We start from the raw sequence: 57,671 nt of genomic DNA on the forward strand, positions 1-57,671 counted from the left end.
GTCGTGACCAAAATAAGTGTCCACGACAGAATCTTTACGTGTTTTTGGGTAATGCATAACGTCCGTGTTACTCCGTTGTTTTTATTAAGTTGTTTATCTTCAATCGTTTTATTGCGGTGATTACCTTAGAGCACCCAATTTTGATTTCAACGACATTGTTTTAAATCTATGAAGAACCTAGAAATAATGAGATATCGTTAAGTATCGGTCACGAATGTGCTCAATAAGCAACTTCACTTTGTTCGGTGGTTGACGAGTAAACGGATACACCGCGTAGATACCCAACTTTTTACCTACTAATTCAGGAAAAATATCCACCAGTTGACCGTTACGAATATCGTGATACACCAAGCAGCGCGGGACGTAAGCAATACCATGGCCGCCCAGAGCGGCTTTACGTAATGCGGTCGCGTTATCAGTAGAAAAGCAGCCCGATACTTTGACGATGTAATTGCCATCTTCTCCTTTAAACTCCCAATCCGTTGCACCTGTGGTTTGGTAAGCGTATTGCAGACAATTGTGCGTGGTGAGATCAATCGGCTCGATCGGTTTCCCATTTTTCGCAATATAAGAAGGTGACGCGCATACCACCCATTGGGAATCGAGAATATGTCGTGCGATCAAACTAGAGTCGGCTAGGTAGCCAGTTCGAATGACTAAATCGTAACCATCAGCCACTAAATCGACAAAGCGATTATCCAATGACATATCCACGGTCAGACCCGGATGAAGGTTACAAAACTCGGCAACAGCATCAGCAAGTATCAAATCTCCAGAGATACACGGCACGGACATTTTTATATGACCGCTCACATTCTCTCCAAAGCCTGCAACAGCATCCATAGCCTCCTGAGTGGCCTGCTTCACATTTTTAGCACTGTGGAGTAACACCTTACCTGCCTCGGTCAAGGTTAATTTGCGCGTTGTTCGATATAATAGCTGAGCCCCTATTTCTTCCTCCAACCTCGCCATTCTTTTGCTAACTACCGAATTTGTAAGGTTATTTGCCTCTGCAACCTTACTAAAGCTGCCAAGTTCGATTACTTGAGAAAATAGGATTAAGTCGTCTGCTCTCATACCATTATGTCACTTTTGGAATTAATTATTTTCATTATTTCCCTATATCAACAAAAAATAAAGGAGTAAATTCACGCCAAATTAACAAAACCATTACAACAAAAAGTCACCTCTACAGCGGATTGACACCGTTCGAGAAGTCAGCGTACGAAGGATGTACAAATGAGTGAAACCCTACTTGCCCTAGTGGCATTTTCGCCAATTGTTGTTGCCGCCATCTTATTGGTTGGTCTCAACTGGCCTGCTAAAAAAGCCATGCCTGTTGCGTTCGGTCTAACCGTCGCTATCGCACTTATGTTTTGGGATATGTCAGCCAATCGCGTACTGGCTTCCGTATTCCAAGGACTGGGCATTACTGTCTCTGTTCTATGGATCGTGTTTGGTGCCATCTTCTTGCTCAACACTTTAAAACACACTGGAGCGATCACCACAATCCGTAATGGATTTACCGATATTTCGGCTGACCGCCGTGTACAAGCCATCATCATTGCTTGGTGCTTTGGCTCGTTCATTGAAGGCGCATCTGGGTTCGGTACCCCGGCAGCAATCGCTGCACCACTGCTGGTTGCAATCGGCTTCCCTGCGCTAGCCGCTGTCCTAATGGGCATGATGATTCAGTCTACGCCTGTTTCATTCGGCGCGGTAGGCACGCCTATCATCGTAGGTGTAAACAAAGGTTTAGACACGCATAACATCAGTGAGTCGTTGGCCGCACAAGGTGCAACGTGGGAAATGTACCTGCAAGATATCACAGCGCACGTTGCTGTCATTCACGCAGTCGTAGGTACGATGATCCCAGTATTAATGGCGATGATGTTAACACGTTTTTTCGGCAAGAACAGAAGCTGGAGTGAAGGCCTGGATATTCTACCATTTGCGCTATTCGCTGGTGTCTCTTTCACCGTTCCATACGCGTTAACCGGCGTATTCTTGGGCGCAGAGTTTCCTTCACTTATCGGTGGTTTGGTTGGTCTGTCTATCGTTGTTACCGCAGCGAAAAAAGGCTTTTTAGTACCAAAGACTAAGTGGGATTTCGAAAGCGAAGACAAATGGCCTGCAGAGTGGTTAGGTTCGCTAAAAGTCGATCTAAACGACAATCCGGGCAAGCCAATGAGCATCGTAAAAGCTTGGGTTCCATATGTAATGCTGGCAGTTATTCTCGTCGCAAGCCGCGTAAGCCCTGAGCTGAAAGGCTTTGTACAAAGCGTAAGTTTGTCGTTCAGCAACATTCTTGGTGAGACTGGCGTTAGCGCTGCGATTCAGCCGTTATACCTTCCTGGTGGCATTCTGGTGTTTGTCGCACTACTTGCTGCAATGTTACAAAGCGGTAGTGTAAAGCCATTGCGTGAAGCGTTTGGCGAGTCAAGCAAAACACTGATTGGGGCGGGTTTTGTCTTGGTGTTTACCATTCCGATGGTTCGTATCTTTATAAACTCAGGCATCAACGGTGCTGACCTAGCAAGTATGCCCGTCACAACCGCAAACTTCGCCTCTGACCTTGTTGGTTCTGCGTTCCCAGCGCTGAGTGCCACCGTTGGTGCACTGGGTGCGTTCATCGCTGGCTCAAACACGGTATCAAATATGATGTTCAGCCAGTTCCAATTCGAAGTGGCACAAACGTTGTCTATTTCGAGTGTGATTGTTGTATCACTCCAAGCCGTCGGTGCTGCCGCAGGTAACATGATTGCGATTCACAACGTTGTTGCCGCATCAGCCACGGTAGGTTTGCTTGGTCGAGAAGGCGCAACATTGCGTAAGACGATTATCCCTACGTTCTACTACATTGTAATGACAGGCATTATTGGATTGGTGCTGATTTATGGCTTCCAAATGACAGATGTCTTAATGAAGTAACGCGAAATGCAGGGTTTACAGCCCTGCCTAATTTGACACAGCTGTCTGCACTACTACCCCGACATGTTGATTTAGCTTGCTACATCAATTCCCCCGACAGCTGTGTCACCCTTTCCAGTTTGCATAACTGATTGAGTGATTTAATAAAATTTTTCAACCAATTATGTAAATGGGTTACCAACATCACCGATTCAAACGTAAGTGAACCATAGGTAACTATACTCATTTTGATGTCTTCACTGCTTTGCGATGAAGACTCAACGAAAGAGCAAATTGCTCCACAACTTTGCTTAGAATAACCGCTAGGACACCATTATGATTATCTCAGCTTCTACTGACTACCGCGCTGCCGCGAAAGCCAAGCTTCCCCCGTTTCTATTCCATTATATTGATGGCGGCTCTTACGACGAACGCACGCTGAAGCGTAATACTGACGATTTAGGTGATGTCGCTCTTCGCCAACGCGTCCTACGCGATATGACAGATTTGAGCCTCGAAACCGAGATCTTCGGTGAGAAACTGGCAATGCCAATCGCGCTAGCTCCTGTTGGTCTAACTGGTATGTACGCGCGCCGAGGCGAGGTGCAAGCAGCAAAAGCAGCCGAGAAAAAAGGCATCCCATTTACTATGTCGACTGTTTCGGTTTGTCCGATTGAAGAAGTCGCACCTGCAATTGAACGTCCAATGTGGTTCCAGCTTTACGTGCTTAAAGACCGTGGCTTTATGAAAAACGTACTTGAGCGTGCAAAAGCAGCAGGCGTAACAACGCTGGTGTTTACCGTTGATATGCCAGTTCCTGGCGCACGTTACCGTGACATGCACTCAGGTATGAGTGGCCCTAACGCGGCCATGCGTCGTGTATTCCAGGCGATGCGCCACCCAAGCTGGGCGCTGGATGTGGGTCTACTTGGTAAACCGCACGACTTAGGTAACATCTCAACTTATCGTGGCGAACCAACAAAGCTAGAAGATTACATCGGCTGGTTAGGCGCAAACTTCGACCCTTCTATCTCCTGGAAAGATCTTGAGTGGATTCGTGATTTTTGGGATGGCCCAATGGTTATCAAAGGCATTCTAGATGAAGAAGACGCGAAAGATGCGGTACGTTTCGGCGCAGATGGCATTGTGGTATCTAACCATGGTGGCCGTCAGTTAGATGGCGTACTTTCAAGTGCTAAAGCACTGCCAAGCATTGCGGATGCGGTAAAAGGTGATCTTAAGATCTTCGTAGACTCTGGTATTCGTACTGGTCTTGATGTCGTTCGTATGCTCGCACTTGGTGCAGACTGTACGCTTCTTGGCCGTTCATTTGTGTACGCATTGGCAGCACAAGGCGGAGCAGGCGTTGAAAATCTACTGGATCTGTACGATAAAGAAATGCGTGTAGCAATGACGCTGACTGGCGCTAAGTCTATCGCGGATCTTTCACGCGATTCGCTAGTGAAAATCCCATAATCTTTGCAATCGAGCAAAACAGAAACGAAAAAACGAGCCAACAGTGGCTCGTTTTTTATTGCTCTTCAACCCGATAATTTGACGAGCAAGCTAGCTAACTTGGTGAACGTACTCGATCACGACTTGGTTTCCGTCGATAAACACGTTACTGATATCGCCATCCACCGTCACACGATTTTGTAAATAAACGGTACCAGATGCAGATAGGTCACGCTCCGTCAAAGACGGAATCACCTGACCAGGACGTACATGTAGCTGCTCGCATAGCTGTTTTACAAAACCTAGCGTCAGTGGAGAATTACCACGTAACAAGCCAGAAAACTCGTGTAGACTCAAACCAAGGCGCTTCGCCATTTCCATTTGAGTGATGTGCATTTTGGCTTTTTGTGACATCCAGATGTCGTAGAGCGCGTTTCGATCCAGCTCTGTAAATTCCATATCTGCCTCCGCTAATTCAAGAGCCAATACACTCTCACACTTACTTAAGATAAATGTTAGCGATAAGTCAGAGAAGTTATAATTGATCGTCCAAATATCAACCCTCAATCATTGTTAGCATACCTCTGAACATGCATGAAGCGGTCGCTCAACAGAACATTGAGGTGACTATCTTGTCATCGGAAGGAAAAGTCCATCTCGGACGGTTTAGACATAAGTAAATGATTTAAAGGAAATCACTGGGGTGAAGGAGTAATATCTGCTACCTTTCCTTCCATGGTTCACTAGAAATAAGTTACATATGCCACAGTGGTTTACCGAATTACAAAGCTACATTGAAACGTCTCATCAAAATTGGAGTGGGAGCGTCCTTTTCATTACGCTCGCTAGCTTTATAGCTTGGATAGCTTGGCGGCTGATCCGCTCTCGCCTCGCTGCGCTCGTAGAGAAAACGCCCTTCCACTGGGATGACATGTTGCTTGATGCGCTAAAAGCACCAGTCAGTACACTCATTTGGTGTTGGCCAGCAAGCGTCTCTATCGGCATCATATTAGAGAGCGAGCTCAACGATAAAATAAACTGGTTGAGTACGCTGAAACTGATTTTAATCATCAGCATCTTCGTATGGACCGTTATGCGGCTCATTACCAATGTTGAAGAGCATGTTCTCGAACAAAAGAACCGAGATGAAACAACAGTACAAGCGATAGCTAAGGTCGCGCGCCTGTTCTTTATTACCGTCGGAATTCTAACCGTAATGCAGGCATTTGGTCTGTCACTATCGGGCCTACTTACCTTCGGTGGTGTTGGTGGTTTGATCGTCGGTTTAGCGGCGAAGGATTTGCTGTCTAACTTTTTTGGAGGTCTTATGATCTACTTCGATCGTCCATTTAAAGTTGGCGATTGGATCCGTTCTCCAGACCGACAAATAGAGGGGACGGTAGAACGCATTGGCTGGCGTATGACCATTATCCGAACTTTCGATAAGCGTCCACTGTATGTGCCAAACTCAGTGTTTAGCAGCATTGTCGTAGAAAACCCATCTCGCATGCTGAACCGACGTATCTACGAAAAAATTGGACTTCGTTACGACGATGCTGAAAAAATGCCGCAAATTATCACCGCGGTAAAAGAAATGCTGAAAAATCACAAAGACATTGATGCACGCCAAACACTTATCGTCAACTTCGATACATTCGGTCCATCATCATTGCACTTCTTTATCTATACCTTTACTAAAACCGTGAATTGGGTGAGATACCATGAGGTTAAGCAGGACATACTGCTTAAGGTAATCAACATCATTAAAGAACACGATGCAGATATCGCGTTCCCTACTCAGACGCTTAAGCTTGATCCTATACAAATGGTAAAAGCGGAAGAGCAAGAAGATCACGGCTTCTAGTTCTCACCAATACCCAAATAATCAAGCCCGCTGTGTTTAAGCGGGCTTTTTATTTTTCTTCGCATGAAGTGGTTATTGTTGCGTTAACACCATACGTGCATTCAGCGGTTGGATTGGGCGATTGTTTTTCCCCATTACTTCCGAAAAAGATTTTATCTGCTCAGGAGAAATAGTTTGTGCTTCTTTCATCACGAACCAACGTACACCTTCAGAGCATGGCGGTGTCGTTAGTGAGCCGTTAAAGCGGTAGTAGTCTTTATCACTTGGGATAAGGGCATCAGCATCAAATGGAACCTTGATGGTAACATCTTGATCTTTAGTTGGAATGTTAGCTAGCATCTTAGCTAGATCTGGGTTCGCGTCACCCAGTTTAAAGAACACCGCGACAACAGCTAGATGACCTACTTTGTCGGCATGCACAAAGTGTGCTTCTAGAGGGTATTCTTTACCGTCCACATGGTTTTCAGATGGCGTATGGAAGTGGAACTGTTTCAACGTAAACTCTTTACCATCAATGGTGAGTGTGTTTTTACCTTCTAAACCAGTCTGTAAAGTGTGACCGTTGTTCAGCAGTGAAATTGCCTTACCTTCGTAGTCGAAATTCAATTTTTCTAGCTTCGCTTCGGTCGCCGATTCAATGTTGATTGGGCTCTGGTTTTGACCTTTTGCGCACTCAGATGCAAACTCACCCCAATGAGCTGGCCCATGGTTTCCCTCGTAGCCCCAGCTTGCTGCATAAGCTGTTCCTGTAAATACCAGTGCCAAACCTAATGTTGTTAGTGACTTCTTCATCATTTTCCTTATTTCTGAAAGTTAAATTCCGTGAGAATAAAGCCATACTAATCTCACAAAATTAAGCAGTGACAGAGTGAAAACTATGATTACAAAAGATTTTTGGAATAGAAGCCTCTAATGATGTAATTGACATGATGCTCAAAATTGAACGTCAACGATTATTGAGTCGGTGTAAGTACCTGCAGGAGGGGTCGTTTGGCTGGTTAGTATCTGCGCGCGATAATTATAATTCTGTGGAGTGATACCATCAGGAATGGAGCCGCCAGTATCGACGTCACCGTGTTCACGACGTTCAGAACTGGTTCCTCCCCAGCGCTCCATCGTTGATGACTTATAGATTTCATACTCCAAATAGTGACCACTAGAAATCATTCGCCGCTGACCGCCGGACGCATTTAGGCCGTCATTCAAGCCAATGGAGAAGGAACTATTCTTGGTACAAGTTAACGATATAACCTGACTGACCGGTTCAAAACCAGCCACTAATGGGGACGAACCAAAATCAATATCTGGCGCTGTGATCATACAATCAGGGGTCACTTCTAACTCAACCGTAATCACGCTTTGAGCGCTGCCATTGGTGCGGCCAATGCATACCCCTAGAACCCCGATACCCTTACAGTAATCCCAAATCCAGGATACGGTGATTTGGTCTTTATAAGTCCCAGCGGAAAGATTACTACCCACTCCCGTCCGAGCATAGAGCGGAAACTCGGCTTGAGTGCCAAACAACCCGAGTAAATCGAGTAACCCGATTTCAAAAAAATTGTAAGTTTGGCCGAATACATACTCTTGTGAAAGACCTGGATCGCCAAAAATCTGATAGCTGAGCTCCGAACTCGGATCATCCTCATTTAATAGCAAACCATTATTTATACTGTTAAACCTTGCTGATACGTAGTCGCCACTTAACAAAGACACAAGTGTAGAAAAGTCACACGTAATCCCCGCATGAGGCTGAGCTGAGCTTTGCTGCTGAGAGCTTGAAACAGTAAACGAAGAAACATTGCCAAACAAGATTAAAGGTGTTGCCGCCGTGAGCTGACAAGCCATTGTCGAGCACGAGAAAAAGAGAAGTAGGCTAGCAAACCAGCTGCGCAAAATCATAGTGCGGTCTCTTCTTCGGCTTTGATACAAACCTGCTCAGGCAATGTTTGTATTTTTTGACTGTCACGCTGATACAACCCCTCAATAAACACTTTACATGGCGGCTGTCCTTGAGGATAAAACTGAATATAGCGGCCTGGGTCAACGCCTTCAAAGTACGTAAAACCATCCCAACCAATTTGGCTTGTTAAGCCCGTTTCTGAGCGGCCATATGTACCAATCGGAAGGAACAAATGATTTTCGTCTACCACCGTCATGCTCAGTGCAATTTGTAGCTCTATTGGGAACTCTAACAGGTAGCCGTAGCCCGAATGTATCGAAGCAAACTGCTCTGTTGCAGAAAACGCAGCATTGGCAGGTAAATTAAGTGGATCGATTTCATATTTGGCGGTGTAATACGCCGTAGCCCAAGGAACAAGTAGGTAACCTTCATCGTCTGTCACTCCGACAATTTGATTTTCATATTTAACCGGAATACCTTCAAAACCACTGGTGCTCACCACAGCGAAGCTGTCATACACTTCATTCGCCGGGAATATTTCTCCATCCAACGTAGAGACCGAACCTGCCATTTCCGCAAAATAATCATAGTCGCCACTGGTGCCATTTAACCCCGCTCTGAACTGCGCCCATGACGCACGGTAGGTCAAATCAGCCTGTTTACGGTTTTCTGGGTGTTCGTTAATATCATGCGCTAAATTGACGCCCCACCCACCTCGTATTGGCGCAAGGCGGCTGTAACCCACTCGCCCTCGCACATCGCCATCGTCCTCTCTTTTCAGCGTTAGCCCCGAACTTCCCCCCAAAGAACTGAAAGGTAGAGAGAATTGCGCCAACGTAACACTCTGACCACCAATACTATGATTGTAAGAAAGGGACATATTGATATTAAAAGGCAGAGCGTAGCTATAAGTGAGATTTAGGGTACGTGAATCTGAGTCGGATTGTTGAATATCAAAGTACCCACCAGAAAGTGAGCCCCAATCTCCCAAACGGACTCCCATATTGATTTGTGATAGATTGCGCGACGCGAGTGAAGCGTCTTTGCCTTCATCGAGCATTTCGTAATTTGGTAAATGAGATAAGGTATAAAAGTCGGCTTGTTCTACTTGAGTTCGAGCAGCGAAGCTAAACAGCCGAGACTGATAACTATAACCTAGCGCATATGAGGTAGATTGATCCTGAAAATTACTCACACGAAACGAGGCATCCACCGTACCTAAATTGAAAGCATTGGTGACAAAGCCCAGCCCCGCAACGATCAGGTCATCTTTTGCTTCAGCTTGAGCTTCTAATGTTAACCAATCAGTCATGCCATGACGCAGAGCGGTAACCACGCCACCGTCTCCATAGTCGTTAGATGCATTACCGAAATTTTCTCTGATCGCACCAATACTCGCACTGTAAGAGGTAAATCCGGTCTTCAGTAGATCGGAAGAGAGAAAAAATGGGCTGGTCATGACCGTTTGCTTACCTTGAGCATCCGTTGCAATTACCGTTGCTTCCCCAGCACCAGAGAGCATTGGAATATCGTTAATAATGAAAGGACCGGGCCCAACATTCATTGAGTCAGTTTTAAAGCCATTGATAAACAAATCTAACGTAGTGGGCGCTGTGACCTCACCGTAAAATGCAGGTAACGGCGTCGTCACGACATCCGGACGCATAGAGAAATCATGTGACAACTGAATACCCGCCAGTCTTACTGGTTGGCTCCAAGATAAAGGGCGAACAATATAGTCCCCTACCTCCATACGAATTCGCTTCTCTTGATTGACGTACTCGTAACTCGTATCAAAACGAGTGTACTGGCTGCTTTGCTGGGACTGAACATCGCGATGAAAGTTAGATTTAAATATCCCAGTAGTAGAAAAAACGCCAAACTCAGAAAAGGCTCTGACTTCATGATTTATAGAAACCTCCTTTTGTCGGCTTTCGTTCTCGTACACACCAAATACGTTGTAGTTAAGCAGGCCACCACGCCCAAACTGAGCCGGGGAAAATCGCCCCATATCCTGCGCTGATAAGCTCTGCATCGGTAACCAATTAGGCGGTACGTCAATTGCAAGTTGCAATGACGATTGCAAGTAACGCACGTTAACACCTGGGATAGACGTAACCTCAAGTCTCTCTTCGGTTCCAGGCAACGACTTGGCGGTAACCCCAACTGAAATGAGGTCCTCCCGGAGCAAAAAGAACTGATCGCCAACTCGCTCAACTTTCGCAACAAGCCCTGTTGCTCTTTGATTGATCACCAACTCCAGATTGAGGCTGATATTCTCAAACTTTTCTAAAGAGAAATTTTCAGGACTCGGTAGCTCAGAGAAGTGGTTTGCTGAATTTGCACAAAGACCAATACTGCTCCACGTTACGCTAAGTAATACCAACCAAAAGAAAGCATTCATTGTATTAAATCTATTCATTATTGCTTCAATGGTATTTGGTAACGTTTACCTCCAATATTCGCGCTCAAACTCATAGGTCTGACATTACTATGGGGAATAGACCAAACCTTATACTGTTCAGGAAGAATATAGCCAGCTAGTCCATCGGAAATAACGACAGGATCTTTATTTGGTAGGTTCAATTGTAAATTCACTAAGCGAACATGGTGTTTTCCTGAATATTTAATGTGAACAAAACGCTGATTATTTTTCTTAATAAACTGTGCCTGTAAATCATCCCATAATTCACTGTCACGGTTTGATTTTTGAGTATCAGTCAGCCCTTTCCCGTAAATAAACAAAGGTATCGAGTAACGCATTCGGACTTTTACAGCGAGTTCATTTTCCGTCAATTCTGTTTGAGGGTTTTGAGTTGGCGGTAATTCATCTATGATCACTCGGTATGCATACTCCTTACCCGCAGAGGCCTCATCTTGGTTGATGATGCGGATTAACTGCTTTTCACCTGGTTCAATTTTGACAAACGGAGGGGTTGCAATTAACTGGCTTTGACTTGAATAACTATCTTCTCCTTCGTTTTGTTCCCACTTAAAAATTCTCACCTGTAAATAAGAATCAACACTGCCTTTATTTACCATCCAAAGTGATGTTGCATTACTCTCCTCTGATATTTTGGGGTAAATCGGCCAAATTAATAATGAGTTAGCGTTGGCATTTGAGAAAAAAACAAAAAGGAAGGTTATTAATAATAGTTTTTTGAGTATGAATTCCATTTCACCCCTCCAAAGTTCACTTACCACTCTAATGTCAGCGTAAGCGTATCCATATAAATTCCAGCCATTTCATTCCCATTTATTGTCGCCTTTGCCCAGATAGGAAACTGAATATTATCTGGGTCTTGGTCAGTATCGACGGAATATTGCGTGTCAATATCAAGCACCTGCGTATAATTTAGATCCTGAAACAAAAAGTAATCTACCGTTGTCGCTTCTTCACTGTGCTTTAGCTTACGTACACCATCCGATGCATTCATCCCGCCATTTACGGAAACATTCATCGTAATACCCGGAGTACAACTTAATGTGAGTGATGAACTGTAAGTGATGCTGCCTTGTACTTCCGTCGCGTAAACTGAAGAATGCTCACCAAAATCTAACGTGCCTATTTGCCCGGCTTGGGTTGCGCTTTCTTCTTGTACTGCGCCGTTAATCAAACAACCTGTATCTACGGTGGCAGACACCTGAAAAGTTTGTGTCGCATCAGCCAGCACAGTTAAAGAGCACAAACTCATCGCAACAAGTGAAAAGCCCCTAACAACCAGCGTCACGTTTTACCAGCTTAGCGTCACACTGATGGTATCGGAGTATGTACCGGCAATGCTGCTCGTACCGTAAGCTTTCGCAAAAAGCTCAATAGTTTGCGATGTTGCACTAGTAAATTCAGACAGAGCTACCGTCCCGCCTTGTATAATTTGTGTGCTTCGGTCTGAGTCGGTAAACAACGTATAATCAATAAATTGCGCGCCATTTGACATCGCGTAGGTACCAACGGTCGCACTTGCATCATACAATCCGGTGCCCAATGTAAACGTCGGTGTCACACCGTTACTACAAAGCACTTCAATACCCGTCGCACTACCACCATTTACCACACCATCTTGTTCACTGAAGATTGCAGGCACGTCTCCAAAGGCGAGTGAGCCAAAGCCAACGCCAGAAGCTGCATCTACCGCATTATTTCCATTAATCACACAACCTTGTACAAGGTTAATTGAAACATCAATCGTACCGCTCACTGACGCTCCACTCGCTTGCCAACTAAATGAGGTTAAGAGCAGAGGCATCATCAGATAAAATCTTTTCATATAAAGCTCCATTTTTACATTCCACTGTATATCGGTAACCTTTTTATTAGTTATAGCTCAATTATGAAAAACCAAATGCATATAAAATGTAAAACAATAAAAAGAAGCAGGATAAGGATAAAGACGAACAGCAAATAAAAACATTAAACTTAAAAATTACGCTTTTTAAGCATATGATGCTGAAAAATAACCACTAAAAACAAATGGTTATTATCTTGTTCCAAATACAGAATCGACAATGAGTTAGAAGGTAGGGTGAAGTTGAGTGGAAAAAATCTAAAAAAGTAGCAGAACGACACGAGAAGTTTAGAAAAGATTGGCGACCATTTCTTCCCGAAACAAGAATCTTCATGAAACAAAAATGCGCCCCAAAAAGGAGCGCATTTCTTACTTGAATAAGTTATTCCCAATCAAGAATAACTTTGCCTGACATACCGCTGCGCATTACATCGAAGCCTTCTTGGAAGTCATCAATCTTGTAGTGGTGCGTGATGATTGGCGATAGATCCAGACCAGATTGGATCAGTGAAGCCATCTTGTACCACGTTTCGAACATTTCGCGACCGTAGATACCTTTGATCACCAAGCCTTTGAAGATAACTTGGTTCCAGTCGATACCCATGTCTGACGGTGGAATACCTAGTAGTGCAATGCGACCACCGTGGTTCATTGTGGTTAGCATTGAGTTGAATGCTGCTGGGTTACCAGACATTTCTAGACCAACGTCGAAGCCTTCTGTCATGCCTAGCTCAGCCATTACGTCTTCTAGCTTCTCTTCAGCCACGTTTACTGCGCGTGTTACACCCATCTTACGAGCAAGTTCTAGACGGTATTCGTTCACGTCTGTGATCACTACGTGGCGAGCACCAACGTGTTTAGCAACCGCTGCTGCCATGATACCGATTGGGCCAGCACCTGTGATAAGCACGTCTTCGCCTACTAGGTCGAAAGAAAGTGCTGTGTGTACTGCGTTACCAAACGGGTCAAAGATAGACGCTAGATCGTCAGAGATGCCTTCAGGGATCTTGAACGCGTTGAACGCTGGGATCACTAGGTATTCTGCGAATGCACCTTCGCGGTTAACGCCCACACCAATCGTGTTACGACATAGGTGAGTACGGCCGCCACGACAGTTACGACAATGACCACACGTGATGTGACCTTCGCCAGATACGCGGTCACCGATTTCAAAGCCACGAACTTCCTGACCAATCGCAACCACTTCACCCACGTATTCGTGACCGACAACCATAGGCACTGGAATTGTCTTTTGTGACCATTCGTCCCAATTGTAGATGTGTACGTCTGTACCACAGATAGCGGTTTTCTTAATTTTGATCAGAATGTCGTTATGGCCAACTTCAGGTTTATCAACCTCAGTCATCCAGATGCCTTCTTCAGGCTTTAGCTTTGATAATGCTTTAATTTTCATAATGTAACCTTAATTAAAGGCCCTATTGTCTAAGGCCTAGAATCTTAAATAAGACCCATGTCCTTACCAACTTGGATGAACGCGTCGATTGCACGGTCTAGTTGCTCGCGAGAGTGCGCCGCAGACATTTGAGTACGGATACGTGCTTGACCTTTTGGTACTACAGGGAATGAGAAGCCGATTACGTAGATGCCTTTCTCCAGCGCACGCTCTGCAAATTCTGCTGCTACTTTTGCGTCGCCAAGCATGATTGGGATGATTGCGTGGTCAGCACCACCCATTGTGAAACCCGCGTCTTCCATACGAGTACGGAAGTGTGCTGCGTTTTCCCATAGACGATCACGTAGGTCACCGCTCTCTTCTAGTAGATCTAGAACGCGGATAGAAGCGCTTACGATTGCTGGTGCAACAGAGTTAGAGAATAGGTATGGACGAGAACGCTGACGTAGCCAGTCAATCACTTCCGCTTTACCAGATGTGTAACCGCCTGAAGCGCCGCCCATTGCTTTGCCTAGCGTACCAGTGATGATGTCGATACGGTCAACCACGTTGTGGTGCTCGTGCGTACCTGCACCTGTTTTGCCCATGAAGCCAACAGCGTGAGAGTCATCAACCATCGTCAATGCGCCGTACTTCTCTGCAAGGTCACAGATAGCAGGAAGGTTTGCTACTACGCCGTCCATTGAGAACACGCCGTCCGTTACGATAAGAATGTGGCGAGCACCTGCTTCTTTCGCAGCGATCAGTTGTTGCTCTAGCTCTTCCATGTTGTTGTTTGAGTAACGGAAACGCATCGCTTTACATAGACGAACACCGTCGATGATTGACGCGTGGTTTAGTGCGTCAGAGATGATTGCGTCTTCTTTACCTAGAATCGTTTCAAATAGGCCCGCGTTTGCGTCGAAACATGATGTGTAAAGAATCGTGTCTTCTTTACCTAGGAACTTAGAAAGCTTCTGCTCAAGCTCTTTGTGGATGTCTTGCGTACCACAGATAAAACGTACTGAAGCCATACCAAAGCCGTGCTCGTCCATGCCTGCTTTACCCGCTTCGATAAGTGCCGGGTGATTGGCAAGGCCAAGGTAGTTGTTCGCACAGAAGTTTAGTACTTCTTCACCAGTAGAGATTTTAACAGCCGCTTGCTGTTGAGACGTGATGACACGCTCTGATTTGTAAAGGCCTTCCGCCTTTACTTCTTCGATTTGCTGCTGAATCTGTTGGTAGAATGCAGAAGACATTTGAAATTCCTTCCTAGTTATTTTGGCGAGTATTTACTCGTTTAGAATTAGGCTTAGCCTTTATGTGACGGGCGTCACAGGCTATCACTCATCAATTAATTGTAGTGTAATTCAAGGAAGGAGGAAGGATTATACCTTAAGGTGGAAAAGCATTAATGAATCCTAGGCACAAATTAAATTAATGCTTTTCTATGAGGTTGTTATAAAAGGAATTATAGCCAGGTAGGCTTAGCCAAAAGTGCTTCAAAGTCCTTAGCAGGTAATGGTCGGCTATAGTGGAAACCTTGTCCGAACTCACAGTTTAGGTTTTTCAGGTAATCCACATGACGCTGTTCTTCGATGCCTTCTGCGACGATCTTAAGATCCAGCGCTTTCGCCATTGCTATGATTACGTTGACAAGCTCGCGGTCTGAGTCGTTCTCGAACATATTTTGCATAAAGCTACGATCAATCTTTAAGCGGTCGAACGGAAACTTCTGCAAGTAACTCAGCGCAGAATAACCAGTACCAAAATCATCAATAGTAAGTTTGGTGCCTAACGCTCGTAAGTTATTAAGCATGTCTAATAGCTCAGAATCGTGATTGAAGAGGAGACTTTCTGTCACTTCAATATCGAACTTATCTGACGGAAGACCAGACTCCTCAAGGCTGTGTTTAATAAACGTAAGTAAGCGCTCGCAGTACCTAAATTGAACACTAGAAAAGTTTACAGAAACAAACAACGGAGTCAGACTCTGCCATTGTGCCGCTTGTCGACACGCTTGTTGAATAGCAAACTCACCAATTTGATGAATTAAACCATTTTTCTCTGCAATAGAGATAAACTCTTCAGGGTTTACGAATCCGTACTTGTTATCATTCCAACGCATTAGCGCTTCTGCCCCTACGATTTTACCACTACTCAGCTCAATAATTGGCTGATAATACAGCTCTAATAACTGATTGGAGATCGCACTTCTCAGACGATTTTCCAGATCCAAATAGCGTTGCAAATCTTGGTTCATATTATGGTTATAAAAACAAAAGCCATCACGCCCATCTTGTTTCGCCCGATACATTGCCATATCAGCACATGCAAGGAGCTGCTCAGCGTTGTCTCCGTCATCCGGGAACACAGACATTCCGACGCTACTACTCAAGAAGAATTCATGGTTGTTCCAAACAAACGGATCGTTAAACGCCGAAAGTACACTTGAAGCAACTCGCTTTGCAGTATCATTATCAGGCAAATCAGGGATGACGAGTAAAAACTCATCCCCACCAATTCTCGCCAATAAGTCTGTTTTTCTCGCGACTTGATACAGTCGCTGAGCACTGAGTTTAAGGATTTCATCCCCAACAAAGTGTCCCATTGAATCGTTAATCTGCTTGAAGTGGTCTAAGTCGATGAACATCACCAAAACTTTAGACCCACTACGCGATGCCCTAATTAACTCCAAAGCCAATCGCTCGGAACCATAACTACGATTAGGCAAATTAGTTAATGTGTCATATTTAGCTTGGAAGGCGAGTTCTTTTTCAGACGCTTTTCGACGTTCAATTTCGTTCGTTAATTTTTTATTCTGTTGAGAAAGAATATCTTTACGCTTTTTTTCTTCCTCAAGCTTAATTTTCAATTCAATCCTATTATTGTTCGTGATGAATGCATAACATAAAGCAATGACGATCATAACGGCCAGAATACTCAAACCAATAATAAAGAGCCGTGATGTAAATATATCTCGTTCACTCAAAGGCTCGAACCACGCCATCAATTTAAAGTGATGTTTATCCACAGGCACTTCAAAGTAAATTTTTCCGTCTACAGCCTCAGAAACGAAATAGTTCTCATCCTTATTGTGAGAAGGTATTTTATTTATGGTATCCCATACAACCATTTCCACGTCTTTTATTTTTAGCACCATTCGGCTATAACTATCTTCGTGTTCTTGGTTAGTAAGTTGGTCAATAACAATATTCTTATTAAGATCGGCAATTAAAAAAGCAACAGGCTTTCCGGAGAACTTAACTTGCTTAATGACTTGAATGCGAACGTCATCATTGTATCGCGTCGCACAAACCTCTTCGGGATGCCCGTGTTGAGTCATTAAGGTTTGTATGTCCATTTTGTGCTCGGCAAGGTTTTCAGATCCAGTGGTGACAATGGTGACTCCATCACTGCCTACCAGCGTGAGCTTTTTATAGATTTGGCTACTATTAATTAGCTTACTGTCTATCTTCTCATCGAAGCGACGCTTTAAATTAATTAAACTGGCACCTAACCCATACTCCATTGACATTCCAGAAGCTAAATTACCAAAGAATGTTTGTATTGTTTTATCTGTAGCTAGATTATCAAGATCTTCACTCGCTATGGTAAATAAATTATCGAGTGTGCTTGCATAACTTTTAACTTTTAAATCTAGTTCTCTGTATTGAGATTCTTTTAATTTATTTTGACCTACGCTAGTCACAGTAATAAGCATAGCTAGGTAAATTGAAACTAATATTGCGCTTATTGTAATAAATCTTTTACTGGAAAATTTTTTAACGGCCTTATTCATCGGACTTTCTTTTTATCTTCTATAAAGTAATCGTTATAAAAGTAGTAAATAGATGGATAGTATTTTTTTACTAATTTTTCGTATGAACCGTCTTTTTTTATCGAGTTTAAATAACGATCAAATGCTTTGCGTAATTCAGGGGAATTTTTACGGAATGCAACAGCCATTTTTTGATTTTCAGATATAGGGCCAATGACTTTTATTTCGCCCGGCCATTTTTCGAGGGCAATTAGCGTATCCGCAACATCTAATAATGTGCTTTCCGCATCATTTTTCATTATCGCTGGAACCATCTCATTAAGGAGACGCGCCCCATCAGGTAATATAACTTTTGCACCTGTGTCATATAAGTCATAAAGGTTAGGATCCAAGCAAGAATGTTCTAAAGCTAACACTTCGCGACCATCGATCAGCTGCTTGACGTTTTTAACATCTTCATTGACCGACCCACTTGGTTTAATCGGGCTCAGACTAGAGTCGGATCTGGAAACCAACCATACACCTGAAGGAAAATAATCTTGTGAAAAATCGACAACCTCAGAGCGCCAATCAAGAATAGTAACGCCATTTGCGATCAAGTCGCCTTCAATTGGAACACTTTCTCCGACAACAGCCTGCTTGTTGTGATATTGCACATTTTGCCCTGTCAACTTACCAACCACGTCGCTCCACTGTGCTGGAACATACTGGTACTGAACACCTAACGACTTGGCAAAACCTTTTATTATCTCTACATCCAAGCCAGTCAAAGTTTCCACTTCACCTTGTTCAATATAGGAGACAAAGTTAGCGTACGGGACACCAATGTGACGCAGTACACCGCGTTCACGGATTTGTTGTAAATCGTCTGACCAAGCGGCAGACGACGCAACAGAGGTAACCATGAGCGCCACCGTCGCTAAAGTTCTTTTGAATGTTATGACTGACATAATAATATCCTTACCTTTCACAAAGCGCCCAATAATGGGCGCTTGAGTGATAAACAACGATGTTAGAACGACGAGTAATACAAATTCGTCATCGCCACTACGAGCCCTTCCACATCTTGTTCGTCATGGAACAAATGCGTAGAGATACGCAGCGCGTAAGTATCAAAGTCATCATCCTTATGCAGCTTAAAGCTAGTCGTACGGATGATGTAACCATACTCTTCACGTAAACGATCTCGGAATTCCGTCAGTATCTCTTCATTAGTTACATCGGAGAACGGGTTAACCGTCGTTAAGCCACTGGTTAAGCCTTCCACGTTTGGTGAATACATTTTGGCTTGTGGCAAGTACTCTTGAAGCAAGGTTTTACATAAACTACCAAGGCTTACAACTCGCTCTTCGATACGGTCTCGACCAATCTCATCCCACATTTTGCAACTATCAACTAGTGCTTGTTTCGCAGGATAGTTATCGTTACCAATGTATTGCATTTGCAGCTGTTTACCTAGGTAATCAGCATGAGAAAGTGAGGAGTTGATCAACCATAACGGGTTCTCTCGGTCACTCCAATACTCATTCAAACGGTTACCGTTATCACGAACATACAGAATACCTGTCGCGCCCGGACCACACTGCCACTTATGACCAGATCCTGCATAGAAATCACAATCCATATCGTGGAAATCAAGGTCAAACATACCGACCGTATGCGCGCCATCAACAAGAGTAGGTACACCATACTCTTTTGCTAAAGCACAAATGTCTTTTGCTGGTAGCGCGGTTCCTGTTTTGTATGTGATATGAGAGAAAACAATTAGGCGAACGTTTTGATTCGCATCAAGCGCGTCTCGGAACGCTTGAATGTAATCTTGCTCAGAAACGTTTTCGGTACCAGTAAATACTGGTAGTTGAATTTCTACCACATCCACACCAAAACGATGTTTCGCTACGTTCATAGGTGATGTTGCAGCAATATGTTCATGGTGTGTCGTTAGAATCACATCACCTGGTTCAAAGTGTAAGCCATTAATGATCGAGCATAAGCCATCAGTAGTGTTGCGGCTGAGAATGATCTCTTCTGGGTTAGCACCAAAGCCTGGTGCGACGTCTTTAACCATCTCAGAAACATACGGCCAAGAGCCAAATTTGCCTTTCATATCCCAAGGATATTTAGCCACTAGCTTGTTGTTATGCTCGTAATCTTCAAGAACATGTTTTGGCATTGAACCTGTTGTACCAATGTTCATGTAAGTGGTTCGTTTGTCCAAAACGAACTGTCTTCGCACTTTACGCCAGAAGCGCTTATCATGTTTTCTACCTAGCCCGCGGCTGCTCCAATCAATTTTCTGTTCTCGTGCTTGAGCTACGCCTGAGAAAGCGGAAGCACTCACACCAGCAACAACAGCTCCTGTTGCGCCTTTCAGAAAATTACGGCGGCTGCTATTAGTCTGAATAGATTCCTTGTCTTTCATCTTTTTCAATCCTTGTCGGAAATTAGCCATATTATTAATTTTAAGTGCGTAACTATCTGTTACTAAAACATTATTACCCATTACAATCAGAGTTTAATTTTTTCCTCTGCCATTAAGTGACTTTAGTTCCAATTTTTTATCTTATTTGATGATATAAGCAACAGTTTGACCACAAATCTATAAACAACAATGTTCACATTAATATATTCGTTAATTTGACTATTCTTTATTGCGGACAATTCCACCAAATTCTTTATAAAACAATTATGAGCTTTGTTATAAAGTCATTAAAAATTTAACTTTGCGTTAATTTAAAAATATTCAGGCTATTTTAAGATTGGCGTCTATTCTTTTTATATCTTAACGATCTCAACATGTTAAGACTAAATAAAAGAAAGCTGATTTCGGATCGAGATATCAGTTTAAGACCATAAAGTGATACACATCACTCTATGACATAAACTCACCGCTCAACAGACATAAGTAAAACAGGTTTTCACTAATATGTGCTTGAGCGTACACCCTAAAAGAAGGAGGTCCCATGTTAAAAGGATTGCTATGCATTTCAGTTGCATCCGCTCTTGTCGCCGCCCCTAACGTGCTAGCAAAAACGGTAGAAATGACTGCTCTCAACACCAATGAGAGTGCGGGTACCATTGAGATTTCACAAAGTGATTATGGCGTTGTTTTTACGCCTCAATTATCAGGTTTGTCAGCAGGTGTGCACGGTTTCCATGTTCACACTAATCCATCTTGCGATAGCATAGAAAAGGATGACAAAACCGTATTAGGCGGCGCAGCAGGTGGCCATTATGATCCTAACAACACAGGGAAGCATGGCTATCCTTGGACCGATGACAATCATTTAGGCGACTTGCCTCCACTCTATGTGGACATGGACGGCAATGCCAATCAGCCCGTTGTCGCGCCTCGCCTAAAATTATCGGATTTAAAAGGTCGAGCGTTAATGATCCATGCAGGTGGTGACAATCACTCCGATCACCCAAGTAAGCTAGGTGGTGGCGGCGCTCGCGTCGTATGTGGTGTTATTGAATAAACATTAACTTATGTCTCACACTTCTCTTTAGATTGCGAGAAGTGTGAACTTCTGTTGATATTGAGAGGATGTTGCATTGGTCTCAAGGTAGCTGTGGTGAAGCATTAAGATCGATTGAACAATCTTCGTCCCGATCCCCAAAGAACCGCCCTCCGCTTCTTCCTCGATGTGATTGACGAAGGTAAAGTGGATACGCGACTTATCCTCACTCAAATGCGCTTGGCAATGCACTTCCGAGCCGATTGGGCTGTGGCGCAATGCATTTTCAAGCAGGTTCAATACCAACCGCTCCAATAGCCCCTTGTCACCCACGGTTTGGATTTCACTATCGATATCCACTTTCAACACCACTTCTTTACGAGAAAACTGGCTCTGCATCGTTTCAGCACATTCTGCCATCAACGCTCCCAAATCCACGGGGCGGTACTCGTAGTTTGGCATTGGAGCTTCTTTGCGTGCGGCGTCTAATAGAGAATGCAATTGAGTTGAGAGCTTCTCACAATTTCGGAAAGCGACGTCAATCAAAGGATCGGATTTCGGATGTTGCAAACGCCACGTTTCCAAATAGCCCAGCACGCTCGATAACGGCGTTTTTAAATCATGACTAAGCTGCAACAAGCTTTGACGACGATGAGACGATTGATACTCCAACTGTAAAAACTGCTGCTGAATGTGCTTCGCCATCATCTGATAAGAGTGCGCAATCGGCACAAGCTCTGGCACTTGGTGAGTAAAATCAGGTTGCAGGCGGAAATCATGTTCAGCTTGCTGTTGAAGTTGCTTGGTCACGCGCTCAATCGGATTCAATAGGCTACGTTTGACCAGCACATAAGCTCCAAGAGCAAAGCCTAAAATGGACACTAAGACCAATCCTGCCAGCGCGATATAAGGGGTATCAACTTGAGCATTGGCAATGGCGTCATGTCGGGTACTGCCAATCACCACATAGAGATAACCGACCGTAGAGCCTAATTCCTCTATCGCCGCGACAGAAAAGACTTTGTGTTCACCACGATTACGTGGATCTTCACCCAAAATAGGAAAAGGCTGGTCATTTAAGAATTGCTTAATGGGATTGAGATCCACCTTCCCCATGATCTCCGCCCCTTCCGGCGCTGCATGAGTGGTGATGTTGCCTTGGCTATCGAGGAAGTAGATTTCAAAATCAGGGCCGATCAGCATGAGCGTGTGAAAAATCGACTTAAGTGCTTTAGGGTTGTAATCCGTCCCGATCATCAGCGGATTATCGTCACGCATATGGCTTGCCAGCTCTTTATGCAGGCTTTGCTTAGTGCGTAACTCAATGGTTTCTTTTTGCCAATTGTAAGTCAGTGCAATCACTACCGCCGCGAGGCAGAACCACAAGCTAGTAAATACCACTAAGCGAGATTTGAAGCTCATCCTATCGCCTCCTTAAACAGCGATGTTTTTTCAACACCCGTGATGATTGAAAAATGACGGTGAAAACAACTGCCGACTTACTTTCTTGCATTAGTGTCTTGGCTGAAACTTATATCCAACACCCCAAACAGTTTGAATGAAGTGATGATCAGAGTCGGACAACGACAACTTGCTGCGTAAACGGTTAATGGTGCTACACACAGTGTGGTGATAACCAGAATGACTGGTGTTCCAAACGTGATCGAGCAATTCATCTTTACTGTAGACTCTGCCCGGACGAGTCGCGAGAAACTGCAGCAAAGTAAACTCTGTCGCGGTGAGAGTGACATCTTTATCGTTTAGGGATACTTGGTGCAACTCCGGAATGATTCTCAGCGGACCAAAATCCATCGCATCGTCGAGGACTTCATTTGCTACTTTGACTTCTACGGTTTGGCTGACTCTGCGTAGCACATTTCGCACTCGTGCTTGAAATTCTAATACGCTAAATGGCTTAGTGATGTAGTCATCAACGCCTGCTTCTAAACCGTCAACCTTATCCATTTCACCGTCTCTGGCTGTCAGCATGAGCACTGGGCTCCAATCTTGTTGCTGACGCAAATAATGGCAGATGTCTAGACCATCACCATCTGGCAAACCTCGGTCAAGGATCAATAAATCAAAGGGTTGTTGCTGATATTGCGCTTTAGCATCGGCGACATTTGTGGCTCGCGACACTTGGTGTCCTTGAAACTTGAGATGCATCTGAACCAGTTCTGCCAAATCATCGTCATCTTCCACCAACAAGATGTTCGCGACTAAATTGATTGCCTGTTGTTCCATGGTCCTTTCCTTGCCTTCGAGTATCCTCACTTTGCACATGACCGGAACAAATTAGAAATTCTTTCAAAAAAGGTTCCGATGACGCCATGAGGGATAAAGCGCTCGGCTACAAGCGCTTTGGAAAGGAGACGTCATCGGAGCCTGTGTTACTCGACTCGAGTGATGGTGACTTTCGCACCTGGGTTCAAGAAACGATGGTTCGCAGAAAGTGCTGAGTTTGCTAATCCATCATCTTGACTAACTACCCCCGCATGGAATGCAACAACGTCACTGCTGTCATTACGAGCGGCATTGAAGCCCTCACCGCCACCTGCTGGGCCCGGGATGGTTGCGGCAAGTTCATCGTTTAACTCTGTACCGGAATCCCAAACGTTCATGCTCATTTCATAGCTTTCACCTACTGCGAGCGATTTGAGGGATAGCCCCGTTTCGCCAACAAAAGCATCATTGGTATTTACAAACATAGACGCCACAGACAAGTAACCGTAACGACTAGGGTCAACCGTGATGGTGACTTCGTCCGATGCACCCGGCAACACCAATCCATTACCCGAAATGCCTTGGTAAACACTGTCATTGCTGTTCATCAACTCAATCAGCTCTGCGTTACTACCGCCTTCGGCAAGATGCTCAAGTTCAACAGATGCCGCTTGGCCAATTTCAAACAGTTGGTAGTCACCATTGTGAGTGAGTACCGCGAGCGGAGACATAGGTTGATTCGCAGTCAAGTTCGCCACGTTGACGGTGTAGCGGTACGATTTCACTACGTCATTATCATCATCGCTTGGACAACCGGCGAGCAAGCCGACTGAAGCTGCTACTAGTAAGATTCTGTATTTCATACATCCCCCTTACTTCACAACGATTGTGATGGTTGCAACTGGGTTTAACCAACGATGGCTGCTGCTGTCTAGGTCACTGATGCCGCCGGTTGGATCGCTATCACCAAGGTTACCCGGATGCACGTGAACTTTGTCGTTAGTTACCGTTGCTTCAACGCCTGTGCCGCCAGTACCAAAGGTAATGAAAGGTGGGTTTGGCATGCTAGACGCAAGTTCATCGTTCGCTTCTGTACCGGCATCGTAACTTCTTAGCGTTGCTCGGTATGTACCCGCTTCCGTTGGAATCTTCCAACTATCCAGACCGACGAAACCATCATTGGTTGGCAACAACATCGCGCTCAGAGAAAGATAACCGTGGTCGCCACTGTCCAAGGTGAAGGTGGTTGCAACACCCGGATTCAAAATGCCACCAGCAGGATTCTCAACCACCGCACCACCAGCGTTACCAATCACACTAGCAAGACCAGAGATATCACCGCCTTCTGCCATTGCTTCTAGTTCTGGCGTTGCTGCTTGACCCGTTCTGAACATTTGAAGATCAGAACCATGTGCGGCAACAATAAGAGGCGTAAAGTAGATGCCTTTGGTTGCGTTTGTCACGGTGATTTCCAATTCCGCCGCATTCACTGATGCAGAGCCTAGTGCCATAGCGACTGAAGTCATGACGAGTCCGAGTTGGGTACGTTTTTTCATTGTGATTCCATCCTTTAATGAGGGTTGAACTACCCAAGCCCATGTGTACGGCTTTACTTCTTTGTTCGTGACTTGAGTAGGTTAAGCATTACGTTTCGAACGTTTTGCGTTCTTGCCTCTAAGAATGACGAGCAAATCTATCAGCAACTTCATCGAATTCTCATAAAATTCTCACAAGTTCTGTTCGAATTCTGTCAACAGCACTTTTTTACTCTTAATCAGCTATTTACACGTCGCGCTCTCCCCTCCTACAATGCGGTATTCCCTGTTTAAATCACGATTCTCACCATGATTCATAACGTTTTGTCTGCCTACTATGGCGAAATCTACGGCATCGCTTTTTTCAACCACTACTTGAGCCATTACGCCCAAAGTGAACAACAAACGCTGTGGCAAACCTTGATTGAAGTGGAAGAACTCACCGCAGAAAAGCTCAAACCTGTACTGCTGACAAATGGCATGGATATCGAAAGTCGACACCAAGAAATGCTGGATAAAGGCTTAGCAGATGCAACCAAGTGGATTGGTTTACCATGGCAAGAGTTGGTGGTGACTCTTCTGAAATGGGTAGAACCTTATGAGGTCAAGTATCGAGAGTGGCATGAAGAAGTGAACGCTTCACAGCAGTATTCAATCGCTGAGCGAGAAGCTATCGAGTTAATTGCAGACCACGAAACGTCCATTTATCACTGCTGGCAGCAATACCATACTGGTGAATCTGGCTTGCCTGCACTCAATGCATTTTTGGCAAAATATCGTTAAAGCGAGACGGTGACACTTGAACCTCGTGAAACCGTACCAGACAATATCGTTATTCCGCTGCGAAGAACTGAACAATTATGGTTAATCCAAAACTCATTGCCCTACTTCCTGATCTCGCTTCGTTTATCCTAGTGGTAAACGAAGGCAGTTTTACTGCTGCAGCCAAACAACTCGGCGTGACGCCATCGGCTTTAAGTAAGTTGATCACACGGTTGGAACAAGCCCTCTCGGTCAAACTGTTTGAGCGCACAACTCGTAAGTTGATCATCACTCAAGCAGGGCAAAAGGTTTACGACCAAAGCATCGCAATGGTGAATGCCGCGCAGCAAGCCGTTGAGCTATCTGCGGAAGATCATGCTGAGCCAACAGGCGCACTCACAGTAGCAGCCCCTGAAGCATTTCTTAATTCGGTGCTTCAACCGTTTGTGTTGCCATTCCTAGAACGTTATCCAAACATTCAGCTTAAGCTGCGTGCAGCAGATGGTGAGATTGATCTGTTCCGCCAAGGTATTGATGTTGCCTTTAAGCTCACCGACAAACCCGATGAGAATCTAGTGCTCAAAGAGATCAGCAAGACCAATCTCGTTTTATGTGCCTCTCCAGATTACCTAGCCAAACATGGTATGCCTGAGCACCCAACCGAGCTTGAGCAGCACGATTGTATTTACCTTGCCGAGAACGACAAAGACAACATCTGGTCATTCTTTAAAGAAGAAGCGTTCCACTCCATTGCCGTAAGTGGACGCTACGCCGTCAACCATTCTCAAATGCGCTTGAACGGGGTTAAGTCTGGCTTGGGAATTGGGATCTTCCATGACTTCGTGATCAAAGACGCATTAGAGCAAGGGGAAGTGGTTGAGGTTCTGTCGGATTGGATGATTAAGAGTAACTACCACGGCGCTATCGCGATGCAGTATGCACAAACCAAATACATGCCTGCTCGCCTGCGTGTGTTTATCGACTTCGTTAAGGAGCATTTAGTCTCCGAGGACACTAACCATGCTTGAGGATACGAGCCATGCTTGAAGAGGCTAACTATGTTTAATGCTATTCATCACGTCGCGATCATTTGCAGCGACTACCCAAGATCAAAACGCTTTTACACTGAAGTGTTGGGATTAAAAGTCATTGCTGAAAACTATCGTGAAGCCAGAGACTCCTACAAGCTTGACCTCGCTTTACCTGACGGCAGCCAAGTGGAACTGTTTAGCTTTCCGGGCGCACCAGAGAGACCGAGCTTTCCTGAAGCACAAGGGCTACGACATCTCGCGTTTTTGGTTGATAATGTTGAGCAAATAAAAGCCTACCTAGAATCGAATGACGTTGAAGTTGAGCCAATTCGTATTGACGAATTCACAGGCAAAGCCTTTACCTTCTTCCAAGACCCAGATGGCTTGCCGCTGGAGATTTACCAGAAATAAAAAGAGCCAGCACTTCGCTGGCTCTTTTACTATTTCATTCTTTGTCTGTTACTAATTCAACGCCGTTTTCAGCTTCTCAACGCGGTTGAACAACAGCCAATCCAGTGCGAGAACCGTAACAATTGCCAAACCGCCCATCGGGAACGCCAGACACAATATCACCAGCGTTACTAAGCCAAGCTTCCAAATACCGCCCTGCTGAAACTTAGGTGGCGCGCCCAATGTGGCACTGCGACTTGGTCTACGAATCCACCACATCACCACACCTGTAATTGAGATTAAGATGAACGCCAAACAGAACACCACGTTGAGCACTTTGTTAAGCACACTGACATCACCTTGATGCAATGACACACCTGCCGCCATGAACTTGGCAAACAAACTGTAATCTTGCCACGTGACGTCCACCAACAAGCGACCGGAATATTGGTCAAAGTGGCTGGTGCGATCTTGTCTTGGGTCGGAAATATCGCCACCCATAGAGTTAGCTGCAACGGTGTAAACGCCCGTCTCAGAGCGCGGCAAAAACAACTTATAACCAGTGAAGCCCAACATTTCAGCCTTGAGGATGATATCATCAATAGAGAGCGCATCATGGCTGCCTGCGTATGCCATCTCTTCCTTCATGTTGGCATGATCATGAGCGGGTTTGTCTTTCGACTCTGGCACAGCAGCGAGCTCTAAGTTCCATGGCATCTCTTCTGAAGCACCGTGGTTAAGATCTTTATGTGTCAGTGTGGATTCCGGTTTCTCACCCCATGTATAATAGGTTGGGAAGGTATTCCAAGCTTGCACCATTTTCGCACCCCAGATCCCTGCCCAAGATAAACCTGAAATCAAAAAGAACAACAGAACAATCGACAGCACACCACCTAAATTCGCATGCAGGTCACGCATCAAAATCCGAGGGCCATTGTTAAAGCGAATTTTCAAAAAGCCAGCGCGGCTTGCGTTGTCTCTCGGTACCCAAAGGTACAAACCAGACACCAATAGCAAAATCCCCAAACTTGCGGCGATTTCAATCAAACGGTCGCCTAGGTCGCCGATGAGCAACGTGCCGTGAATGCTGTTCATCAGTTCATAGATGCTATCACCACGATTAATGGTGCCTTGTACGTCTCCTGTGTAAGGATTTACTGCAACAATCAGTGAGCTGCCTTCTTGGTTTTGAATCGAGAATCGGTTGGCCATATCGGCCGTTTTAGCAGGTACAAATTGAGTGACATTAAAATCGGGATACGCCTGCTTTACGGTTTCTAATTGTGCAGAGACAGGAACCATTTGCTCTTGTGGTGAAACTTGCAATGTCGCTTCGTATCGAGCCAGTTCGATCTCATCATCAAACAACATCACCAACCCCGTGAGGGAAAGCATGAGCATAAATGGAATGACGAACAAACCTGCGTAGAAGTGCCATCGCCACGTCATAAAGTAGATGGATTTTGCGCGTGAGGCTTCCTTGAGTTGAGGCTTTGCCGAGTTTCTCAACATGTGTATTTTCCTTTTTTCATTGTTGAACACCCAAATTCAGCCAAACGCATCCTGCACATACGCATTCGTATGCGGCGCTATTTGACTTAGATTTGGGAGTACCACTGCTCGAAGTGGCAGTGTTGCTGACTATATACCCAAGTGACTTCAAGATGCTGGATTCAGAGCGTTGTCATTGATTCGAGTGCAAAGAAAACAACGCTGTGTAATAGACAACTCTTTCCAAGTTGTTTGAAGCAGCAATCGGAGCAATGACACGCTCCCGAAGGGCGAGTTGCCTTGGCTTGTATACTTTGTTGTCGATATCTTGATTTAGACCCACTAGACCTTTAAATCGCCGCCGCGTCTACAAACCAAGTCATTCTCGCTGAACCAAGCATCTCGAGGTTACTTGGGTATCGTGTAATTGTTTTCGTTATGAGAAAAGGGAAACTGGCGGCGCTCTAGGAACTGGTGTTTCAAATCGCACACTTAGAGCCAAATAAGCGTAGCTGTCAGAAGTCACCAAGCTCTGTCTTGAAAGTATCGGTGTCGTTGGAAGTGTATCGTGATGAAAAGTCGAGAAGTGGCTAAACGGACAAGGCTTGCCTTTGTGGCTGACCGAATTGTCGCCCTCTTCTATTTGGACCAACTCAAATCCGTTAAGCGTACATAGCGTCGCCCACACGCCCATGCTGTTACCATGAGCATTGATAACAGGCATCAGCGTCACTAGCACCCAACTTAGAGCACTAGTAACTAGCATGGAGCGATAAAAAGGAATTAATCTACGCATAACGGTGACTTAACAAATTTCACACAGCGTAACCAATTCTGAGTGGTAGCTCAAAAACAGGATCAATAAGTGCTTGCTACCTCACAGGTTTTCTTGAATGCATCGATTGACAGGCGCAAAAAAGCCCGCCGAAATGGCAGGCTGATAATGTGTTCATTCATTACTTAGAAATAACGCGTAACCCACTGCCACGAGCAAATGCTCCGCTCAGTAGATAATTAGCCGAACAACTTGCTCCAAATGCTTGGATTGCGCTTGTCGTGGTACTCTTCACGAAGACTATCGATTTCACGCAGTTGAGCTTTTGCTTCTTGTAGCTTGCCCGCATCAAGATCCGCTTCAATCTTATCTAGCGTTACCGTCAGCTTGTTAAAGCCTTCTAAGTAAGTATCAAACTTCTCTGGTGGGTAATTACCACGCTTAGATTGTTCAACAATCGCTTGCAAGCTATCAATCGCAGATTTCATGGTTTCGACATCAGATGCTTCTGCCGCCTGTTTGAATTCCATCTTCATCTGTTTCATGTTTTGTTTTAAATCAACCGCTTCTGCCATTGCGTATGTTGAGCCAAACGCAATCGCACACCCTAGGACTAAAGGACGTAACATTTTTCACTTCTCCATTTATAGTGCCGAATTCTGTGTCGGCTTTATTCACCCAAATAACCTACGCCATAAGAGGCGAAAAACTAGCTTAGTTGAGTATTTCCGGGTCGCAGTGTAAAGCAATCTGGCGTCGGGTGCATACCTTAAATGTAATCAAGTTTATGCGTTGAGAATGCTGTCATATTCTGCAATTGGTTTACGGCCTCTCAAAGCTAAGAAAGACAAAAACTGCTGAGCGGTGTGAGTAATCACTTTCTTGCTATCAATACCCACTTTGTCCATTAACTCTCCAACCAAATCCAGATTACCAACATCGTGACAGAAATGCGCGTCACTGCCCGTGGTGAAGAAAACACCGAGATCTTTCCCGATTTGTGCAATCTCGTGGCAACGGTCTACGCTGCCTACTCGGCTGTTGCCTTTCAGCGTGGTGTTATTAATTTCAATCGCGACATTGTGCTCTTTCGCGCACGCTAAAACGGTCTGAAAATCAAAGTCGAAATTTGGATTACCAAGATGACCGAGCGCATCAATACGACCACTCTGAATGACATTAACAAGTGCTTCCGTGTGAGTTTGCTTGTTTGCAGGACGAAAAACGGGTTCATGAAAACTCGCGATCACCCAATCTAAGTTGCGGTCTACACTCAGCGGAATATCAATGTCGCCTTCGGTATTCATAATGTTAGATTCAACGCCGCGAATAATCGCAACGCCTTCAAGAAAGCGAGGCAGAATTTTCTGGTTAGAGAAGAACCAGTAATGAGGCGCACCCGGCATTGATTCTGCGTGATCGGTCGTGCAGAACATATCCAGCCCGTTCTCTTTTGCCAACTTTGCATTTTCAATCAAGGTACTGTACGCGTGACCACTGGCGTACGTATGTGTATGGGTATCAACTTTAAATTCCATCATCCACTCTCTAAGGTGCGCTATCTTGCGTGCTATTGTATACCTTCAGGCAACGCATCGTCAGCCCAAGATAAGCAAGAACCCTAAGCTTGCTCTTCACTAATGGCTTTTATCAAGGGTAAGGCTTTTTCCCATCCGTGATTAAACATAGAAACAAAGTCGTTGTGAGTATGAATGGTAACATTGAGTAGTAAACGATCGTTGTTGGTATCGATCTGGTAGATCTCTCGCGATCCGATCCACCTAGATGCTAGGTCAGCATCGAGTTGTTGACGATTATCCGGATTAAAAATGGCAACATGATGAAATTCAAGTTTTTGAAGCGGTAGCACCGTATCTATGATCGCCGTTGTCCCGCCCATATCTGGATCAAAAAAAGTGATGCCACCTCCTTCTTCCCAAGCTCCTTCAAATTGAGACTGCGGTGAAAAGGCTTGTGCCCAACGTTTATACAACTCAACATCGGTTAGCACTTCCCACACTCGTTGCGGTGTCGCCGAAATTTCGACGTAATAATTTAGCGTAAGCATGATTTCTCTCCCTGAACCTTTCTTGACGCTAGCCCATACTCAAGAAAAATCAAACCACACGACCAATTTATCTACCTGTCCCCTTCATTTTCCGACAGACTAAGAAGTTCTCGCTTGTAAACCACCACTGCGATGCGCCGTAAAACGAACCCAACATGTGTTCAGTATGATTGCGAGCACTATTAAACTCATCCCAACAATTTGACTTTGACTCATTCGGTCTTCAAAAAACAGGCTCTGCCAAACCGCAGTGAACAATAAGTTAGTAAAAATGAGTGGTGCAAGTTGAGAGCCACTGCTTGCCAGTTTATATGCTTTGGAGCGAAAAACTTGGGTGTTAATGATCATCAGAGACATCATACCGATCCACAGCGTATTTGAAGAAATCTCAGGCGCCATAACACTCATATTAAGTAACACGTCGAAGTCGTTAAACAAAGTTAGCGGCAACAGAAATACGGCAGCAAAACCAAACGCCCAAAAGTTGATTTCTAGCGGCGACATATTTGTTTTACTCACTTTATATAACGTAAGCTGAGAACCAGAATTGAAGAGTCCACCAGCCAAGCCGAGCAATAAATCCGCTCGCCATGTGATCTCACTTCCACCGCCCGCCAACATAACCACACCAGTGAACGCCATTGCTAAAGCCGCCAATGTTGAAACACGAATGCGCCCCCTCATGAACAGCTTTTCAACCAAGGGAATAAATAATGGGCCAGTAGCAAACAAAACGACCCCCTCAACGAGCGTTAACGTTTGTAATGACGCGATAAAGCAAAGTTGTGACAAACCGATACAAAGAGCACGCAATAAAATAGGCTTTAGCGTGCCCGCTTTAGGAAAGGTAAGGTTTTTCACACGAAGTAAGATAAGCAAGATAAGCGCAGGCACCAAAAAACGTAAGAAGCTAAATAGTGTGACGGAAAGTTCGCCTGACAACTGCTTTGCTAACAGTCCAGTAACAGATAAGCTTAACGTAGACATTAACATGAAAAGGATAGATTTGTTTACAGCATTCATTCAATACTCCTTAATATATGGAGCATTTTAAAAGACATCACTTATAGTAAATAGCGAGTAATATTAACCATTGATGTAAGAAAAACTTACAGTTTAACTTATCTATCACCAGCTACGGTTTTTAAATTATGCGGAAACTAGTCCCCTTAAAGTCCATCTACGCATTTGTTGCAGTAGCTGAGTCTGGCAGCATGACAGAAGCAGCACAGATATTAAGTGTGAGCCACTCAGCCGTAAGTCAGGCAATTAAATCGCTGGAGAGTCAAGTCAACAAGCCTCTATTTGATCGCATAGGCAGACAAGTTCAACTCAACGCGGACGGTAAAAAGTATTACAGGAAGGTGGCACCCGCTTTAGAGCAAATTGTCGATGCAACGGAAGCACTCATCCAAGATCAGAACTTGCAGCGTGTTACGCTCAATATGGTGAATTCATTGGCTCTTCACTGGTGGATTCCTCGAATGTCAGATTTACAAGGGTTTGCTCCTCAATTAGACGTTCGTTTATCAAACCTGTCTGGCAGATTCAATTTAGAACAAGAAGGTATCGACGCGGCCTTGGTGCATGGAAATCCCGAAGAATGGCAGGATTACTACTGCGAAAAGCTCAGTGAAGATGAACTGGTTTTGGTGTGCAGTCCTGAATTGATAGCGAAGACCAAGGACTCAAACATCACTCAACTCTTAAAGCAGTATCCCATCATTGAAGTTACTAACGAACGAAGAAAAAATGACTGGAACGTGTGGCTGGACGCGACGGGTATCCAGCGACCTAAAAATAAAAAACCAATCACTTTTAACATGTCGATACAAGCCGTCCAGGCCACAACTCGTCGTTTGGGGTTATTGGTCACTCATCGCTTGTTTGTGAAGGATGACATCAAATATGGTCAGCTAATCGAGCTGGGTGAACCCGTCATTAATCCTCATCAACAGCTTTACTTTGTATGCCCGCCACACAAGCTAAAGCTTGAATCGTTTCATCTGTTGCGATCTTGGCTACAACAATCATTCAACTATTAGAAACTTTTGTTAAGCACATTCACTGAAAAACTAGTATAAAGTTAGAAGAGCACTTTTCATCCAAGGATGGTTTATGAAGCAGTATCAAATATGGCTAAGCGCCCTCTGTTTTGCAGTATCTTTGAGTACGACCGCTGAAGTAGAAAATGATAACCGCCTTTCAGAACAAGGGATCTCCACGGCAATTATTGGGGGTCAGCAGGCTACCCAAAACCAACTTCCTTTTTTTGCACGTCTTATTCTACATAAAACTGGCGCTAATCAGTTTGCCAATATTTGTGGGGGAACCATTGTAAACGACCGCTTCATTTTAACTGCGGCTCACTGCGTAGAACCAAGCGTTTTTACTGACGGCTGGACAATCAACGACCTACGAGTGTTAGTCAAAAACCCTACGATGAATGACGTGTTTGTTGAAGAATTCAAAGATGTTCGCTCTATCACGATTCATCCTGATTATGTGCCTAGCGATTTATGGATTAATGACATCGCTGTCCTTGAATTGACTAGACCTATCACCGATAACGTCCAATCCATCACTTTACCGCAAGACTTTGGAGACTACAGCAGCAAGTCAGTTTATCAGATATTCGGTTTAGGTCAGACCTCAACCAATGATGAAAGCCCCCCTAACTATTTACGCTGGGCAGAAGTAAAACCCCTTACCGACACCCAATGCGCTTCGTTGGTAACAGGGTTTAACGCTCAGGAAAGTTTATGTGCGAATGGATTTCCTGAACGAAGCTACACTGGTATCTGTCGTGGTGACTCAGGCGGTCCTCTCACCTATCAAGACAATAATGGCATGTATCAGCAAATTGGCATTGTGAGCTACGGTTCTTCAGTTTGCGAATCCGCTGCGATTCCAAGTGTGTTTACCGAGATTTTGAACTATGCAACATGGATTGAGACCCAAACCAGCTCAGGTGTAAAAACCAGTTATAACGCCCTCTTAGCAAGTTCGGAAGATTATCATAGCGAAGGGGACTCTGGCTTTGAGCCTGTCGATACCAACACATCTGGCTTTGGTAACAACGGCAGCAGTGGCGGCGGTGCTCTCGGATCAGGGTTGATCATGCTTGGAGGCTGGTTTGGTTGGCTAAGACACCGCAGAAATTATTCGCGCTCCTAGTAGCGTCAACAAGACATCATAATATCTTACGCTTAACGCGAGAGTTAATGATGTCTTCAATCATCTTTTGCTCTTTTTTCGCTTTTTCATAGTTCTGCTTAGTACGCCAACGATCAAGCACTTTTTCTAACCCTTGAACGCGTGCGTGCTTGTGTTCTAGCGTTTTCTGTACAGATGCACATTCCGCTTGCATAACGGCTTGCTCTTGCTCGTGGTGACGAAGCATTCTTTGTAGCATTTGGTCAACACGATTAAAGTTCATCAAAGCCGCGCTCGTCAGCGTCGGGCCGGTTCGGGTTGATTGTCCAGCGTGGCCTTTCAACGCCGACAACTGTTCCAATTGCATTGAAAGATGGGAGTGACGCTGACGCATGGCATCAAGTTGTTGACCCACACGGTCACGCTGTTTTTCTTCCATTTGCTGTAACTTGCCTACGGCTTTTAACTTGGATTTCATTTCAGCCTTGTCACTCCCATTTGATTAAGCACTTTGAAAAAGCTGCGCGAGCTCGGTCAAACTGGTTGGGTAATCTACAGACTCGTTGGCAGCTTGTTGTAGATATGCACGCAAATTTGGATACATAGCAACAGATTGATCTAACTCAGGATCTTGTCCTGGTTGATAACCCCCTAATGGCAGTAACTCTTTAACCTGAAGGTAGTTGGAGTACATTTGACGGAAGTTATTCGCAATCGTGCTGTGTGCGTCCTGCGTACAAGTATTCATACAACGGCTAATAGACGCGTTGATATCTATCGCGGGATAATGCCCTTGCTCAGCCAGTTGACGCGATAAAACGACATGCCCATCTAAGATGGCGCGCGCGGAATCCACGACAGGATCTTGTTGGTCGTCCCCTTCTGCCAATACGGTGTAAATTGCCGTTAAGCTACCATGTTGATTTTCACTGTTACCCGCTCGCTCTAAGAGTTGAGGTAACACGCTGAAGACTGAGGGCGGATAACCACGAGAAGCTGGAGGCTCACCGAGCGAAAGAGCGATTTCGCGCTGTGCCATGGCGTATCGGGTTAGAGAGTCCATCAGAAGTAGAACGTCTTTGCCTTGGTCTCGGAAATACTCTGAAACGCGATGACAAAGTAATGTCGCTCTTAACCTCATTAGCGGGGATTCATCAGCAGGAGCCGCGATAATGATCGCTTTCTTGCGCGCTTCTGGGGTTAAGTTTCTCTCGATGAACTCACGTACTTCTCTGCCTCGCTCACCGATAAGCCCGACCACAATTACATCGGCCTCCGTGTTTTTGGTGATCATCCCCATTAACACACTTTTACCGACGCCACTGCCAGCCATCAAACCAATACGTTGGCCTTTGCCTACCGTCAATAGTCCATTAATCGCTCGCACGCCTACGTTGAGTGGTGTATCAACTGGGCGTCGCTTCAGTGGGTTAATCGGTTTTGGTTCAAGTGAAACTCGATCTCCCCCCTTAAGCGGTGCCCCATCATCTAACGGCTCACCTAAACCATTCAGTACGCGTCCTAACCACTGAGAGCTTAGCTGCACGGTACTGTCACCATCAAGAGGGATGACTTTTGCACCTGCAAACAAACCGCCTAAACGGCGGATAGGCATGAGGTAAGCAATGGTGTGTTCAAAGCCCACAACTTGCGCTTCGATCATATCGCCTTCCGCGGTTTCTACGAGACAACGCTGCTCAAGCTTAAACCGACACCCTACGGCTTGTAACATTAAGCCGTTTACTTTTATCAATCGCCCTGTTACGCGAGCAACAGGGATTGAATCGAGCGAAGCCAAGGCTTCGCTCAAACGCTCACTTAATAGTTCATGGCTTAGGGTATTACTCATGCTCAGACTCTACCTGTGGAATACTGACTTCATCCAAAAGGTGTTGCTTTACATTGTCCATACAGGCTTCCAAGCGAGAGTCGCAGCTCGCATCCGCTTCTGCGTCATCAGTCACTAACTGACAGCCACCAATAGGAAGCTCCGTATTAGGGACCAGTTTCCAAGATTGCGGCAAATCAGCATTGATGTGAGTAATGCGCTCTAAATCTTGCGGATTTAAATGCACAGTTACTGTTTCCGCTTTACCAGGCATGGCAGACAATGTCTCGTCCACCAAAGCTAGGATCTGCTGAGGCATTAAAGTGAGCTCGGCACGAATCACTTGCTGAGCAACCTTTTGTACCAGTTCACAAATCATATGGCGTTGTTGCTGTTCTTTTTCATCTTGCCAACGAGAAAGGGCGTGAAAAAGTTCATTGACAGGCTTCGCCGCCTCCAAAAAGCCTTGCTTTCCAGACTGCTCACCGGAAACAAAGCCTTTTTGGAAACCTTCTTTTTGGCCTTCCAACAGACCTTGTTGCTTGCCCTGTTCGATACCTTGGCGTAAGCCTTCCTCATGTCCTTGTTGCAAACCTTGTTGAAAACCTTCTTCAAGTTGCTGTTGGATATCTATTTGAGGTTCTTGCCAGCCTTGGTTATCTAGCCCGAATTCGTCTTCGATAGTCTTAGGTTGCGCTAAAGGCGGAAAACGGTGTAAACGATACCCGCTCGGAGGCAATCGCATAGTACTTGATTTTGTCTCTAGCATGACCTTACTCCACCGTTGGCTCTTCATAGAGAAGCAGCTGAACTTCACCAGATTCATCCAACTCACGTACCATTTGCATGATGTCTTGACGTGCTTTTTGAACTCGACTTAACGCAACAGCGCCGCGTGCGTCCATGTCATCTTCTAGCGCTTTCACCATACGTTGCGGCATTGAACGCTTAATAGCTTGTTGTAAGGTAATATCGGAACCTTTTAGCGCAACAGCCCACAACTCTAGCGGGATTTGCTGCACCAACATGTCCATAGTTTCTTCGCGTTGTCGGCCAAGAACCATAAAGTCGAACATGTTTTCTTCAATTGCATTAACAACATCTTCATCATGCAACTTCAGCATTTCCATCAATGAACCACGGTCACCTTCAAAGCGGTTAATGATATCTGCTGCTTGCTTAACACCTGATAACGGCGTGCTTTGACTTGCGGATACTTTTTCGATGCAACGCTCAACGAGTTCATGCAAATCAACGGCAACTTGATGATCGATATCTTGCAATTGAGCAATACGGAACAATATTTCGTCATGGTAATCTTGTGGCAAGTGCTTCAATACCGCTGAAGAGCTGTCCGCTGGCAAATACGCTAGAAAAATTGCTTGCATTTGTGGGTGCTCATTCACAATGAAACGAGCGAGAGTTTCTGCTTCCACCCACTGTAAGCGCTGCATATTGTTGCGAATTTCATCGCCATATAAGGTATTTAATAACCCTTTTGCCAAATCGTTACCCAACGCTTTGCGCAATGTATTAGATAGGTATTCCTTAGAGGCTCCTCGAATACCGCTGTGCTCACGGAAATCTTCAAAGAAAGTTTGAATAACACCACGAGCAGAATCGCTCTTAATGCCATTTAACTTCGCCATTGCACGAGTCACACGCTGGGTTTCATCACGGCTAAAGTGTTGCAAAACCTTCGCTGCGGCATCCTCGCCCATGCCTAATAGCACGAGCGCGGTTTGTTCAACATAACTAAGCGTCTGCTTTGATAGAACTGTGTTCATTGATGTTTACCCATTGTTTCAGTATTTCGGCTACGCGCTCTGGCTCTTCATTAGCAATAAGCTGTAGGTGTTTCAATTGAATTTCTAATGGCGAACCTGCTGGTGGTAGCATGTCGCTGTTTACATCTAAACCTGAAGAGGCTGAGATGCCTTTTTCAGATAGGCGGCGATCAAGTACTTCTTCATGCTCGCGCTCTTCACGCGTTTGCAAGTTTTCGTAGTCAGGTTCTTCCTGAGGCTCAGCAAAATTTAGCTCAGGCACAGGTTTATCAACGCCAGTTAGGTGCATGATTAATGGACGCAGTACGAAGAAGATCATCGCCAAGCCTAACAAGCCACCAATAACGTAGCGTATTGGCTGCTGTACTGTAGGGTCTTGCCACCACGGCAGTGCAGGAGGAGCATCAATTTCAATTGGGGTGAAGTTGAAACTCATTAAACTTAAGCTGTCACCACGTGTGGCAGAGATACCAACAGCATCCATGATCATGTTTGAGATTTGCTCTTTATCGGCTTCACTCCACGCCACACCATCTGGCGAAGCTTTGGAGTTCAACAGAACCGAGACACTAAGCTTTTCTATTTGGCCTTGTTGGTATTGAGTACGACGAACACTGCTCCCTACAGCATATTGACGATTCACTTCAGATCGCGCATTCGTGTTTTGGCTATCGTTCGTTTCCACTTCACCAGATCCTGTCACTGGCGGTTGGTTACTTAGAGAACCAGGAACACCCAACGCAATTTGATCAACCGAGTTGTTATGAATGGTGTGCTCATTACGCACAACCGGTGCGTTATCCAAAATTTCTTGTGTTTCTTCAACTTGGCTAAAGTCCAGATCGGCAGCGACTTGTACTCGGAAGTTACTCGGCCCCACAATCGGCGTAAGCATATCTGCTGCGCGTTGGATGATCTGTTTTTCAACACTCTTCTGGTATTCAAGATATTTCGCATTTACTTTACCAGCTTCCGCAGAAGCGACATCCGCACTAAGAAGACGGCCATACTGGTCAATGACAGAAACAAATTCTGGCTTCATTGCCGTGACACTGCCGACCACTAGGTTAATGATCGCTTCAACTTGTTCAGGCTTTAAGTCTTCACCAGGTTTGAGCTCAAGCATGACAGATGCTGAAGGATTCTCACTGTTTTGGCGGACGAATAGAGTTTGACGAGGTATTGCTAAATGAACACGCGCGTTCGCTACTGAGTTCAAAGACATGATAGTACGTACTAACTCACCTTCTAAACCATGACGATAACGCGCCGTTTCCATAAATTGGCTCGTACCAAGAGAGCTATCTTCCTTGAGCGAATCCAAACCTGTCGGCAGCTTAGCTTTAACACCTTTTGATGCAAGCAACATGCGTACCTTCGCAACCTCACCTTCTGGTACAAGAACTTGTCCATTTTGCTCTTGCATGCGGTAGCTTACGCCTTCGCTTTCTAATACCGACACAATTTCGCCGATATCAAAACGCTCTTGCTGGCTATATAGCGGACGAAAGCTCTGCGAGGAACTCCATAGTGCAACCACAATAATCGCTGCAACAATCGCAGCTAACACCGCAGATAGCACTAAGTTTCTCTGACTGCTAGACCAGATTTGCTTCAGCTTCGTTGTCACATCGTCCATGCCGTTGGCAGTAGAAAATGTCTGTGCTGTGCCGGTAGCCATAGCTGTGTTTCCGGCGACTTGGGGGGTTAGTTCTGACATGAATTACACCGGCATCTTCATAATATCTTCAAATGAGGTCACGACTTTGTTGCGCACTTGCATCAAAGCATTAAAGGACAAGCTGGCTTTTTGGCTCGCGACCATTGCACCAACTAGGTCATCACTTTTTCCTGTTTCTACGGCCGTCATTTTTTGACTAGCCACTGATTGATGTTGATTCACTGTATCCAACACATTTGTCATCGCTTGTGAGAACGATAAAGGTGCGTTTAGTGATTGTTGATCTAAAGGATTTGCACTCACGATAAACTCTGGCGGCTGCACTTGTGCCTGCATCGCCTGCATTTTTGACAACATAAGTTGCTCTGCCGAGACCGCATGAGTAGGTTGACTTGCCATCTATTTTTTCTCCTATTAGGCAGCCGAGCCTAGTGCCGACTGTAAATCAATACCATGTTCTCGCATTGCTGCGAGCTTGTAGCGTAGCGCTCGAGTAGAGACTCCAAGCGCGTTTGCGGTTTTCGTTCGGTTTCCACCAAACTGACGTAACTTTTCCAAAATAAACTGATATTCAGCTTGCTTCTTCGCTTCTACATGACCAAAACTTGCAGTTGGCTCTGCTGTAGGAACTGACGCGACAAGCTCAATAGGCAGCATCAGGTCATGGGCTGTAATGTAATCACCATGACGCATGACCAAAGCGCGTTGAATGACATTTTCCAACTCACGAATATTGCCCGGCCAGTGATACTGACTCAGCGCACTAATCGCATCTTGGGATAGGTGACAGCGGCTGCTATCTTGATACTTTTCAATAAAGAATTGGCTAATCGGTAGAATGTCCTCTTTTCTTTCACGCAAAGGCGGCCAGTGCAGAGGCAGCACATCTAATCGATAATAAAGATCTTCACGGAACGTGCCTTTTTGAACTTCCTCACGTAAGTCTTTGTTGGTTGCCGCAATAACACGAATATCGAGCTGAACGGCTTTATGGCTACCAACACGTTCTACTTCACGCTCTTGAAGGACGCGTAACAATTTCGCTTGAACCGCAGGTGACATTTCACCAATCTCGTCAAGCAGAATCGTCCCGCCATTTGCTTCTTCAAACTTACCGCTTTGAGAATTTGTCGCTCCGGTGAACGCGCCTTTTACATGACCGAATAGCACAGCCTCTAACATTGACTCTGGAATGGCGGCACAGTTAACCGCCACAAATGGACCATTGATACGCGGAGAGTGCTCATGCACATATCGCGCCAGCACTTCTTTACCCGTTCCCGATTCACCTGTAATAAGCACACTCGCGTTAGTACATGCTGCACGATGCGCTAATTGCAGAACTTGTTTGCTTCTCCAAGACTCCGCAACAATGTTGGCCATTGGCTTACCTAACGCTTCAACACGTTTAAGCAGATTAACCAACTGATTAGATTCAAATGGGCGTAATAGATAATCAGTAGCGCCCGCTTTCATCGTCTCAGCAGCCAAGATGCCTTGTTCTTGGTCGACAATCGCAATAACAACACCCGAATTTCGCTGCTTTTGGTGACACGCGACAAACTCACGAACACACATATCCGGCAGCGTAGAGCTCACTAAAGTGATTTCTGCTCGCTCTTCAAGCAAAGCGCCTCGACCAGTACGAGTGTGTTTCGCGGTGTAACCTGCATTTTGCAACACATCCAATACTGGTTGAGCAAGAGCTTCATTTGGCTCAACCAACAAAATTTTCGTTTTCGTCATCATTGAACCTTAACTTTCGTTTGTTGATTTTGTGATTGTAGATCTGGGTGGTGCTTCGTAGCCGTATACTCGTTGTCCCTCACTAAACGCAGGGTGACACGTCGGTTTTTTGCTTGGCCATTAACCGAGTTATTGCTGGCAATTGGGTAACGCGAACCATGAGCTCGTGTTTCGATCATCGACTCGTCGACCCCAAGCTCAATCAAAGCATTGGTGACTTGCTCTGCTCGAGTACGTGACACAGAAAGGTTCGTTAAACTTGAACCAACGTTATCGGTGTGACCGTCGATGAGGATTTTGGTCACTCGATCATCCACAGATACATAGCTATACAGCGCTTCTAGTGTTGCTTTCTGTCCACGACTTAACGTCTTCTGACCAAACTCAAATGAGAGCGCCATATCCCTTGCCTCTGAAAAAGACAATTTAGGCAATCGCGCGCGACACGCATTAAATGATTTCAATGCGTTTTGAATTTGAAGAGTAGGAATCACAATCTCTGAAACAGAGGAAGCATTACTTCCTTTAAGTGACAGCGTCACCCAGCTACCCAAAGCAATTGAATCCATGAATTCTTCAGCGCCTTTATTAAAGATGAAACGCTGAGACGGCTTAGTAAATTCAAGGGAACCAAATTCTTTTCTATAAAGCTCATCACCCCAAGGAGCATTTTGAGTTGTTAAAGCAATCGTTTTCCATTTATTGTTTTCATATTCTATATCGGAAATAAAATAGAATTTATTATTAGGTTCCGCTAGGAAATAAAACTTCCCATAGTCTTTATTTGATTGCAACAAGTTGCATTTGAATTTATTTCCCTCATATGTCCATTTAGAGAGGTCCATAGGGATTGTTAAGACTTCTTCTGAATATGACACTTTTGAAAAAATAAAACTGATAACAATAATTGTGTTACAAATTATCAAACGGACATGATTCATGTATATCTTACATTCCCATGACTTAAACCGTTTAATTAAATATGCCACCAAGCCGAGAGAACTGGCATAGCTAATCATTTTAATTACCTATTCTGAATATTAAAATTGGTTACAAAACGCTCAAGAGAGCACGCTTAGCCTCCAACGGAAGCTTTAAGCATAAAAAACAGTATCTTATAATTTATTTATTTGAAGTTGTTGTTACGCCATAAAGGCAATTTAAAAAATCTATAACAACTAAAACGCTCAACATTGTTATTTTATTTATTAAGCGATTTATAAAGAAAACTAACTCTTTTTAAATTTCATTAAAAGATTATGACTATATGAACAAAGCAACATGTGAACTAAAGTCACAATCTTAGAGTTTGGAGCTAAAAGATCATTAAAATTTCTGTGTAGACTACACGCCATTAAGTTAAAACACTTTCGATTGTTAACGCACGGTAAAATATAAATGGAAAATAGAGTTAGCGAGCCTATTTCTGATAGTCAACTACTTGATGTAGAATTATTAGGCAAACCTATTCATATCATTCGTGAGAAGCTCGATAATTTAATTTCAGAATCTTGCTCAAACCTTACGACTGAATTACAAAATTGGCTCAGCACAGGAAAAGTGGAAGCTAGCTTAACCTCAGTAGACTTGCACCGCTTTACATCGGTTGAGATGGACAAAGAGCAAACGTCGACCTATCAACATCAGGAAGGCGGCATGGTATTCATCCATGGTAACCCTCACACGCTCATAAAGTTGGCTGATAGATTTTATGGTGCAAGTGCAGAGCGCTCAGCCGCTACTCTGACGGCCAGTGACTTACGTTTACAAGAGCGCATCAGTCGAATCATCATCGGTTGGCTTGCTCCTGGTGAAATGTGGGACACGGGTGAGTATGAGACCCCTAGAGGTATTGGCATTAACGTTCAATTAAACATTGCGTTTGACGATCATCAAGGCTCAATTCATCTCAAGCTAGATGGTCATCTTATTCAAACGCTAATCGAGCAGCTTGAACTGCAGCCTGATACCGATTTGTTTCAACCTTTCTGTCGTTCTTTAGAGACGACCCCCGTTCGACTGAACGTTGTTCTAAGTAAAAAGAAGATGCCTTTAAGTGATGTGGTTGGCTTACAACCCAACGATATTTTACCTATTGAGCTTCTTAACACGGTTCCAGTAAGCATTGGCAACCAATCTCTATTTACAGGTCGTATTGCCGAGCAAGACGGCCAACTTGTTTTGATCTTTAACCCTGATAAGGAACCGCAGCGATGAGCGAAGCGCTAGAAACTAATGCATTCGACGCAGAAGAACTGAACTTTGATGATTTTCAATTAGAAGACTTTGAAGCCGAAGATACGCTCCAACAAGAACCAGCCACTGCGGAACGTGACCTTAGCTTTTTCAAAAGCATTCCTGTCACAGTCACGCTGGAAGTTGCGAGTAAGGAGATCCCACTTGGGGACTTAATGAAAGCGGGTGAAGGCACGGTTATCGAGTTGGAAAAGCTCAATGGCGAGCCTTTAGACGTGAAAGTAAACGGTTCTCTTATGGGCCACGCTGAAGTTGTCGTTGTCAATGATAAGTATGGACTTCGTCTGATCGATGTACATGACTCTGCATTGAGTGGCGTTGGTCAATAATCTTAGGTAGGCATCACAATGAAAAATCTGAGCGCTTGGCACCGTTGGTTACCTCTTTTGGTATTGGTGTCACTTTTGTTTGCTTTCCCAACAATGGCGGCTGACAACGGCTTAACTATCTTGTCCGTTTCTGATGGCGACACACAACAAGAATACAGCGTTAAACTGCAAATTCTGTTGTTGATGACGGCGCTCAGTTTTCTTCCAGCATTTATTTTGATGGCGACGAGCTTTACTCGAATTGTCGTTGTCCTTGCGATTTTGCGCCAAGCTCTTGGTCTTCAACAAAGCCCACCTAACAGAGTGTTGGTCGGGATCGCTCTCGCATTGACGTTACTGATTATGCGCCCTGTCTGGAGCGATATTTATGAAAATGCGTTTCAGCCATACGACAACGGCGAAATCACGCTAATACAGGCTTTTTCTGTTGCAGAGAAACCAGTGAGAGAGTTCATGCTGGCACAGACGCACCAAAGCTCTCTTGAACAAATGTTACGTATTGCCAATGAGCCTCTCGACCAAAACGTTGAGGATATTTCATTTGCCGTTGTCTTGCCTGCATTTGTCATTAGTGAACTAAAAACCGCCTTCCAAATTGGTTTTATGCTTTTCATCCCGTTTTTGGTCATCGACTTGGTTGTCGCCAGTGTCCTGATGGCAATGGGTATGATGATGCTATCACCTTTAATTGTCTCACTTCCCTTTAAGTTGGTGGTATTTGTACTCGTGGATGGTTGGGCAATGACAGTTGGCACCTTATCTGCCAGCTTCGGTTAACTAGGAGCAGTTATGACCCCAGAACTAACCGTAACGTTATTTTCCGATGCAGTATGGCTGATCATTTTGATGGTTGCCGTATTGGTTGTTCCAGGCTTAATTGTCGGTTTGTGTATCGCCGTATTTCAGGCTGCCACACAAATCAACGAGCAAACACTCAGCTTTTTGCCACGTTTGCTCGTTACCTTATTAATGGTGATTTTTGCAGGTCACTGGATGCTACGTAAGATCATGGAACTGTTTGATTTCTTGTTCCACAACATACCAGGGATGATTGGCTAATGGCCATCACATTTGCAGAGCTCTCGGCGATACTCGGTCAACTCTGGTGGCCGTTTTTTCGTGTGGGAGCCGTATTTATTTCAATGCCTTTCTTTGGTGATGCAATTATTCCTGTTTGGGTTCGTACTTTACTGGCCCTCTCGATCGTTGTCATTACTGGACCGTTAATGCCACCCATGCCACAAGTCGAGTTATTCTCTATGACTTCCCTGTTCCTTGCTTTTGAGCAAGCTATTTGGGGAGTAATGTTTGGGTTAATTTTGCACATGCTCTTTAACGTTTTCACCATGCTTGGCCAGGTGATTTCTCTGCAAATGGGCTTAGGTATGGCGATGATGAATGATCCTATTAACGGGCTTTCTGTCGCCATTTTGGGACGCATATTTCTGATTTTCTCAACCTTGTTGTTCCTCGCGCTAGAAGGACACTTACTCGTCATAGATATCGTGATTCAAAGCTTTGTTGTTTGGCCGGTCGGATCTGGTATCACATCGCTTTCTCTGCAAGGTGTTGTCAATATTTTCGGTTGGATGTTTGCCTCTTCACTCGCTTTGGCTTTGCCCGCTATTGTTTCCATGCTTCTAGCCAACATCAGTTTTGGTGTAATGAACCGAGCCGCACCATCACTTAATGTCTATGCGTTAGGTTTTCCTATGACGATGCTGCTGGGTCTATTCAGCGTATTAATCTCAGTTTCTGGTGTTCCTGGTCGCTACACGGCGCTCGTTCACGACACCATTAGACACTTGAGTAACTTTATGTTGGGGGGAGCATGAGCGATCAATCTTCTCAAGACAAAACTGAAAAAGCCTCACCGCAGAAGGTAAAGAAAGCCCGCCAGGAAGGACAAATTCCTCGCGCGAAAGAGTTTACTACTGCGGTAATATTTCTAGCGGTGGCGCTCTACTTTTACTCTCAGCTTAATAGTATTTGGGAAAGCATGTCGGGGATCTTTCGCTACAACATGATGCTGACGCGAGCCGACCTAGAAAATCCTAAACAACTTGTCGAGCAATTGGGACAAAGTTTAGCGGTCATCATCGACATGCTATTACCATTGTTTACCGTCATTATTATCGTGACCTGTGGTAGTAGCCTTGTGCTAGGCGGCTGGATGTTCCGTCCCGCGAACGTGATGCCAAAGCTCAGCAAAATTAATCCTTTGAGCGGGATAAAGCGCATTTTTTCGACCCGCTCAGTGGTTGAGCTCTTAAAGTCAACGTTCAAAGTAGCCGTGATATTCGGCATCTTATATGGCTATTTAGACAACCACTTACAGCCATTACTTGGCATGCAAAATCTCCCGCTCAGCCAAGGTTTTTCTCTAGTAATGTCAATTCTGTTTGAAGGCTTACTCTTAATGGGCTTCGCCTTGTTGTTATTTGGGGTTATCGACATTCCTTATCAGCGTTGGGAACACCTAAAAGAACTCCGCATGACGAAACAAGAATTGAAAGAGGAATTTAAAAATAATGAAGGTCGTCCGGAAGTAAAGCAACGTATTCGTCAAATACAGCAACAGTTTGCGCGCCGTAAGATCGATAAAATGGTGCCGACGGCTGACGTGATCATCACTAACCCAACGCACTATGCAGTCGCACTGAAATACGAGCCTTCACTTTCTGACGCGCCCTTTGTCGTCGCAAAAGGTGTAGACGAAACCGCTATGCACATTCAACGTATCGCCCGAGAAAACAAAGTGGAAATCATTAACTCCCCGCCACTTACCCGTTCGATTTATCACACGACGGCGATTGAACAAGCAATCCCAAGCCAACTGTACATCGCAGTGGCACATATTCTTACTTACGTTTTGCAATTGAAAGCCTTTCGTAAAGGTGAGGGAAAAGAGCCAATTCCTTTACCTCATTTTTCGATTCCAAAACATTTGCAGCACTGATTAACCCGCGTTTATCCAAGGACACGAAAGTATGCTTAACCGGTTAAAACAACTTCAAACATCAACCAAAGGCTACGTTGGCATTCCAATCGTCTTGCTAATGATATTAGCAATGGTGATTCTTCCTTTGCCTCCTCTGCTACTGGATGCGCTGTTTACCTTTAATATCGTCTTAGCTATCCTAGTATTGCTGGTCAGCACAACCGCAAAGCGACCATTAGATTTCTCTGTTTTTCCAACTATTTTGCTGGTCGCAACATTATTACGTCTCACATTGAACGTGGCTTCTACGCGAATTGTACTCCTAGAAGGACATAATGGTGGTGACGCAGCGGGTAAGGTCATTCAAGCATTCGGTGAAGTCGTCATTGGCGGTAACTACGTCGTTGGTATGGTGGTTTTTGTCATCTTGATGATCATCAACTTCGTCGTAATCACCAAAGGTGGTGAACGTATTTCTGAGGTTTCAGCCCGCTTTACGTTGGATGCTTTACCAGGCAAACAAATGGCAATTGATGCCGACTTAAACGCTGGCCTTATCGATCAGGAAACGGCTCGCTTACGCCGTAAAGAAGTCGCCAACGAAGCCGATTTTCATGGTTCGATGGATGGTGCATCAAAGTTTGTGCGTGGCGATGCCATCGCAGGTTTGTTGATTCTGTTTATCAATATCATTGGTGGTATCAGTATTGGTGTCTTCGAGCATGGACTCGCTGCGTCTGACGCCTTTAAAACTTATGCCCTACTCACAATCGGTGATGGTCTAGTTGCTCAAATTCCTTCACTACTATTGGCAACGGCTGCCGCGATTATCGTTACGCGAATTAATGATAGCGATAATGGCATGTCGGAAACCATGCAAAAGCAATTACTGGCAACTCCTGCAACGCTATTTACTGTCGCAGGTATTATGGCGGTAATCGGTATGGTACCGGGTATGCCACACCTAGCCTTTTTTGCTTTTGCTGGCGCATTAGCGTTCGCAGGGTGGCGTCAAACCAAGAAGCCAGTGCAAGACTCCCAGATTGAAGAGGTCGAAGCACTTTCACAAGCGATGCAAGACGATGATACACCGCTGACATGGGATGATATTCCTCACGTCCAAACATTATCACTTGCGCTTGGTTACCGACTCGTCCATCTAGTCAACAAAGAACAAGGGGCTCCTTTATCACAACGTATCCGCGGTGTGCGTCGAAACCTTTCTGAACAAGTTGGCTTTTTATTACCTGAAGTTCGTATTCGTGACAACCTGAGCCTCAAGCCAAACCAATACACAATTTCTCTAAATGGCGAAGTCATTGAGCAAGGTTTTATTGAACCAGAGCGTTTAATGGCGATAGCGGTTGGCGAAACTTACGGTGAGGTAGATGGCATTTTGGGTAGCGATCCTGCTTATCAGTTGCCAGCTGTGTGGATTGAGCATCAAGATAAAGCAAAAGCACTTAATATGGGTTACCAAGTTGTCGATGATGGCACTGTTATTGCCACTCATATTAGTAAAATCATGAAGACAAACCTTGCAGAATTGTTTACGCACGACGATGTGGAAGCAATAACCCAGCGTTTGACACAACAAGCCCCGAAACTAGCAGAAGCATTAGCAGCAGCACTTAATCCAGCGCAGCAGCTGAAAGTATATCGTCAGCTTTTATTGGACCAAGTGCCACTAAAAGATATTCGCACGATTGCCAACACAATGTTGGAATCCGCGGAAAATACAAAGGACCCGATCCTACTTGCATCTGATGTGCGCTGTGCACTAAAGCGTACGCTTGTTAACTTAATTGCAGGGCAAAAGAACGAGTTAAATGTCTACGCACTGTCTGATGAGTTAGAACAAATGCTACTAACTTCACTGCAACAAGCACAATCTTCTGGTACGGTAACACTAGATAGCTTCCCAATTGAGCCAAACATTCTTGGTCAGTTCCAACAAAACTTGCCATTGATCAGACAACAGCTTAAGCAACAGGGGCTACCTCCGATCCTTCTCGTTATGCCACAGCTGCGCCCTCTTCTAGCGCGTTACGCTCGTACATTTACACAAGGGCTGGCAGTATTGTCTTACAACGAAATCCCAGAAAACAAACAAATCAATGTGGTAGGAAACCTTGGTTAATCTTATTTCAACACATGCGATGTACGAACATTTGGTTGGTCTCGCAGTACAACATATCGTCACGGATGACGATCAATTAGTCTTTGATGCTTTAAAACACAATGATGTCCAACACGCATGCCAAGCAATTAGGGAAGCTCAATCAGGAGAAGTAGAATTCCAACACCTGACGTTGAGATTTGGTATGCGTGGAGAACAAAGTGTCTATCAATTCAAACTCTCTGAACAAATGCAGTACTGCCTGGATTTGTTCAGTCTTTACCTTGCACTAAGACAAACACAATTTCAGTTAGAAGCCTTTCATCACGACTTGATTAGTAATGTTGTCGTGCCGATTCGCGTGGATGCATTACTGTGGGAGCCTGGGGTTTATTTTCTCGAACAGACGATTCAATTCCACTCTTCTGCTTTTCAACATGTGATTCCTTCTCTTCAAGCTGATGAAACGTTATGTGATCGTGATAAAGTCGCCACACTCACCAAAAAGTTAAAAGAGAATGCATATTCACTTTGGTTTGAAGTCGCGACATCGCAAGTGAACTTCGAGCGCGTCGCAGACTTTAGTCCCGATATGATCAAATTGTCAGTCACACTAGAGGATAAAGAAGAAAGACACGCTTTCCTACCTATTGCTAAGTTCTTAAGAAAGCATAAATATACTTGGGTTGCCGGACGTGTAGCGAGTCAAACGGAACTTAACCGCTATCGTTTATTGGGTGCCAGTTATTATTTTGGTTATTTCAGCGATATCCCAACCTCTCTCTCCTTTCAGTCTTTTGATGAGGAATAGTTGAAACTCAACCATTTATATTTAAAACAGCACGATTTATTCGTGCTGTTTTTTTATTTATAACGGATAACCACAAGATCATTGGGCAATAGTTTCTTTAACTTAACTAAAAAATTTAGGCTTATATGATGATTTTCCCGGTTTTCATGGAATACAAATCACTAAAAATCATCAATTTTTATCTTTTTTAGAAATTTTTTAATTTTCAAATTAATCATTAAAGCCGACCGACCGCCTCTAGTTAGTGACAAGGGAATATCCCGAGGCCTGAAAGATATAGTGACTAACTAAGGAGACTAAGATGGCTTTATCAATGCACACTAACTACGCTTCGCTTGTAACTCAAAACACAATGAACACAACAAGCGGACTTCTAAACACAGCAATGGAACGTCTAAGCACAGGCTACCGTGTGAACTCAGCTGCTGATGACGCTGCTGGTCTTCAAATTGCTAACCGTCTAGAAGCGCAAACACGCGGCATGTCAGTAGCAATGCGTAACGCACAAGACGGCATCTCTATGATGCAAACTGCTGAAGGTGCGATGGATGAAATGACAAACATCGTTTACCGTATGAACGACCTTGCTACACAATCGTTGAACGGTTCAAACAGTGCAACAGACCGTGCGTCTCTTAACAAAGAGTTCACACAGCTTACTGCAGAACTAAACAACATCGTAGACAACACTAAGTTCGGTGGTCAAAACCTTCTTAAAGGCGGCGGCTTCGGCGCAGGTGACGTAACATTCCAAATCGGTGCATCTTCTGCTGAAACATTGACTGTAAGCGCAAGCGCAGGTATCGGTGAAATCACTACTATCCTTGCTGATGCAGCAATTACAGATGGTATCGATGACGCGACTAAAGCAAAAGCAGCACTAGACAAAATCAGCGGCGCTGACGGTCTAGTAGAAAAAATTGGTAGCTCTCGTGCAGACTTCGGTGCGAACATCAACCGTCTTGAGCACACTATGGCTAACCTTGGTAACATGGTAGAAAACGTTACAGCATCTAAAGGTCGTATCATGGATACAGACTTTGCAGTAGAGTCTTCAAACATGACTAAGAACCAAATGTTGATGCAAGCAGGTACAACTGTTCTGTCTCAAACTAACCAGCTTCCAAGCATGGCAATGTCACTACTACGCTAATTACTTAGTTAATAGTGCGCTTAATTTAAATCGTCTTAATTATAAAGCCTTCCTATGGAAGGCTTTATTTTTATCTACGAATATAAATAGAGCTCGTATTATCTTTGTGAGATTCAGGCACTCTGAATCCGAATTTCAACATAATATTAAATAAAACCTTATTAAACAGTTCTAATTCTATCGTCTCTAATTTGCTTCCTATTTTACTATCTCTAAGTTCAGGAAAATTGAACTTAGCTTCCTTTAAGATACTAGCTATCTCATCAGAATTGATGCTCTGTTTACTTAATAGTTTTTTGTTAATGAACTCTTCATATGCACGAGCACATTTCATCAATCGCAACGCAAATTCATTCATAACTGACATTCTTTGAAACGTAAAAAATTTAATTTTTAGTGAGAACACTTGCACTTCGCACTATCAAAAATAATATCAGAACGCAATTAATTCACTCTGTAAGAATTATCTGAATCAAGCTGAAGTAAAGGCTGAATATAACGTCTAATTAAAACATCTCTCCTAATTAGAACCGTCAATACAATTAAATATTTTCTTTGTTTAGGTCGCCTTTTCTTATAAGGAAATTACTTTTTCCATGGAGGAAGGCGGAACAAACAAGGTGGAAACACCACTTCCTCCCAAGAAAACAAAATAGCTTTAAACCTTTGTTTTAATTGAATTTAATATACGGCACGTATCTTGCCACTGATAATTAAACTAAGGCGTAGCATTCAAAGTATTCAAGCCAATAAGAGATGAGAGGAGCACACCTCATGAGTTCTTTAGACCCAGTAAAAATGGCAACCCAATTCGCACAATTGGACACAAACCCATTCAAAAACCGTTACCAAGCGCAAGCTAATGTGTACCAGTCACAACTGTCAGCTTTTAATAAAGTTGAAAGCGCACTACGTGATTTTCGTACTGCAATGAAAGAGATGAATAACAGCACAAACAGCATCATCAAAAACAGTGCGACACTCTCTCAAGAAGGTAACTTTACTGCAAACGCGGATGCTAAAGCGCTAACGGGTAACTATCAGATTTTTGTAGAAAAAGTGGCAACGGCGCATCAAGTATCTACAGGTATGCCTGCAGACCTTGAGGCAACGACAGAAGTACCAACTACTGGATCTTTAGAATTCACCATCAACGGTGAAACAATGACTCTAGACTTGTCCTCCGTTGATGTTAATGGTGACGGCACTGCAACGATCAGTGATTTAGCCAGTGCGATTAACAATCACACGGATAACCCTGGCGTTAACGCCACTCTAGTTCGCTCGAATGGTCAAACACACTTTATGCTATCGAGCACTGAGACTGGTGTCGAAAATAAGATCAACGTATCTGCAACGGGTACTGGCCAAGCGTGGTTTGAAGACGCCTTCACCAACCTCAAGCAAATTAACGCTCCGCAAGATGCGGTTATGTGGCTAGGTGCAAAAGACTCAGGCCTGAAACTAACCAACGCAAGTAATACTTTTGAAGGTGTCATCGACGGTGTTGACATTACCGTATCTAAACCGCAAGCCGCGGGAGATTCGCCAATCGGTTTAAAAATTGGAGCTGATAGCGAAGGCACTAAAGAACAACTAGATAAGTTTGTGGAAACCTACAATGCCCTTGTTTCGACTATCGATCAGTACACCCAAATTGGCGGTGAAGATCAGAAACGAGGCGTGCTCGCTAGCGACTCGACATTGCGTTCTATTGAGAGTCAGTTAACGGGGTTAGTCCGAGGTGAACACAATGGTATGCGCCTAAGCGAAATCGGCGTGAGCCTAGACCGCAACGGTAAAATGAAAGTTGATCAAGAAAAGTTCAAAGAAGCTCAACAAACAAACAGCGCAGGCTTAGAGGCGTTGTTTAATGGGGATGACGCTTTGCTAGATTCTCTTGACGCAATGGTAGAGCCTTTCTTGAAGTTCTCATCAGGTACCTTCAGCACGCGTAAAGACGCAATACAGTCAAGCTTAGACCGAATCAAAGATAAACAAACCAATTTAGAGCGTAAGTACGAAATGTCGTACAACCGCTACCTCAAACAATTCACTCAAATGAATTCAATTATGACCCAAATGAACCAAACCATGTCCATGTTTAAAGCTCAAAAATAAGACATTTGGTTCCAAATTTAGGAGAAATATTCATGCTTATGGATTCTGGTTACGATTCGTACCAACAAGTCGATCTCGACGCTCAAGCGGCAGCAGCAAATCCACACCAATTGGTCATCATGTTAATCGATGGCCTACTCGATGAAGTTGAACGTATTCGCGGCCACCTAGCCGCAAATCGTTTGGCCGAGAAAGGGAATGGAATCAACAAATGCATGAACATCTTGATTGGACTAACAAGTGCTCTAGATGATGAAAACGGCGGTGAAATTGCGGAAAACCTACGCCAGCTGTATGACTTCTGCCAAGTCGAACTTTATTACGCTAGCGTGCAAAACGATGCAAATCGCTTGGTTAACGTTGAGCGTGTAATGGGTAACATTCGTGAAGGTTGGATGAATTTTGGACAACAAGCATAAAGTATCGCCAGAGCGATTCCGTCATTTATCTCAGCTCATCCAGTTCGCCGCAAAAACGGCCGATTGGCATGCGCTCAAGCGGTACGACTTGCAGTTGCGAGAGCTTTTGATCAGTCACAAGCCTTTTTTGAAAGATCCTAAGCTTGCACCTGAAATCCAGCGAGCGAAAACAGTGCACGCTAATGCCTTCGCAGTATTAGAGAAGTCGACCAACGAGTTGAAAAAAGAGATGAACATGGTCAATGACCATCAAGAACGCGCTATGGCCTATCAATTAGCAATGACCATGGAGCTAACTCAATGATCATACCTTCTTCAACTCAGCACTCGGGTAATTCGCCAGCTAACAATGAGGGTCACATCAAGCAAGCGAACTCGGTACACGGCTTTTCTCATGGTTTTAAATCAGGGAACAAGCAGAATGGTGAGCAAGACTTTAACTCTGCGTCAGCGGTACCGAGTTTTCACCTTACGGCCTCTACTTTGAACAGCGCAAACAAAGTACAAAGTCATGGTTTTGATACTGATGACCGCTCAGCTTCAGATCCGGATGCCAACTTGACCAGTACACCAGGGTTAACAGAATCGACTGATCTTGCAGCGCAAGCTCAAGCTTTAACCCAGGGTATGATTACCATGGCAGAGAAGCAGGCTGAGAAACTAGGAAAAGCGTCATCTTTAATGGCTGCGAGCGAAGTTAAGTCTGTTACTCAAGATTCGTCTAACGCTATGTTAAACACATCATCAAAACAAGATGTGAAGCAAAGTCTGCCGACTTCATCGAGTTCGCGTTTGCCTATCTCCGGTGCTGAGTTTCAAACTCTTTTGAATCAACCTGTTCAAGGGCAACCAACCGCATCTCTACTTCAAGCACAAGCTCCTACAACACAACCTGCACATTCACCGGTTGCGACGAGTCATGTTCAAGCTCAAGGCTCTGAGTGGGCAGCGGTGCGTGTTGATACCACTGCCGGAAAGTGGGGGGAGCAAATGATGCAAGTTTTACATGATCGCGTGACGCTCCAAGCTCAACAAAATGTACAAGAAGCAAAAATCCGCCTAGACCCACCAGACTTAGGGAAATTGGATTTACTTGTACGTGTTGAAGGTGACCGATTGAGTGTCCACATCAACGCCAATGCCGCAGCAACACGAGAAGCTTTAATGCAAGTTTCGGAACGATTGCGTACTGAGTTACAAGAGCAAAACTTCGTTCATGTCGATGTCAATGTTGGCTCTGATCAAAACCAAGGTCGAAATGACCCACACGCAAACGAAGAAGACACCAATATTTTCGCCGCACGAGAATCTGGTGCATTCCAAACCACGACAACAACTAACTATTCAGAACACTGGCTAAGCACTCAAGCTTAGTGAATCTTCGAGGAAAAAGGTTATGACCAAACAACAAATGATCGCCCTGTTTATCGCCATGATCATCACCAGTGCCCTCGTTTCGGCCGTCACAATTATGGGCGGAATCTGGTACTTAAACAAACACGCTCAAGAGTCACCTGACTCTGGTTCACTGATCGAAGACTCTCCACTGTCTTTTTTGGTCACAGAACAACCGACAAGTAAAGGTCCTAGCTTCCATCCTTTGGACAAAGTCGTTTTGACCGTTAAAGGCAAGAAACAGACTCACTTTGTGATGCTAGAACTGGCAATTGAGACACGCCGCCCAGAGCGTATCAAAGAGATCGATGAATACATGCCTATGGTACAAAACTCTCTATTAAAACTGTTTAGCGACAAAACGTTTGATCAGTTACAGCAAGCGGGTGCCATCGATATTCTGCAAGACGAAGTGAAGCAAACGCTTCTACTCGCTTTTGCTAAAACAGACATCGTCCGAGAAATCGACGATGTTTTGTTGACTAAATATGTTGTGCAATAACGGAGCACAACCATGTTAGACATGAATGTACAAGACACTTACACCACAGAAGAGGAAGTGACAACACCGTCACGACCAATTGATGAAAACGCATTGCTACAACGTCATCAGGTCATGGTAAAACGCGTAGTTAACCAGCTGCGCGTTCATGCCACTTCTCACTGTAGTATTGAAGATATGCAGCAGATAGGCCTTATCGCTCTAGTCGAGGCTGGACGCCGATATGGCGATGTTGACGATCCTCACTTTCCTGCTTTCGCCGTTTGTCGAGTTCGGGGAGCTATTTTAGACGAATTACGCCGACTAGATTGGCGTTCACGTAAGACTCGTCAACAAGCCCACGAGCTCAACGACGTGACTCGAGATCTCACTCGAACGTTAGGTCGAATGCCAACGGATGCCGAAATCATCCAGGCTTTAGGGACGAATGAGCAAGATTATTACAACCGTCAAAATGCCGCTCTCGCAGGCGAGATGCAAAGCCTTGATCAACTGATGGAGAGCAGCGGTGATAGCTACATTGGCGGACAATACGATGGCATGGAACATGAACATATTCGTCGTAGTTTAGACAGTGCTTTGGGGAAATTACCTAAGCGCGATCAACTGCTCCTGACTCTGTTCTATCAACATGAACTCAACTTACACGAAATAGCTCTGGTATTGGATCTGACACCACCTCGTATATGTCAGCTTCACAAACAAGCGCTGAAACAACTCAACCAATTAATGTCCTCTTAGGAGTCACAAGATGCAAAAGTTTTTTGGAGTGCTCACTATCCTGGTGTGCGTCTTCGGTGGATATATGTGGGCCGGTGGTAGCTTAGGTGCTATCTGGCAGCCAGCCGAATTCCTTATCATTATTGGCGCCGCTGCTGGTTCTCTGATCATCGGTAATCCGCCTCATGTACTGAAAGAAATGCGTCGCCAAGTGCCAGCGACCATTAAAGGTCCAACAGAAGAGCATGAGTACTACATGGAATTAATGGCACTACTCAACAACTTGCTAGAGACAGCGAGAAACCGCGGATACAAGTTTCTGGATTCTCATATTGAGGCTCCGGAGCAAAGCTCTATGTTCCTCGCTTACCCGACGATCGCAGAAGATCATCGCCTAATTTCTTTCATTACTGACAATTTACGTTTAATGGCAATGGGACAGATGTCGCCTCATGAATTAGAGGGACTGCTAGAGCAAGAAATCGAAGCAATACAGAACGAAATGCTTTTACCTTCACGCTCACTACAGCGTACAGCAGAAGCACTACCTGGCTTCGGTATTCTTGCAGCAGTTGGTGGCATCATTATCACCATGCAAGCTATTGATGGCTCAATCGCTATGATTGGTTATCACGTTGCGGCAGCTCTCGTTGGTACATTCATTGGTATTTTCGGTTGTTACTGTGGCTTAGATCCACTAAGTAACGCCATGGCTCAGCGAGTAAAACGTAATATGACTGCTTTTGAGTGCGTTCGTGCAACCTTGGTTGCCTACGTAGCGAAAAAGCCGACATTGCTCGCCATTGACGCTGGTCGTAAACATATTCAGCTAGACATCAAACCAACATTCAACCAAATGGAGAAGTGGTTAGCTGAACAGGAGGGATAATGCAAAAACAAGAGCATGTAGTGTTCAAACGTGCCAAAGTATACAGCCATGATGAGTCGTCTCATGGCGGCGCGTGGAAAGTCGCGTTTGCTGACTTCATGATCGCCCTAATGGCGCTGTTTCTTGTACTTTGGGTTATGCAGGTGGTAGACAAAGAAGAGCGTAAAGCGATTGTTGCCCACTTGCATAGTTCAAGCGTATTCGACAAGAGTTACGGCAACCCATTTGATACGTCACAAAGTATTTCTCCTATCGACTTGGCACAGGACTCTTCTGTGCCAAGTAAACACAACTCCAACCATGTGGTAAGCTCTTACTTCAAAGGTGATGGGGATGGACCAGAAATTGATTCTTTGATTCCTGGTAACTTCGATACTCAAGAGCAACTTGCCGCACTAGCGAAAGTAATTGAGCAAATGACTGCCCAAATTAATGCGCAGGGAAATGTAAACGTCACGGTGACACCACAAGGTTTGCGTATCGTCCTTCAAGA

The 57,671-nt window shown here is 44.6% G+C and carries 58 protein-coding genes (1 of these 58 running past the window's edge); 26 read left to right on the forward strand and 32 right to left on the reverse strand.

The window, feature by feature from the left end; genetic code table 11:
• Positions 1 to 177: 177 nt before the first annotated feature.
• On the reverse strand, positions 178 to 1,077 hold the full coding sequence (locus tag R7H07_RS19805) for a LysR family transcriptional regulator (protein ID WP_005375112.1): 900 nt from the start codon (positions 1,075 to 1,077) through the stop codon (positions 178 to 180).
• 162 nt (positions 1,078 to 1,239) lie between these two features.
• Between R7H07_RS19805 and R7H07_RS19810 the strand changes: the two genes are divergently transcribed.
• Entirely contained in the window at positions 1,240 to 2,931 is a 1,692-nt protein-coding gene (locus tag R7H07_RS19810) for an L-lactate permease (RefSeq protein WP_005375111.1), read from the forward strand.
• Between the two features lie 315 nt (positions 2,932 to 3,246).
• A complete protein-coding gene (gene lldD, locus R7H07_RS19815; RefSeq protein ID WP_005383962.1) occupies positions 3,247 to 4,386 on the forward strand; it encodes an FMN-dependent L-lactate dehydrogenase LldD in 1,140 nt (379 codons plus the stop codon).
• Positions 4,387 to 4,476: 90 nt separating this feature from the next.
• Here lldD and R7H07_RS19820 read toward each other — a convergent pair whose 3' ends face one another.
• A complete protein-coding gene (locus R7H07_RS19820) occupies positions 4,477 to 4,824 on the reverse strand; it encodes a helix-turn-helix domain-containing protein (RefSeq protein WP_005375109.1) in 348 nt (115 codons plus the stop codon).
• 301 nt (positions 4,825 to 5,125) lie between these two features.
• On the opposite strand from R7H07_RS19820, the gene R7H07_RS19825 reads away from it, so the two are divergent.
• The gene (locus R7H07_RS19825) at positions 5,126 to 6,229 is read left to right on the forward strand and encodes a mechanosensitive ion channel family protein (RefSeq protein ID WP_042521658.1); all 1,104 of its coding nucleotides are present in this window, start codon (positions 5,126 to 5,128) and stop codon (positions 6,227 to 6,229) included.
• A gap of 72 nt (positions 6,230 to 6,301) precedes the next feature.
• Here R7H07_RS19825 and R7H07_RS19830 read toward each other — a convergent pair whose 3' ends face one another.
• The 11 genes from R7H07_RS19830 to R7H07_RS19880 form a co-directional block, all read right to left on the reverse strand.
• Positions 6,302 to 7,021 (reverse strand): carbonic anhydrase, encoded by a 720-nt coding sequence (locus tag R7H07_RS19830; RefSeq protein WP_042521660.1) that lies wholly within the window; start codon positions 7,019 to 7,021, stop codon positions 6,302 to 6,304.
• 141 nt (positions 7,022 to 7,162) lie between these two features.
• Positions 7,163 to 8,131, reverse strand: a complete 969-nt coding sequence (locus R7H07_RS19835) for a spore coat U domain-containing protein (RefSeq protein ID WP_206959458.1) — start codon at positions 8,129 to 8,131, stop codon at positions 7,163 to 7,165.
• Entirely contained in the window at positions 8,128 to 10,554 is a 2,427-nt protein-coding gene (locus tag R7H07_RS19840) for a fimbria/pilus outer membrane usher protein (RefSeq protein ID WP_373920864.1), read from the reverse strand. Before R7H07_RS19840 ends, R7H07_RS19835 begins: the two co-directional genes overlap by 4 nt.
• Positions 10,554 to 11,309 carry a molecular chaperone gene (locus R7H07_RS19845; RefSeq protein WP_206959460.1) on the reverse strand — a complete coding sequence of 252 codons (756 nt, stop codon included), beginning with the start codon at positions 11,307 to 11,309 and terminating at the stop codon, positions 10,554 to 10,556. The genes R7H07_RS19840 and R7H07_RS19845 overlap by 1 nt, the downstream gene beginning before the upstream one ends.
• Before the next feature lie 20 nt (positions 11,310 to 11,329).
• Positions 11,330 to 11,827, reverse strand: coding sequence for a spore coat U domain-containing protein (locus R7H07_RS19850; RefSeq protein WP_017820521.1), 498 nt, complete (start codon positions 11,825 to 11,827; stop codon positions 11,330 to 11,332).
• 39 nt (positions 11,828 to 11,866) lie between these two features.
• Positions 11,867 to 12,412 (reverse strand): spore coat U domain-containing protein, encoded by a 546-nt coding sequence (locus R7H07_RS19855; protein WP_005375099.1) that lies wholly within the window; start codon positions 12,410 to 12,412, stop codon positions 11,867 to 11,869.
• A 388-nt stretch (positions 12,413 to 12,800) separates the two neighbouring features.
• Positions 12,801 to 13,832, reverse strand: coding sequence for an L-threonine 3-dehydrogenase (gene tdh, locus R7H07_RS19860; protein ID WP_005383983.1), 1,032 nt, complete (start codon positions 13,830 to 13,832; stop codon positions 12,801 to 12,803).
• 44 nt (positions 13,833 to 13,876) lie between these two features.
• The gene (locus R7H07_RS19865) at positions 13,877 to 15,070 is read right to left on the reverse strand and encodes a glycine C-acetyltransferase (protein ID WP_005375095.1); all 1,194 of its coding nucleotides are present in this window, start codon (positions 15,068 to 15,070) and stop codon (positions 13,877 to 13,879) included.
• A gap of 212 nt (positions 15,071 to 15,282) precedes the next feature.
• Positions 15,283 to 17,613: a putative bifunctional diguanylate cyclase/phosphodiesterase gene (locus R7H07_RS19870; protein ID WP_206959462.1), complete on the reverse strand. Its 2,331-nt coding sequence runs from the start codon at positions 17,611 to 17,613 to the stop codon at positions 15,283 to 15,285.
• A complete protein-coding gene (locus R7H07_RS19875) occupies positions 17,610 to 18,542 on the reverse strand; it encodes a transporter substrate-binding domain-containing protein (protein WP_042521667.1) in 933 nt (310 codons plus the stop codon). The genes R7H07_RS19870 and R7H07_RS19875 overlap by 4 nt, the downstream gene beginning before the upstream one ends.
• Positions 18,543 to 18,604: 62 nt before the next feature.
• Positions 18,605 to 20,014 (reverse strand): aminotransferase class V-fold PLP-dependent enzyme, encoded by a 1,410-nt coding sequence (locus R7H07_RS19880; RefSeq protein WP_206959464.1) that lies wholly within the window; start codon positions 20,012 to 20,014, stop codon positions 18,605 to 18,607.
• Positions 20,015 to 20,555: 541 nt separating this feature from the next.
• Between R7H07_RS19880 and R7H07_RS19885 the strand changes: the two genes are divergently transcribed.
• A complete protein-coding gene (locus tag R7H07_RS19885) occupies positions 20,556 to 21,071 on the forward strand; it encodes a superoxide dismutase family protein (RefSeq protein ID WP_104976434.1) in 516 nt (171 codons plus the stop codon).
• Between the two features lie 27 nt (positions 21,072 to 21,098).
• Here the strand turns inward: R7H07_RS19885 and R7H07_RS19890 are convergent, their stop codons facing one another.
• The 4 genes from R7H07_RS19890 to R7H07_RS19905 all read right to left on the reverse strand — a co-directional run bounded on the left by R7H07_RS19890 (position 21,099) and on the right by R7H07_RS19905 (position 24,829).
• Positions 21,099 to 22,472, reverse strand: a complete 1,374-nt coding sequence (locus R7H07_RS19890; RefSeq protein WP_205391359.1) for a sensor histidine kinase — start codon at positions 22,470 to 22,472, stop codon at positions 21,099 to 21,101.
• Between the two features lie 90 nt (positions 22,473 to 22,562).
• The gene (locus tag R7H07_RS19895; protein WP_206959466.1) at positions 22,563 to 23,294 is read right to left on the reverse strand and encodes a response regulator transcription factor; all 732 of its coding nucleotides are present in this window, start codon (positions 23,292 to 23,294) and stop codon (positions 22,563 to 22,565) included.
• Positions 23,295 to 23,440: 146 nt separating this feature from the next.
• Positions 23,441 to 24,136, reverse strand: coding sequence for a spondin domain-containing protein (locus R7H07_RS19900; protein WP_005443001.1), 696 nt, complete (start codon positions 24,134 to 24,136; stop codon positions 23,441 to 23,443).
• 9 nt (positions 24,137 to 24,145) lie between these two features.
• The gene (locus R7H07_RS19905) at positions 24,146 to 24,829 is read right to left on the reverse strand and encodes a spondin domain-containing protein (RefSeq protein WP_005384002.1); all 684 of its coding nucleotides are present in this window, start codon (positions 24,827 to 24,829) and stop codon (positions 24,146 to 24,148) included.
• A gap of 288 nt (positions 24,830 to 25,117) precedes the next feature.
• Here R7H07_RS19905 and R7H07_RS19910 point away from each other — a divergent pair, with 288 nt between their 5' ends.
• The 3 genes from R7H07_RS19910 to R7H07_RS19920 all read left to right on the forward strand — a co-directional run bounded on the left by R7H07_RS19910 (position 25,118) and on the right by R7H07_RS19920 (position 27,012).
• Positions 25,118 to 25,591, forward strand: a complete 474-nt coding sequence (locus R7H07_RS19910; protein WP_206959468.1) for a hypothetical protein — start codon at positions 25,118 to 25,120, stop codon at positions 25,589 to 25,591.
• 77 nt (positions 25,592 to 25,668) lie between these two features.
• A complete protein-coding gene (locus R7H07_RS19915) occupies positions 25,669 to 26,598 on the forward strand; it encodes a LysR family transcriptional regulator (RefSeq protein ID WP_005375081.1) in 930 nt (309 codons plus the stop codon).
• A gap of 30 nt (positions 26,599 to 26,628) precedes the next feature.
• Positions 26,629 to 27,012, forward strand: a complete 384-nt coding sequence (locus R7H07_RS19920) for a VOC family protein (RefSeq protein ID WP_005375080.1) — start codon at positions 26,629 to 26,631, stop codon at positions 27,010 to 27,012.
• 51 nt (positions 27,013 to 27,063) lie between these two features.
• On the opposite strand, the gene R7H07_RS19925 is transcribed toward R7H07_RS19920, so the two are convergent.
• The 6 genes from R7H07_RS19925 to R7H07_RS19950 form a co-directional block, all read right to left on the reverse strand.
• The gene (locus tag R7H07_RS19925; protein ID WP_206959470.1) at positions 27,064 to 28,503 is read right to left on the reverse strand and encodes a PepSY-associated TM helix domain-containing protein; all 1,440 of its coding nucleotides are present in this window, start codon (positions 28,501 to 28,503) and stop codon (positions 27,064 to 27,066) included.
• Between the two features lie 415 nt (positions 28,504 to 28,918).
• Entirely contained in the window at positions 28,919 to 29,278 is a 360-nt protein-coding gene (locus R7H07_RS19930) for a hypothetical protein (RefSeq protein WP_080996669.1), read from the reverse strand.
• Positions 29,279 to 29,496: 218 nt separating this feature from the next.
• Positions 29,497 to 29,886, reverse strand: coding sequence for a cytochrome b562 (locus R7H07_RS19935; protein ID WP_021035869.1), 390 nt, complete (start codon positions 29,884 to 29,886; stop codon positions 29,497 to 29,499).
• A 156-nt stretch (positions 29,887 to 30,042) separates the two neighbouring features.
• Positions 30,043 to 30,795: a phosphatase gene (locus tag R7H07_RS19940; protein ID WP_005375066.1), complete on the reverse strand. Its 753-nt coding sequence runs from the start codon at positions 30,793 to 30,795 to the stop codon at positions 30,043 to 30,045.
• 83 nt (positions 30,796 to 30,878) lie between these two features.
• Positions 30,879 to 31,325, reverse strand: a complete 447-nt coding sequence (locus R7H07_RS19945) for an SRPBCC family protein (RefSeq protein WP_053303872.1) — start codon at positions 31,323 to 31,325, stop codon at positions 30,879 to 30,881.
• Positions 31,326 to 31,424: 99 nt separating this feature from the next.
• Positions 31,425 to 32,348 carry a DMT family transporter gene (locus tag R7H07_RS19950; RefSeq protein ID WP_025768592.1) on the reverse strand — a complete coding sequence of 308 codons (924 nt, stop codon included), beginning with the start codon at positions 32,346 to 32,348 and terminating at the stop codon, positions 31,425 to 31,427.
• A gap of 128 nt (positions 32,349 to 32,476) precedes the next feature.
• Between R7H07_RS19950 and R7H07_RS19955 the strand changes: the two genes are divergently transcribed.
• Both R7H07_RS19955 and R7H07_RS19960 read left to right on the forward strand, forming a co-directional pair.
• On the forward strand, positions 32,477 to 33,370 hold the full coding sequence (locus R7H07_RS19955; RefSeq protein WP_033906699.1) for a LysR substrate-binding domain-containing protein: 894 nt from the start codon (positions 32,477 to 32,479) through the stop codon (positions 33,368 to 33,370).
• A 73-nt stretch (positions 33,371 to 33,443) separates the two neighbouring features.
• A complete protein-coding gene (locus R7H07_RS19960) occupies positions 33,444 to 34,502 on the forward strand; it encodes a S1 family peptidase (RefSeq protein ID WP_025768593.1) in 1,059 nt (352 codons plus the stop codon).
• A 16-nt stretch (positions 34,503 to 34,518) separates the two neighbouring features.
• On the opposite strand, the gene fliJ is transcribed toward R7H07_RS19960, so the two are convergent.
• From fliJ to R7H07_RS20000, 8 genes are read right to left on the reverse strand one after another with little or no spacing between them, the layout of a single operon-like run.
• Complete coding sequence (gene fliJ / locus R7H07_RS19965; RefSeq protein WP_017820533.1) at positions 34,519 to 34,959, reverse strand: flagellar export protein FliJ; 441 nt, start codon at positions 34,957 to 34,959, stop codon at positions 34,519 to 34,521.
• A gap of 24 nt (positions 34,960 to 34,983) precedes the next feature.
• Positions 34,984 to 36,330, reverse strand: a complete 1,347-nt coding sequence (gene fliI / locus R7H07_RS19970; RefSeq protein ID WP_005375057.1) for a flagellar protein export ATPase FliI — start codon at positions 36,328 to 36,330, stop codon at positions 34,984 to 34,986.
• On the reverse strand, positions 36,323 to 37,078 hold the full coding sequence (gene fliH, locus R7H07_RS19975; protein ID WP_005375050.1) for a flagellar assembly protein FliH: 756 nt from the start codon (positions 37,076 to 37,078) through the stop codon (positions 36,323 to 36,325). The genes fliI and fliH overlap by 8 nt, the downstream gene beginning before the upstream one ends.
• Positions 37,079 to 37,082: 4 nt before the next feature.
• Complete coding sequence (locus R7H07_RS19980) at positions 37,083 to 38,096, reverse strand: flagellar motor switch protein FliG (RefSeq protein ID WP_005375048.1); 1,014 nt, start codon at positions 38,094 to 38,096, stop codon at positions 37,083 to 37,085.
• Complete coding sequence (fliF, locus tag R7H07_RS19985; protein WP_005384024.1) at positions 38,065 to 39,816, reverse strand: flagellar basal-body MS-ring/collar protein FliF; 1,752 nt, start codon at positions 39,814 to 39,816, stop codon at positions 38,065 to 38,067. Before fliF ends, R7H07_RS19980 begins: the two co-directional genes overlap by 32 nt.
• A 3-nt stretch (positions 39,817 to 39,819) precedes the next feature.
• Positions 39,820 to 40,176, reverse strand: a complete 357-nt coding sequence (gene fliE / locus R7H07_RS19990) for a flagellar hook-basal body complex protein FliE (protein ID WP_005375045.1) — start codon at positions 40,174 to 40,176, stop codon at positions 39,820 to 39,822.
• Positions 40,177 to 40,191: 15 nt separating this feature from the next.
• On the reverse strand, positions 40,192 to 41,523 hold the full coding sequence (locus R7H07_RS19995) for a sigma-54 interaction domain-containing protein (protein WP_017820535.1): 1,332 nt from the start codon (positions 41,521 to 41,523) through the stop codon (positions 40,192 to 40,194).
• Entirely contained in the window at positions 41,523 to 42,542 is a 1,020-nt protein-coding gene (locus tag R7H07_RS20000) for an OmpA family protein (protein ID WP_169629140.1), read from the reverse strand. Before R7H07_RS20000 ends, R7H07_RS19995 begins: the two co-directional genes overlap by 1 nt.
• A 379-nt stretch (positions 42,543 to 42,921) precedes the next feature.
• Between R7H07_RS20000 and R7H07_RS20005 the strand changes: the two genes are divergently transcribed.
• From R7H07_RS20005 to lafA, 9 genes are all read left to right on the forward strand, one after another.
• On the forward strand, positions 42,922 to 43,740 hold the full coding sequence (locus tag R7H07_RS20005; RefSeq protein WP_005375039.1) for a FliM/FliN family flagellar motor switch protein: 819 nt from the start codon (positions 42,922 to 42,924) through the stop codon (positions 43,738 to 43,740).
• Positions 43,737 to 44,108, forward strand: coding sequence for a flagellar motor switch protein FliN (gene fliN / locus R7H07_RS20010; RefSeq protein ID WP_005375038.1), 372 nt, complete (start codon positions 43,737 to 43,739; stop codon positions 44,106 to 44,108). Before R7H07_RS20005 ends, fliN begins: the two co-directional genes overlap by 4 nt.
• A gap of 18 nt (positions 44,109 to 44,126) precedes the next feature.
• A complete protein-coding gene (fliP, locus tag R7H07_RS20015) occupies positions 44,127 to 44,885 on the forward strand; it encodes a flagellar type III secretion system pore protein FliP (RefSeq protein ID WP_005375037.1) in 759 nt (252 codons plus the stop codon).
• 12 nt (positions 44,886 to 44,897) lie between these two features.
• Positions 44,898 to 45,167: a flagellar biosynthesis protein FliQ gene (gene fliQ / locus R7H07_RS20020; RefSeq protein WP_005375036.1), complete on the forward strand. Its 270-nt coding sequence runs from the start codon at positions 44,898 to 44,900 to the stop codon at positions 45,165 to 45,167.
• Positions 45,167 to 45,943, forward strand: coding sequence for a flagellar biosynthetic protein FliR (gene fliR, locus R7H07_RS20025; protein WP_005375027.1), 777 nt, complete (start codon positions 45,167 to 45,169; stop codon positions 45,941 to 45,943). Before fliQ ends, fliR begins: the two co-directional genes overlap by 1 nt.
• The gene (flhB, locus tag R7H07_RS20030) at positions 45,940 to 47,067 is read left to right on the forward strand and encodes a flagellar biosynthesis protein FlhB (protein WP_005375025.1); all 1,128 of its coding nucleotides are present in this window, start codon (positions 45,940 to 45,942) and stop codon (positions 47,065 to 47,067) included. The genes fliR and flhB overlap by 4 nt, the downstream gene beginning before the upstream one ends.
• Before the next feature lie 31 nt (positions 47,068 to 47,098).
• Positions 47,099 to 49,189: a flagellar biosynthesis protein FlhA gene (gene flhA / locus R7H07_RS20035; protein WP_005375024.1), complete on the forward strand. Its 2,091-nt coding sequence runs from the start codon at positions 47,099 to 47,101 to the stop codon at positions 49,187 to 49,189.
• Positions 49,190 to 49,208: 19 nt separating this feature from the next.
• A complete protein-coding gene (locus R7H07_RS20040) occupies positions 49,209 to 49,979 on the forward strand; it encodes an EAL domain-containing protein (RefSeq protein ID WP_005375023.1) in 771 nt (256 codons plus the stop codon).
• A gap of 301 nt (positions 49,980 to 50,280) precedes the next feature.
• The gene (gene lafA, locus R7H07_RS20045; RefSeq protein WP_005375019.1) at positions 50,281 to 51,132 is read left to right on the forward strand and encodes a lateral flagellin LafA; all 852 of its coding nucleotides are present in this window, start codon (positions 50,281 to 50,283) and stop codon (positions 51,130 to 51,132) included.
• A 70-nt stretch (positions 51,133 to 51,202) separates the two neighbouring features.
• Here the strand turns inward: lafA and R7H07_RS20050 are convergent, their stop codons facing one another.
• Positions 51,203 to 51,490 carry a hypothetical protein gene (locus R7H07_RS20050; RefSeq protein ID WP_005375016.1) on the reverse strand — a complete coding sequence of 96 codons (288 nt, stop codon included), beginning with the start codon at positions 51,488 to 51,490 and terminating at the stop codon, positions 51,203 to 51,205.
• Positions 51,491 to 51,906: 416 nt separating this feature from the next.
• On the opposite strand from R7H07_RS20050, the gene fliD reads away from it, so the two are divergent.
• The 8 genes in view from fliD to R7H07_RS20090 are tightly spaced (at most 32 nt apart) and all read left to right on the forward strand, a layout consistent with a single transcriptional unit that may run on beyond the window.
• Positions 51,907 to 53,253: a flagellar filament capping protein FliD gene (fliD, locus tag R7H07_RS20055; protein WP_206959478.1), complete on the forward strand. Its 1,347-nt coding sequence runs from the start codon at positions 51,907 to 51,909 to the stop codon at positions 53,251 to 53,253.
• Between the two features lie 32 nt (positions 53,254 to 53,285).
• Positions 53,286 to 53,672, forward strand: coding sequence for a flagellar export chaperone FliS (gene fliS, locus R7H07_RS20060; protein ID WP_005375014.1), 387 nt, complete (start codon positions 53,286 to 53,288; stop codon positions 53,670 to 53,672).
• Positions 53,656 to 53,976 (forward strand): hypothetical protein, encoded by a 321-nt coding sequence (locus R7H07_RS20065; protein WP_005375013.1) that lies wholly within the window; start codon positions 53,656 to 53,658, stop codon positions 53,974 to 53,976. Before fliS ends, R7H07_RS20065 begins: the two co-directional genes overlap by 17 nt.
• Positions 53,973 to 55,046, forward strand: coding sequence for a flagellar hook-length control protein FliK (locus R7H07_RS20070; protein ID WP_182038061.1), 1,074 nt, complete (start codon positions 53,973 to 53,975; stop codon positions 55,044 to 55,046). The genes R7H07_RS20065 and R7H07_RS20070 overlap by 4 nt, the downstream gene beginning before the upstream one ends.
• A 22-nt stretch (positions 55,047 to 55,068) precedes the next feature.
• Positions 55,069 to 55,569, forward strand: a complete 501-nt coding sequence (fliL, locus tag R7H07_RS20075) for a flagellar basal body-associated protein FliL (RefSeq protein WP_005375011.1) — start codon at positions 55,069 to 55,071, stop codon at positions 55,567 to 55,569.
• Between the two features lie 12 nt (positions 55,570 to 55,581).
• Positions 55,582 to 56,310: a FliA/WhiG family RNA polymerase sigma factor gene (locus R7H07_RS20080; protein WP_005375008.1), complete on the forward strand. Its 729-nt coding sequence runs from the start codon at positions 55,582 to 55,584 to the stop codon at positions 56,308 to 56,310.
• 10 nt (positions 56,311 to 56,320) lie between these two features.
• The gene (gene motA, locus R7H07_RS20085) at positions 56,321 to 57,178 is read left to right on the forward strand and encodes a flagellar motor stator protein MotA (protein WP_005375006.1); all 858 of its coding nucleotides are present in this window, start codon (positions 56,321 to 56,323) and stop codon (positions 57,176 to 57,178) included.
• On the forward strand, positions 57,178 to 57,671 hold the beginning of the coding sequence (locus tag R7H07_RS20090; RefSeq protein WP_005375003.1) for a flagellar motor protein MotB. 502 nt of this gene lie beyond the right edge of the window; only the first 494 of its 996 coding nucleotides appear in the window; it begins with the start codon at positions 57,178 to 57,180; the stop codon falls past the right edge of the window. The genes motA and R7H07_RS20090 overlap by 1 nt, the downstream gene beginning before the upstream one ends.

Origin of the sequence: Vibrio sp. Vb1127, from assembly GCF_033338735.1 — a bacterium.
GTDB lineage: Bacteria > Pseudomonadota > Gammaproteobacteria > Enterobacterales > Vibrionaceae > Vibrio > Vibrio alginolyticus.

Coding starts and splice junctions, on each gene's coding strand:
- R7H07_RS19805 (WP_005375112.1), bottom strand. CDS start 1,077: ATGAGAGCAGACGACTTAATCCTATTTTCTCAAGTAATCGAACTTGGC.
- R7H07_RS19810 (WP_005375111.1), top strand. CDS start 1,240: ATGAGTGAAACCCTACTTGCCCTAGTGGCATTTTCGCCAATTGTTGTT.
- lldD (WP_005383962.1), top strand. CDS start 3,247: ATGATTATCTCAGCTTCTACTGACTACCGCGCTGCCGCGAAAGCCAAG.
- R7H07_RS19820 (WP_005375109.1), bottom strand. CDS start 4,824: ATGGAATTTACAGAGCTGGATCGAAACGCGCTCTACGACATCTGGATG.
- R7H07_RS19825 (WP_042521658.1), top strand. CDS start 5,126: ATGCCACAGTGGTTTACCGAATTACAAAGCTACATTGAAACGTCTCAT.
- R7H07_RS19830 (WP_042521660.1), bottom strand. CDS start 7,021: ATGAAGAAGTCACTAACAACATTAGGTTTGGCACTGGTATTTACAGGA.
- R7H07_RS19835 (WP_206959458.1), bottom strand. CDS start 8,131: ATGATTTTGCGCAGCTGGTTTGCTAGCCTACTTCTCTTTTTCTCGTGC.
- R7H07_RS19840 (WP_373920864.1), bottom strand. CDS start 10,554: ATGAATAGATTTAATACAATGAATGCTTTCTTTTGGTTGGTATTACTT.
- R7H07_RS19845 (WP_206959460.1), bottom strand. CDS start 11,309: ATGGAATTCATACTCAAAAAACTATTATTAATAACCTTCCTTTTTGTT.
- R7H07_RS19850 (WP_017820521.1), bottom strand. CDS start 11,827: ATGAGTTTGTGCTCTTTAACTGTGCTGGCTGATGCGACACAAACTTTT.
- R7H07_RS19855 (WP_005375099.1), bottom strand. CDS start 12,412: ATGGAGCTTTATATGAAAAGATTTTATCTGATGATGCCTCTGCTCTTA.
- tdh (WP_005383983.1), bottom strand. CDS start 13,832: ATGAAAATTAAAGCATTATCAAAGCTAAAGCCTGAAGAAGGCATCTGG.
- R7H07_RS19865 (WP_005375095.1), bottom strand. CDS start 15,070: ATGTCTTCTGCATTCTACCAACAGATTCAGCAGCAAATCGAAGAAGTA.
- R7H07_RS19870 (WP_206959462.1), bottom strand. CDS start 17,613: ATGAATAAGGCCGTTAAAAAATTTTCCAGTAAAAGATTTATTACAATA.
- R7H07_RS19875 (WP_042521667.1), bottom strand. CDS start 18,542: ATGTCAGTCATAACATTCAAAAGAACTTTAGCGACGGTGGCGCTCATG.
- R7H07_RS19880 (WP_206959464.1), bottom strand. CDS start 20,014: ATGAAAGACAAGGAATCTATTCAGACTAATAGCAGCCGCCGTAATTTT.
- R7H07_RS19885 (WP_104976434.1), top strand. CDS start 20,556: ATGTTAAAAGGATTGCTATGCATTTCAGTTGCATCCGCTCTTGTCGCC.
- R7H07_RS19890 (WP_205391359.1), bottom strand. CDS start 22,472: ATGAGCTTCAAATCTCGCTTAGTGGTATTTACTAGCTTGTGGTTCTGC.
- R7H07_RS19895 (WP_206959466.1), bottom strand. CDS start 23,294: ATGGAACAACAGGCAATCAATTTAGTCGCGAACATCTTGTTGGTGGAA.
- R7H07_RS19900 (WP_005443001.1), bottom strand. CDS start 24,136: ATGAAATACAGAATCTTACTAGTAGCAGCTTCAGTCGGCTTGCTCGCC.
- R7H07_RS19905 (WP_005384002.1), bottom strand. CDS start 24,829: ATGAAAAAACGTACCCAACTCGGACTCGTCATGACTTCAGTCGCTATG.
- R7H07_RS19910 (WP_206959468.1), top strand. CDS start 25,118: ATGATTCATAACGTTTTGTCTGCCTACTATGGCGAAATCTACGGCATC.
- R7H07_RS19915 (WP_005375081.1), top strand. CDS start 25,669: ATGGTTAATCCAAAACTCATTGCCCTACTTCCTGATCTCGCTTCGTTT.
- R7H07_RS19920 (WP_005375080.1), top strand. CDS start 26,629: ATGTTTAATGCTATTCATCACGTCGCGATCATTTGCAGCGACTACCCA.
- R7H07_RS19925 (WP_206959470.1), bottom strand. CDS start 28,503: ATGTTGAGAAACTCGGCAAAGCCTCAACTCAAGGAAGCCTCACGCGCA.
- R7H07_RS19930 (WP_080996669.1), bottom strand. CDS start 29,278: ATGCGTAGATTAATTCCTTTTTATCGCTCCATGCTAGTTACTAGTGCT.
- R7H07_RS19935 (WP_021035869.1), bottom strand. CDS start 29,886: ATGTTACGTCCTTTAGTCCTAGGGTGTGCGATTGCGTTTGGCTCAACA.
- R7H07_RS19940 (WP_005375066.1), bottom strand. CDS start 30,795: ATGGAATTTAAAGTTGATACCCATACACATACGTACGCCAGTGGTCAC.
- R7H07_RS19945 (WP_053303872.1), bottom strand. CDS start 31,325: ATGCTTACGCTAAATTATTACGTCGAAATTTCGGCGACACCGCAACGA.
- R7H07_RS19950 (WP_025768592.1), bottom strand. CDS start 32,348: ATGAATGCTGTAAACAAATCTATCCTTTTCATGTTAATGTCTACGTTA.
- R7H07_RS19955 (WP_033906699.1), top strand. CDS start 32,477: ATGCGGAAACTAGTCCCCTTAAAGTCCATCTACGCATTTGTTGCAGTA.
- R7H07_RS19960 (WP_025768593.1), top strand. CDS start 33,444: ATGAAGCAGTATCAAATATGGCTAAGCGCCCTCTGTTTTGCAGTATCT.
- fliJ (WP_017820533.1), bottom strand. CDS start 34,959: ATGAAATCCAAGTTAAAAGCCGTAGGCAAGTTACAGCAAATGGAAGAA.
- fliI (WP_005375057.1), bottom strand. CDS start 36,330: ATGAGTAATACCCTAAGCCATGAACTATTAAGTGAGCGTTTGAGCGAA.
- fliH (WP_005375050.1), bottom strand. CDS start 37,078: ATGCTAGAGACAAAATCAAGTACTATGCGATTGCCTCCGAGCGGGTAT.
- R7H07_RS19980 (WP_005375048.1), bottom strand. CDS start 38,096: ATGAACACAGTTCTATCAAAGCAGACGCTTAGTTATGTTGAACAAACC.
- fliF (WP_005384024.1), bottom strand. CDS start 39,816: ATGTCAGAACTAACCCCCCAAGTCGCCGGAAACACAGCTATGGCTACC.
- fliE (WP_005375045.1), bottom strand. CDS start 40,176: ATGGCAAGTCAACCTACTCATGCGGTCTCGGCAGAGCAACTTATGTTG.
- R7H07_RS19995 (WP_017820535.1), bottom strand. CDS start 41,523: ATGACGAAAACGAAAATTTTGTTGGTTGAGCCAAATGAAGCTCTTGCT.
- R7H07_RS20000 (WP_169629140.1), bottom strand. CDS start 42,542: ATGATTAGCTATGCCAGTTCTCTCGGCTTGGTGGCATATTTAATTAAA.
- R7H07_RS20005 (WP_005375039.1), top strand. CDS start 42,922: ATGGAAAATAGAGTTAGCGAGCCTATTTCTGATAGTCAACTACTTGAT.
- fliN (WP_005375038.1), top strand. CDS start 43,737: ATGAGCGAAGCGCTAGAAACTAATGCATTCGACGCAGAAGAACTGAAC.
- fliP (WP_005375037.1), top strand. CDS start 44,127: ATGAAAAATCTGAGCGCTTGGCACCGTTGGTTACCTCTTTTGGTATTG.
- fliQ (WP_005375036.1), top strand. CDS start 44,898: ATGACCCCAGAACTAACCGTAACGTTATTTTCCGATGCAGTATGGCTG.
- fliR (WP_005375027.1), top strand. CDS start 45,167: ATGGCCATCACATTTGCAGAGCTCTCGGCGATACTCGGTCAACTCTGG.
- flhB (WP_005375025.1), top strand. CDS start 45,940: ATGAGCGATCAATCTTCTCAAGACAAAACTGAAAAAGCCTCACCGCAG.
- flhA (WP_005375024.1), top strand. CDS start 47,099: ATGCTTAACCGGTTAAAACAACTTCAAACATCAACCAAAGGCTACGTT.
- R7H07_RS20040 (WP_005375023.1), top strand. CDS start 49,209: ATGTACGAACATTTGGTTGGTCTCGCAGTACAACATATCGTCACGGAT.
- lafA (WP_005375019.1), top strand. CDS start 50,281: ATGGCTTTATCAATGCACACTAACTACGCTTCGCTTGTAACTCAAAAC.
- R7H07_RS20050 (WP_005375016.1), bottom strand. CDS start 51,490: ATGAATGAATTTGCGTTGCGATTGATGAAATGTGCTCGTGCATATGAA.
- fliD (WP_206959478.1), top strand. CDS start 51,907: ATGAGTTCTTTAGACCCAGTAAAAATGGCAACCCAATTCGCACAATTG.
- fliS (WP_005375014.1), top strand. CDS start 53,286: ATGCTTATGGATTCTGGTTACGATTCGTACCAACAAGTCGATCTCGAC.
- R7H07_RS20070 (WP_182038061.1), top strand. CDS start 53,973: ATGATCATACCTTCTTCAACTCAGCACTCGGGTAATTCGCCAGCTAAC.
- fliL (WP_005375011.1), top strand. CDS start 55,069: ATGACCAAACAACAAATGATCGCCCTGTTTATCGCCATGATCATCACC.
- R7H07_RS20080 (WP_005375008.1), top strand. CDS start 55,582: ATGTTAGACATGAATGTACAAGACACTTACACCACAGAAGAGGAAGTG.
- motA (WP_005375006.1), top strand. CDS start 56,321: ATGCAAAAGTTTTTTGGAGTGCTCACTATCCTGGTGTGCGTCTTCGGT.